Annotated in this window: 51 protein-coding genes (1 of these 51 running past the window's edge); 30 read left to right on the plus strand and 21 right to left on the minus strand. The window is 74.3% G+C overall.

The annotated features are described in order from the left end of the window. Positions 1-549 precede the first annotated feature (549 nt). From AB0H53_RS24485 to AB0H53_RS24500, 4 genes are all read left to right on the plus strand, one after another. The gene (locus AB0H53_RS24485; RefSeq protein ID WP_362117176.1) at positions 550-1,782 is read left to right on the plus strand and encodes a transglycosylase family protein; all 1,233 of its coding nucleotides are present in this window, start codon (positions 550-552) and stop codon (positions 1,780-1,782) included. A gap of 340 nt (positions 1,783-2,122) precedes the next feature. Next, positions 2,123-2,836: a (2Fe-2S)-binding protein gene (locus AB0H53_RS24490; RefSeq protein WP_362117179.1), complete on the plus strand. Its 714-nt coding sequence runs from the start codon at positions 2,123-2,125 to the stop codon at positions 2,834-2,836. Between the two features lie 89 nt (positions 2,837-2,925). After that, positions 2,926-4,392 (plus strand): SDR family NAD(P)-dependent oxidoreductase, encoded by a 1,467-nt coding sequence (locus AB0H53_RS24495; RefSeq protein WP_362117182.1) that lies wholly within the window; start codon positions 2,926-2,928, stop codon positions 4,390-4,392. Positions 4,393-4,634: 242 nt separating this feature from the next. Beyond that, entirely contained in the window at positions 4,635-4,805 is a 171-nt protein-coding gene (locus AB0H53_RS24500; RefSeq protein WP_362117185.1) for a hypothetical protein, read from the plus strand. Between the two features lie 212 nt (positions 4,806-5,017). Here the strand turns inward: AB0H53_RS24500 and AB0H53_RS24505 are convergent, their stop codons facing one another. The 3 genes from AB0H53_RS24505 to AB0H53_RS24515 are packed head-to-tail and all read right to left on the minus strand — an operon-like array spanning position 5,018 to position 7,840. Then, positions 5,018-6,439 carry a lipase maturation factor family protein gene (locus AB0H53_RS24505; RefSeq protein ID WP_362117188.1) on the minus strand — a complete coding sequence of 474 codons (1,422 nt, stop codon included), beginning with the start codon at positions 6,437-6,439 and terminating at the stop codon, positions 5,018-5,020. 40 nt (positions 6,440-6,479) lie between these two features. After that, positions 6,480-7,025 carry a DUF1990 domain-containing protein gene (locus AB0H53_RS24510; RefSeq protein ID WP_362117191.1) on the minus strand — a complete coding sequence of 182 codons (546 nt, stop codon included), beginning with the start codon at positions 7,023-7,025 and terminating at the stop codon, positions 6,480-6,482. Then, positions 7,022-7,840: a YndJ family protein gene (locus tag AB0H53_RS24515; protein WP_362117194.1), complete on the minus strand. Its 819-nt coding sequence runs from the start codon at positions 7,838-7,840 to the stop codon at positions 7,022-7,024. Before AB0H53_RS24515 ends, AB0H53_RS24510 begins: the two co-directional genes overlap by 4 nt. Positions 7,841-8,032: 192 nt before the next feature. On the opposite strand from AB0H53_RS24515, the gene AB0H53_RS24520 reads away from it, so the two are divergent. The 4 genes from AB0H53_RS24520 (at position 8,033) to AB0H53_RS24535 (ending at position 13,802) form a co-directional block, all read left to right on the plus strand. Further along, complete coding sequence (locus tag AB0H53_RS24520; RefSeq protein WP_362117196.1) at positions 8,033-9,184, plus strand: DUF6777 domain-containing protein; 1,152 nt, start codon at positions 8,033-8,035, stop codon at positions 9,182-9,184. A 91-nt stretch (positions 9,185-9,275) separates the two neighbouring features. Next, complete coding sequence (locus tag AB0H53_RS24525) at positions 9,276-11,348, plus strand: SpoIIE family protein phosphatase (RefSeq protein ID WP_362117199.1); 2,073 nt, start codon at positions 9,276-9,278, stop codon at positions 11,346-11,348. 166 nt (positions 11,349-11,514) lie between these two features. Continuing rightward, positions 11,515-12,873 carry a wax ester/triacylglycerol synthase family O-acyltransferase gene (locus AB0H53_RS24530; RefSeq protein WP_362117202.1) on the plus strand — a complete coding sequence of 453 codons (1,359 nt, stop codon included), beginning with the start codon at positions 11,515-11,517 and terminating at the stop codon, positions 12,871-12,873. A 68-nt stretch (positions 12,874-12,941) separates the two neighbouring features. Beyond that, positions 12,942-13,802: a DNA-formamidopyrimidine glycosylase family protein gene (locus AB0H53_RS24535; protein WP_362117205.1), complete on the plus strand. Its 861-nt coding sequence runs from the start codon at positions 12,942-12,944 to the stop codon at positions 13,800-13,802. 96 nt (positions 13,803-13,898) lie between these two features. On the opposite strand, the gene AB0H53_RS24540 is transcribed toward AB0H53_RS24535, so the two are convergent. After that, a complete protein-coding gene (locus AB0H53_RS24540) occupies positions 13,899-14,603 on the minus strand; it encodes a zf-HC2 domain-containing protein (protein ID WP_362117208.1) in 705 nt (234 codons plus the stop codon). Positions 14,604-14,629: 26 nt separating this feature from the next. On the opposite strand from AB0H53_RS24540, the gene AB0H53_RS24545 reads away from it, so the two are divergent. The 4 genes from AB0H53_RS24545 to AB0H53_RS24560 all read left to right on the plus strand — a co-directional run bounded on the left by AB0H53_RS24545 (position 14,630) and on the right by AB0H53_RS24560 (position 18,836). Next, entirely contained in the window at positions 14,630-15,379 is a 750-nt protein-coding gene (locus AB0H53_RS24545; protein WP_362117211.1) for a LytTR family DNA-binding domain-containing protein, read from the plus strand. Positions 15,380-15,500: 121 nt separating this feature from the next. After that, positions 15,501-15,902, plus strand: a complete 402-nt coding sequence (locus AB0H53_RS24550; RefSeq protein ID WP_362117214.1) for a hypothetical protein — start codon at positions 15,501-15,503, stop codon at positions 15,900-15,902. Between the two features lie 7 nt (positions 15,903-15,909). Then, the gene (locus AB0H53_RS24555; RefSeq protein WP_362117217.1) at positions 15,910-17,643 is read left to right on the plus strand and encodes a cation acetate symporter; all 1,734 of its coding nucleotides are present in this window, start codon (positions 15,910-15,912) and stop codon (positions 17,641-17,643) included. After that, the gene (locus AB0H53_RS24560; protein WP_362117220.1) at positions 17,640-18,836 is read left to right on the plus strand and encodes a histidine kinase; all 1,197 of its coding nucleotides are present in this window, start codon (positions 17,640-17,642) and stop codon (positions 18,834-18,836) included. The genes AB0H53_RS24555 and AB0H53_RS24560 overlap by 4 nt, the downstream gene beginning before the upstream one ends. A 9-nt stretch (positions 18,837-18,845) precedes the next feature. Here the strand turns inward: AB0H53_RS24560 and AB0H53_RS24565 are convergent, their stop codons facing one another. Next, positions 18,846-19,388: a hypothetical protein gene (locus tag AB0H53_RS24565; protein WP_362117223.1), complete on the minus strand. Its 543-nt coding sequence runs from the start codon at positions 19,386-19,388 to the stop codon at positions 18,846-18,848. Between the two features lie 177 nt (positions 19,389-19,565). Beyond that, entirely contained in the window at positions 19,566-20,111 is a 546-nt protein-coding gene (locus tag AB0H53_RS24570; protein ID WP_362117225.1) for a sigma-70 family RNA polymerase sigma factor, read from the minus strand. Positions 20,112-20,364: 253 nt separating this feature from the next. Between AB0H53_RS24570 and AB0H53_RS24575 the strand changes: the two genes are divergently transcribed. After that, positions 20,365-21,660 (plus strand): CapA family protein, encoded by a 1,296-nt coding sequence (locus tag AB0H53_RS24575; protein WP_362117228.1) that lies wholly within the window; start codon positions 20,365-20,367, stop codon positions 21,658-21,660. Here AB0H53_RS24575 and AB0H53_RS24580 read toward each other — a convergent pair. Continuing rightward, entirely contained in the window at positions 21,594-23,030 is a 1,437-nt protein-coding gene (locus AB0H53_RS24580) for an amino acid permease (RefSeq protein ID WP_362117231.1), read from the minus strand. The two genes, AB0H53_RS24575 and AB0H53_RS24580, sit on opposite strands and share 67 nt — an antisense overlap. A gap of 223 nt (positions 23,031-23,253) precedes the next feature. Here AB0H53_RS24580 and AB0H53_RS24585 point away from each other — a divergent pair, with 223 nt between their 5' ends. Then, positions 23,254-24,105, plus strand: a complete 852-nt coding sequence (locus AB0H53_RS24585; protein WP_362117234.1) for a polysaccharide deacetylase family protein — start codon at positions 23,254-23,256, stop codon at positions 24,103-24,105. A 19-nt stretch (positions 24,106-24,124) separates the two neighbouring features. Here AB0H53_RS24585 and AB0H53_RS24590 read toward each other — a convergent pair whose 3' ends face one another. Continuing rightward, on the minus strand, positions 24,125-24,784 hold the full coding sequence (locus tag AB0H53_RS24590) for a class F sortase (protein ID WP_362117237.1): 660 nt from the start codon (positions 24,782-24,784) through the stop codon (positions 24,125-24,127). 309 nt (positions 24,785-25,093) lie between these two features. Here AB0H53_RS24590 and AB0H53_RS24595 point away from each other — a divergent pair, with 309 nt between their 5' ends. Next, the gene (locus AB0H53_RS24595; protein ID WP_362117240.1) at positions 25,094-25,621 is read left to right on the plus strand and encodes a hypothetical protein; all 528 of its coding nucleotides are present in this window, start codon (positions 25,094-25,096) and stop codon (positions 25,619-25,621) included. Positions 25,622-25,757: 136 nt separating this feature from the next. Here AB0H53_RS24595 and AB0H53_RS24600 read toward each other — a convergent pair whose 3' ends face one another. The 3 genes from AB0H53_RS24600 to AB0H53_RS24610 all read right to left on the minus strand — a co-directional run bounded on the left by AB0H53_RS24600 (position 25,758) and on the right by AB0H53_RS24610 (position 27,505). Continuing rightward, positions 25,758-26,366: a hypothetical protein gene (locus tag AB0H53_RS24600; protein ID WP_362117243.1), complete on the minus strand. Its 609-nt coding sequence runs from the start codon at positions 26,364-26,366 to the stop codon at positions 25,758-25,760. A gap of 186 nt (positions 26,367-26,552) precedes the next feature. Then, positions 26,553-27,317: a hypothetical protein gene (locus tag AB0H53_RS24605; RefSeq protein ID WP_362117246.1), complete on the minus strand. Its 765-nt coding sequence runs from the start codon at positions 27,315-27,317 to the stop codon at positions 26,553-26,555. A 44-nt stretch (positions 27,318-27,361) separates the two neighbouring features. Next, positions 27,362-27,505, minus strand: coding sequence for a hypothetical protein (locus tag AB0H53_RS24610; RefSeq protein WP_362117249.1), 144 nt, complete (start codon positions 27,503-27,505; stop codon positions 27,362-27,364). A 684-nt stretch (positions 27,506-28,189) separates the two neighbouring features. Here AB0H53_RS24610 and AB0H53_RS24615 point away from each other — a divergent pair. The 3 genes from AB0H53_RS24615 to AB0H53_RS24625 all read left to right on the plus strand — a co-directional run bounded on the left by AB0H53_RS24615 (position 28,190) and on the right by AB0H53_RS24625 (position 32,443). Further along, entirely contained in the window at positions 28,190-29,224 is a 1,035-nt protein-coding gene (locus tag AB0H53_RS24615; RefSeq protein WP_362117252.1) for an SCO0930 family lipoprotein, read from the plus strand. A 247-nt stretch (positions 29,225-29,471) separates the two neighbouring features. After that, positions 29,472-30,284: an SAM-dependent methyltransferase gene (locus AB0H53_RS24620; RefSeq protein WP_362117255.1), complete on the plus strand. Its 813-nt coding sequence runs from the start codon at positions 29,472-29,474 to the stop codon at positions 30,282-30,284. After that, complete coding sequence (locus tag AB0H53_RS24625; protein WP_362117258.1) at positions 30,281-32,443, plus strand: EAL domain-containing protein; 2,163 nt, start codon at positions 30,281-30,283, stop codon at positions 32,441-32,443. The genes AB0H53_RS24620 and AB0H53_RS24625 overlap by 4 nt, the downstream gene beginning before the upstream one ends. On the opposite strand, the gene AB0H53_RS24630 is transcribed toward AB0H53_RS24625, so the two are convergent. Then, positions 32,413-33,315 carry a LysR family transcriptional regulator gene (locus AB0H53_RS24630; RefSeq protein WP_362117351.1) on the minus strand — a complete coding sequence of 301 codons (903 nt, stop codon included), beginning with the start codon at positions 33,313-33,315 and terminating at the stop codon, positions 32,413-32,415. The two genes, AB0H53_RS24625 and AB0H53_RS24630, sit on opposite strands and share 31 nt — an antisense overlap. An 82-nt stretch (positions 33,316-33,397) precedes the next feature. Here AB0H53_RS24630 and AB0H53_RS24635 point away from each other — a divergent pair, with 82 nt between their 5' ends. Genes AB0H53_RS24635 through AB0H53_RS24645 form a run of 3 tightly spaced genes read left to right on the plus strand, consistent with a single transcriptional unit; the run spans position 33,398 to position 36,794 of the window. Then, the gene (locus AB0H53_RS24635) at positions 33,398-34,102 is read left to right on the plus strand and encodes a succinate dehydrogenase (RefSeq protein WP_362117261.1); all 705 of its coding nucleotides are present in this window, start codon (positions 33,398-33,400) and stop codon (positions 34,100-34,102) included. Between the two features lie 2 nt (positions 34,103-34,104). Continuing rightward, positions 34,105-36,051 carry a fumarate reductase/succinate dehydrogenase flavoprotein subunit gene (locus AB0H53_RS24640; protein WP_362117264.1) on the plus strand — a complete coding sequence of 649 codons (1,947 nt, stop codon included), beginning with the start codon at positions 34,105-34,107 and terminating at the stop codon, positions 36,049-36,051. Further along, positions 36,048-36,794, plus strand: coding sequence for a succinate dehydrogenase/fumarate reductase iron-sulfur subunit (locus AB0H53_RS24645; protein ID WP_362117267.1), 747 nt, complete (start codon positions 36,048-36,050; stop codon positions 36,792-36,794). Before AB0H53_RS24640 ends, AB0H53_RS24645 begins: the two co-directional genes overlap by 4 nt. A gap of 35 nt (positions 36,795-36,829) precedes the next feature. On the opposite strand, the gene AB0H53_RS24650 is transcribed toward AB0H53_RS24645, so the two are convergent. Both AB0H53_RS24650 and AB0H53_RS24655 read right to left on the minus strand, forming a co-directional pair. Beyond that, positions 36,830-39,184, minus strand: coding sequence for an excinuclease ABC subunit UvrA (locus tag AB0H53_RS24650; RefSeq protein ID WP_362117270.1), 2,355 nt, complete (start codon positions 39,182-39,184; stop codon positions 36,830-36,832). Positions 39,185-39,205: 21 nt separating this feature from the next. Beyond that, a complete protein-coding gene (locus AB0H53_RS24655) occupies positions 39,206-40,240 on the minus strand; it encodes an MsnO8 family LLM class oxidoreductase (protein WP_362117273.1) in 1,035 nt (344 codons plus the stop codon). 49 nt (positions 40,241-40,289) lie between these two features. Between AB0H53_RS24655 and AB0H53_RS24660 the strand changes: the two genes are divergently transcribed. Then, complete coding sequence (locus AB0H53_RS24660; protein ID WP_362117276.1) at positions 40,290-40,778, plus strand: hypothetical protein; 489 nt, start codon at positions 40,290-40,292, stop codon at positions 40,776-40,778. Here the strand turns inward: AB0H53_RS24660 and AB0H53_RS24665 are convergent, their stop codons facing one another. Beyond that, positions 40,779-41,006 carry a dodecin gene (locus AB0H53_RS24665; RefSeq protein WP_362117278.1) on the minus strand — a complete coding sequence of 76 codons (228 nt, stop codon included), beginning with the start codon at positions 41,004-41,006 and terminating at the stop codon, positions 40,779-40,781. Between the two features lie 225 nt (positions 41,007-41,231). On the opposite strand from AB0H53_RS24665, the gene AB0H53_RS24670 reads away from it, so the two are divergent. From AB0H53_RS24670 to AB0H53_RS24680, 3 genes are all read left to right on the plus strand, one after another. Continuing rightward, positions 41,232-42,476 (plus strand): extracellular solute-binding protein, encoded by a 1,245-nt coding sequence (locus AB0H53_RS24670; RefSeq protein ID WP_362117280.1) that lies wholly within the window; start codon positions 41,232-41,234, stop codon positions 42,474-42,476. A gap of 149 nt (positions 42,477-42,625) precedes the next feature. Further along, a complete protein-coding gene (locus AB0H53_RS24675; RefSeq protein WP_362117282.1) occupies positions 42,626-43,531 on the plus strand; it encodes a GNAT family N-acyltransferase in 906 nt (301 codons plus the stop codon). Continuing rightward, the gene (locus tag AB0H53_RS24680) at positions 43,531-44,385 is read left to right on the plus strand and encodes a lysophospholipid acyltransferase family protein (RefSeq protein ID WP_362117284.1); all 855 of its coding nucleotides are present in this window, start codon (positions 43,531-43,533) and stop codon (positions 44,383-44,385) included. Before AB0H53_RS24675 ends, AB0H53_RS24680 begins: the two co-directional genes overlap by 1 nt. Here AB0H53_RS24680 and egtD read toward each other — a convergent pair. Genes egtD through egtA form a run of 4 tightly spaced genes read right to left on the minus strand, consistent with a single transcriptional unit; the run spans position 44,280 to position 48,575 of the window. Continuing rightward, positions 44,280-45,245, minus strand: coding sequence for an L-histidine N(alpha)-methyltransferase (egtD, locus tag AB0H53_RS24685; protein WP_362117287.1), 966 nt, complete (start codon positions 45,243-45,245; stop codon positions 44,280-44,282). The genes AB0H53_RS24680 and egtD overlap by 106 nt on opposite strands. Continuing rightward, positions 45,242-45,997, minus strand: coding sequence for an ergothioneine biosynthesis protein EgtC (gene egtC, locus AB0H53_RS24690; RefSeq protein WP_362117290.1), 756 nt, complete (start codon positions 45,995-45,997; stop codon positions 45,242-45,244). Before egtC ends, egtD begins: the two co-directional genes overlap by 4 nt. Continuing rightward, positions 45,997-47,307, minus strand: coding sequence for an ergothioneine biosynthesis protein EgtB (gene egtB, locus AB0H53_RS24695; RefSeq protein WP_362117293.1), 1,311 nt, complete (start codon positions 47,305-47,307; stop codon positions 45,997-45,999). Before egtB ends, egtC begins: the two co-directional genes overlap by 1 nt. After that, positions 47,304-48,575 carry an ergothioneine biosynthesis glutamate--cysteine ligase EgtA gene (egtA, locus tag AB0H53_RS24700; RefSeq protein ID WP_362117296.1) on the minus strand — a complete coding sequence of 424 codons (1,272 nt, stop codon included), beginning with the start codon at positions 48,573-48,575 and terminating at the stop codon, positions 47,304-47,306. The genes egtB and egtA overlap by 4 nt, the downstream gene beginning before the upstream one ends. 650 nt (positions 48,576-49,225) lie before the next feature. Here egtA and AB0H53_RS24705 point away from each other — a divergent pair. From AB0H53_RS24705 to AB0H53_RS24720, 4 genes are all read left to right on the plus strand, one after another. Next, the gene (locus tag AB0H53_RS24705; protein WP_362117299.1) at positions 49,226-50,026 is read left to right on the plus strand and encodes a VOC family protein; all 801 of its coding nucleotides are present in this window, start codon (positions 49,226-49,228) and stop codon (positions 50,024-50,026) included. Positions 50,027-50,138: 112 nt separating this feature from the next. Beyond that, complete coding sequence (locus AB0H53_RS24710; protein WP_362117302.1) at positions 50,139-51,170, plus strand: LacI family DNA-binding transcriptional regulator; 1,032 nt, start codon at positions 50,139-50,141, stop codon at positions 51,168-51,170. Between the two features lie 106 nt (positions 51,171-51,276). Further along, on the plus strand, positions 51,277-51,585 hold the full coding sequence (locus AB0H53_RS24715) for a hypothetical protein (RefSeq protein ID WP_362117305.1): 309 nt from the start codon (positions 51,277-51,279) through the stop codon (positions 51,583-51,585). Between the two features lie 89 nt (positions 51,586-51,674). Then, positions 51,675-52,865 carry a thiolase family protein gene (locus AB0H53_RS24720; protein WP_362117308.1) on the plus strand — a complete coding sequence of 397 codons (1,191 nt, stop codon included), beginning with the start codon at positions 51,675-51,677 and terminating at the stop codon, positions 52,863-52,865. Between the two features lie 90 nt (positions 52,866-52,955). On the opposite strand, the gene AB0H53_RS24725 is transcribed toward AB0H53_RS24720, so the two are convergent. After that, positions 52,956-53,324: a thioredoxin family protein gene (locus AB0H53_RS24725; protein WP_362117311.1), complete on the minus strand. Its 369-nt coding sequence runs from the start codon at positions 53,322-53,324 to the stop codon at positions 52,956-52,958. 115 nt (positions 53,325-53,439) lie between these two features. Here AB0H53_RS24725 and AB0H53_RS24730 point away from each other — a divergent pair, with 115 nt between their 5' ends. Beyond that, a complete protein-coding gene (locus tag AB0H53_RS24730) occupies positions 53,440-54,888 on the plus strand; it encodes an NAD(P)/FAD-dependent oxidoreductase (RefSeq protein ID WP_362117314.1) in 1,449 nt (482 codons plus the stop codon). 29 nt (positions 54,889-54,917) lie between these two features. Here the strand turns inward: AB0H53_RS24730 and AB0H53_RS24735 are convergent, their stop codons facing one another. Beyond that, positions 54,918-55,844, minus strand: partial view of an alkaline phosphatase D family protein gene (locus tag AB0H53_RS24735; protein ID WP_362117317.1) — the 3' portion only. Its footprint extends 699 nt past the window's final position; 927 of the gene's 1,626 nt are visible here — the last part of the coding sequence; its start codon lies off the right edge, out of view; the stop codon is at positions 54,918-54,920.

Genomic DNA, 55,844 nt, shown 5'->3' on the forward strand with positions numbered 1-55,844 from the left:
GCCGCCGCCCCACCCCGGGCCGCCGCCGCCCGGGCCCTCGCCGGACCCGGTGCCCAAGCCGCCCGGGCCCGACCCGGTCCCGGGCCCCGAACCCGAACCCGGCCCGGCCGGCTGACCTCGCTCACGCCGCCCTGTCCGGGCGCCCGGGTTCGAACGCGCGCCCGAGCCCCGGACGCCGGGGCGCCGGCCCGGTAGCCCCGCCCGGCGCCCCGGGAACCCGCCGAGACGCCTGCGCCCCGGTGGCCCCGGTCTCCGGGGCAGCGATCCAGGAGGCCCCGCCGGACATCGGCCCCGGCCCGGTCGATCCACGCCGGTGCCGAGCGGTCACCGCCCCACCGGCTCGTGCAGCCCGGTACCACGACCTGTGGGCATACGCGCTGTACGCATCCGCACGGCGGGCGCACGGCGTCCACCGGTCCGCTCACACACCATCACATACCGGTCGCACCACGCGGGTTGATGCGCACGCGCGCCCCCGCACGCCCCTTGTCACGGGCAGTTGCCAGCCCCTAGCTTTGGCGGCTGTTGACGTGAGCGAGGGGGGATCCCATGGCCGTACGCGGCAGACACCGCCGGTATCAGCCCAGCCGTATCAACCGGGCATCGCTCACCGTCACGGCGAGCGGCGCCGGAATGGCCCTGCCGCTGATCGGCGCGGGCACGGCTCACGCGGCGTCGGACGACGTCTGGGAGAAGGTCGCCGCCTGCGAGTCCACCAACGACTGGCGGGTCAACACCGGCAACGGATACTACGGCGGGCTCCAGTTCAGCCAGTCCACCTGGGAGGCGTACGGCGGTACGCGCTACGCGCCGCGCGCCGACCTCGCCACCAAGGACCAGCAGATCGCCGTCGCCGAGAAGGTGCTCAAGGGCCAGGGCCCGCGCGCCTGGCCCACCTGCTCCGGCGAGGCCGGCCTCGTCCGTGGCGGCGACGCACCCGGCAGCACGCCCGAGCACCGGACCCAGTTCCGCTCCGTGGCCACCCAGCGCGCCGAGACCGCGAAGCCCACCGATGTGCCCACCCGGCGAGAGAGCTACACGGTCGCACGCGGCGACTCGCTCTCCGGCATCGCCGACGAGCAGCGGGTCCGGGGCGGCTGGCGGAGCCTGTACACCCAGAACCGCTCGGTCATCGGGGACGACCCCGACCTCATCATCCCGGGCCAGCGACTGAGCCTGCGCGGCCCGGCGGCCAAGCCCGCGCCGGCCGCCGAGCCCGCCCCCAGGCGGACCGCACCGGCCGTCAAGCCCGAACCCAGGCCCGCCACGGCGAAGCCGCAGCCCAGGCCCGCCACCGCGAAGCCGCAGCCCAGGCCCAAGCCCAAGCCGGAGAGCAGGCCCGCGTCCCGGTCCGAGTCCCGGCCGCAGTCCCCTGCCCGCGCCTTCAGCGCGCCCGTCGACGCCGGTCCCAGCACCGCTTACCGCACATCGGGCTCCTCCTGGTCGAGCGGGTACCACACGGGCGTCGACTTCGCGGTCCCCACCGGCACCGCCGTGCGGGCCGTCGCGTCCGGCCGGGTGGTCTCCGCCGGGTGGGGCGGCGCCTACGGGTACCAGGTCGTCATCCGGCACCACGACGGCCGGTACAGCCAGTACGCGCACCTGTCCGCGCTCGCCGTGCGCGAGGGCCAGAGCGTCAACAGCGGCCAGCGCATCGCCCGTTCCGGCTCGACCGGCAACAGCACCGGACCGCACCTGCACTTCGAGGTGCGTACGGGCCCGGGGTACGGCTCCGACATCGACCCGCTGGCCTATCTCCGGGCACGAGGCGTACGGCTCTGACGGCACCGGGCCGAGCGGCACCGGGCCGAGCGCTACCCGATTGAGCGCGCCGTGCTCAGCGGCCCCGTGCAGTGGTCCGGCGCCGCGAGGGCCGGCCGGCGCCCCGCCGGCCACGCGCCCCCCATGCCGCCGGACCGCCCCGGCGCGGGAGGGGCGGCCGGAGCGGGCGGCGGCGGCACGGACAGCGCCACCGGGTCCAATCCGCCACGACGGCCCATGAGATCGTTTCCGTCGTCGTCCCCGAGCACCCGATCCCGAGCACCCGATCGGTCGCCCCTCCACAGCGGGGAGGGGCGGTGATCCGCCGGGGGAGCGCCGGAGGGACCGGAGGAGCAGCGGCATGGATCTCGACGCGACCGCGTCGGTGGGGGGCTTCTTCGCCCTCCGGACGGAACCTCCCGAGCAGGGCGCACACCTCCCGCTCGCCCGGGTGTACGCCGGTGAGCACACGCCCCTGACCGCCCGGGTCGGCGCGGTCGCCGCCCGGCTGCGCACCGGCGAGCACCGGGTGGCAGCCTCCGTGGCGCACCTGGGCCTGGCCGCCCGGCTGTGGTCGGTGGCGTTGGGCTCCGCCGCGCTGCACGGCGCGTTCCCCGAGGTGACCCCCGGCTCGCTGCACTGGGACGGGGCGCGGAGCTCGCCGGACGACCTGTGGTGGGCGGGCTCCGGTACCCGGCCCGGCACCGCGGCGGAATTGCGGGAGGTCGTCCAGTACGGACACCTCGTGCCGCTCGGCGAGGCGCTGCGGCAGGGCGGACCGGTCTCCGCCGGGCTGCTGTGGGGCAACGCCGGCTCCGCGCTGGCCGGCGCCGTCCGCGAGCTCACGCGCTGGGCGCGCCGCCACGACCGCCCGGAGGTGGCGGAGCGCGCCACCACCCTCGCCGGCCGGCTCCTGGACCACCCGGACCTGGCGGGCACCGTCCACGGACCGGACCTGCGCCGCCGTACCTGCTGCCTGTACTACCGGTGCTCCGGCGGTGGCCTGTGCGGCGACTGCGTCTTCGACCACCCGCCGCGCAGGCCGCCGGGCCGCCCGGCGCCGGGCGCCCGCTGACGGTTTGGCGGCGGGCCCCCGAACTGTCGTAAAGTTCGGCTTTTGAAAAGTAAACGTGGCAGACGAGTGATCGAGGAACGGCAACGGCCATGACGGTGACAGAAGAGAACCAGGCGTACGGGCCGGGCATCGACCCCGAGCGCCTGGCCGTCTGCCTGAGCGTCCTGGAGGAGCTCGACCGGCTGGACGTCGACCACCCGGACGCGATCACCGTCCGCCGGGCGACGGCCGGGCTCTACCGCACGGTCAAGCAGCGCCGCCGCCAGGAGCGCCGGGCCGCCAAGACCGCGCACGACAAGGCCGTCACCGAGGCCACCGCGACCGGTTCCGCCGAGCGGATCGATGACGAGACCCAGGGGCTGCTGCCCTCGTCCTCGGTGGCCGGCGAGATCGCGGGCATACTCCAGCGGCCCCGCTCCTGCTACATCTGCAAGACCCGGTACGTCGAGGTCGACGCCTTCTACCACCAGCTGTGCCAGAAGTGCGCCGCCGAGAACCGGGCCAGGCGCGACGCCCGCACCGACCTCACCGGCAGGCGCGCGCTGCTCACCGGCGGGCGCGCCAAGATCGGCATGTACATCGCGCTGCGGCTGCTGCGCGACGGCGCGCACACCACCATCACCACCCGCTTCCCCAACGACGCGATCCGCCGCTTCAAGGCGATGCCGGACAGCGACGAGTGGATCCACCGCCTGAAGGTCGTCGGCATCGACCTGCGCGACCCGGCCCAGGTGGTCGCCCTCGCCGACTCGGTGGCCGCTGAGGGCCCGCTGGACATCCTGATCAACAACGCCGCGCAGACCGTGCGCCGCTCCCCGGGCGCCTACCGCGAGCTGGTCGCGGCCGAGTCCGCCCCGCTGCCCGCGGGCGAGCTGCCGTCCGCCCAGGTGATCGGCACCTTCAACAGCGGCGCCGTGGAGACGATGGCCGCGCTGCCGTCGGCCCGCCGGGGTGACGGCCTGACCGCCCAGGAGGTCACCGGCCTGGCCCTGGTCAGCGGCTCGGCGACGCTGGAGCGCATCGCCGCGGGCACCGCGATCGACGCCGGCGGCCTGGTGCCCGACCTGCACGACACCAACAGCTGGATCCAGACGGTCTCCGAGGTGGACCCGGTCGAGCTGCTCGAAGTCCAGCTGTGCAACTCCACCGCGCCGTTCATCCTGATCAGCCGGCTGCGCCCGGCGATGGCGGCGTCGCCGGCGAAGCGGACCTACGTGGTGAACGTCTCCGCCATGGAGGGCGTCTTCAGCCGGGGGTACAAGGGCGCGGGGCACCCGCACACCAACATGGCCAAGGCGGCGCTGAACATGCTCACCCGCACCAGCGCCCAGGAGATGTTCGAGGCCGACCGCATCCTGATGACGGCGGTCGACACCGGCTGGATCACCGACGAGCGCCCGCACCCCGACAAGGTCCGGCTGGCCGAGGCGGGCTTCCACGCCCCGCTGGACCTGATCGACGGCGCGGCCCGGGTCTACGACCCGATCGTGCGCGGTGAGATGGGTGAGGATCTGTACGGCTGCTTCCTCAAGGATTACGCGCCTGCCAACTGGTGACACTTGGGTGACCGTTAGTGCGCGAAGTGTCCAGAAATCGACTTTGTGACGCGTTCCATCGAGCGCGAACGTGCTCATTTGGTTACTCTGAAGCGAACGGTCGGCCGACAGGGATCCACGAAACCCCTGGGGCCGGCCACGGGACAGGCCTGCCACCAAGGCTGCGGTCCCGCCCGAGTACCGGCGCCACCGCGACCGAACGGCACATGTCCTCATAGGTTCGCGACACTAAGGAGTGCGCGGTGACACCCGAACTGACGAAGCAGGAACAGCGTCCGGCGGAGCACGGCGAACGTTCCGCCCGACCCGACACCCTGGGCAGCCTCGAAGTGTGGGCCCGCTCGGCCCCCATCCGGCTGGCCGGTTACGAGGACGACCTCGCCGAGCCGCACATCCTGCCCGGCATCGACTGATCCCCTGACCCGTCGGGCCACGGGTCCGCCGACCCGCTGATCCGTACGCTTCGCCCATGTGCCCCCCGCCCCGCCGGCGGGGGGCACATGGGCGTCCGTACGGGTGACGGGCGGGAGGGCGGGCCGGACGTCATCGGCATCCGTTCGGCCCGCCGTACCGCCGCCGCAAGGTAACCGGGTCCGGGCACCGGTGACGACCTCTGCCCAAGGGTTCACTCGCGGGTGAGCCGGGTGGGCGGCAGGAATTCCCGTACCCGGCTCCGGTGCCACCAGGCGCCGGTGTCCCGCAGCTCGCGCCAGGTCGTGAACCGGTATTGGTAGAGCCGGGCCCGGATCCGTACCGGCGGCGCGTCGGGGAACGGGTTGTGGCGCAGCAGCCGCAGGGTGTCCCGGTCGCCTTCGAGCAGGCGCTCGACGAACGGCCCGAACCAGGGGTGGGCGTAGGCGGGCGAGAGCGCGGCGAACCACAGCATCCAGTCCAGGCGCAGGTGGTACGGGGCGAACTGGCGCGGCAGCCGGCGCACGTCGTCCGGTTTGCCCTTGAACCCGTACTCCCGCCACACGGTGCCGGGGTGGACGGTCGGCTCGTCCGTGCCCTCGATCACGATCTCGTACCGGACCCGGCCGACCGTGCCGAACGCCCCGTAGGTGTTGACCAGGTGCAGCGGGTCGAAGGACCGGTTCATCGCCTGGTGACGGGAGAGCAGGTTGCGCGCCGGGCGCACGCTCAGGACCAGCACCAGGACGGTGACGGCGATCACCAGGACGCCGTACCAGAGCGGGGCACCGGGCCGCGCCGGCGGCTCAGCGACCAGCGAGCCGTCCACGGCCGACAGGGCCAGGACGATGGTGATCCAGTTGAGCCAGGCGAAGTTCCCGGAGAGCACCAGCCACAGCTGGGTCACCACGACGAGGCCCGCGGCCGCGCTCGCCACCGGCTGCGGAGCGAACAGCAGGACCGGCACGACCAACTGCGTGACGTGGTTGGCCGCGGCCTCCACCCGGTGCAGCGGCCTGGGCAGCCGGTGGAAGAACCAGCTCAGCGGGCCCGGCATGGGCTGGGTCTCGTGGTGGTAGTACAGGCAGGTCAGGTTCCGCCAGCAGGCGTCCCCGCGCAGTTTGATCAGCCCGGCGCCGAACTCCACCCGGAACAGCAGCCAGCGCAGCAGGAACAGCACGAGCACCGGGGGAGCGGTGTCGTCGTTGCCCAGGAAGACGGCCAGGAAGCCGGTTTCCAGGAGGAGTGATTCCCAGCCGAAGCCGTACCAGGTCTGCCCGACGTTGACGATCGACAGGTACAGGCCCCACAGCACCGCCCACATCAGCATGGCGACCGCCAGGGGCACCGCGTCGCCGGCCCCCGCGATCAGGGCAGCCGACAGCGCCGCCCCGCCCCAGGCACAGAGGGAGAAGAACCGGTCCGAGTAGTGCAGCCGGAAGAGGCTGGGCGCCCGGCGGGCAGGGACCCGCCGCAGATGGTCGGGGACCGGCGTCATACCGCGCTCGCCGATCAGCGGGCGGAACTGCAGTGCCGCGCAGAGGAAGGCCACCAGGTACACCCCGGCCAGGGCCCGCTGGAACACCAGCCGGCTCAGCCAGTAGTCCTCGTCCCCGAACCAGGTGAACCACTCCATCGAGTCCAGTATCGGGCAGGCGGCACCGCCCCGCGCCGGGTCAGCCCGCGGCGAGGCCGCTCAGTTCGCGGCCCAGGCGGCGCGCGTACCACCGCTGGAGCACCGGGACCAGGGGCCCGGCCACCCGTGTGTACCAGCGGGCCGGCCGGCTGAACGCCGTCACCGTGAACCACACCGAACCGTCCTCGCGCAGATCGACCACGAAGGACTCCTCCCCGCTCTCCGGGTGTCCGGTGAGAGTGCCGTACGCGAAACCGGTGCGCTCCGGCTCGTACACCGTCCACACCACCCGGCAGGGCGCGCCGATGACGCGCAGCGGTCCGACACCGAGCACCACCTCGACGCCTGTGCCCGGTTCGGCGCGCACCGACGTGGCCTGGATCCGGACACCCGAGGCGCGGTGCGTCCGCCAGGTGGTGACGGCCGCGCCGGCGGCCCGGAAGACGTCGCCGCCCGCACCGATCCGGACCTCGTGGCGCAGGTGGTGGTAACCGGCGGGCAGCGGGCCGGTCCGGGTGGCGCCGACGTCCGGATAGCTGAACGCCGGTGCGCCGGTGCCGCTCGGGCCGCGGACGGGACGGGTCATGCGGGCGTCTCCCTCAGTCGTCGCCAGGCCAGCACCGAGCACAGCGCGAAGCCCAGGGCGTTGCCCAGGCCGTGGGTGGCGGCCATCCAGGTCAGGTTCGGGTGGGGCAGGCCGGTCGCCTCGCCCAGGGCCCAGCTCAGCGCGAGCAGCATGGTCGCCACCAGGACGGCGGCCGAGACGGCGAGCAGCCCGCGGGTGAGCCGGTCACGGCCGCCGGCCCTGACGTCCCGCCAGGTCAACAGCGCGACCGCCCACATCCCGGCGGTGAGGACGAGTGCCCCGGCCAGTTCGGCCCAGTCGTCGAGGAAGTAGCCGAGCAGGACCAGCAGGGTGCCCAGCGGCACGCTGTACGCCGCGAAGCGCCCGGCGGGGCGGTCGGTCGCGCGGCACACCAGCCCGGCCACCAGGGCGGCGGCGAAGCCGGCGAAGTGGAAGTGGGGCACGGTCAGCGCCAGGATCCCCAGGTCGAAACCGAGGAGCGGATGCCCCCACCGCTCGGCGACCAGGGCCGACGCGGCGACCGAGGGGCTCACCAGGGCGGTGGTGACGGCGACCTCGGCGGCCGCCCCCGGGTAGCGGCGGGCCGGCCGGCGCGCCGCGTGCAGGGCGAGGAGGGCGGCCCCGAGCGCGTACCAGCCGGCCAGGGCGGTGGCGACGGCGCCGCGCGGGAGCCACAGGGACATCGCGCCGGGCACCGCGAACAGTGGCCACAGTCGCGCCGTGCGGACCAGCTCGGCCGTGTCCATCAGGCGCAGCCCCGCCGGAACGATCACCAGCATGCCGAGCATCACGACCAGGCCGACCAGTACGGACATCGCGCGCCCCCCTGTTGAACACGTTCAATTCACTTTCCGGGGGTGAGCCTAGGGCCTTGTCTGAACGTGTTCAAGTGCGCGGGGTGGTGGGCCTGCCTCCGGTTGCGGTCCGGAGTCCGATCCGGCAGAGATTGCAGGGATGGCGCGGACCAACGGACGCCAGGACGGACCGGGTCGAGGAGTGGAGGTCGCGTGCGTTCCACCACACGGCATCGTCGGCGTACCGCCCCCGCCGCACTGGCCGCTGGGCTGCTGCTCGCGGGCTGCGGCGGCGACGGCGGGCAGCAGCCGGTCGCGGGCACGGCCGTCGAGCGGGCGGGGAGCGCCCGGGAGGTGCGCCTCCAGCCGCTCGCCGCCCGGGGCCCCGATCCGTTCACCGCGTCGACGGCCAGGCCGTCGCCCCCCGGGGCCGGGGCGCCCGGACCGGCCGGCCCCCCGCCGCCCGGTGGCGGACGGACGCCGCGCGCGGTCCCGGGCGACACCCCGGGGCTGTACGGCGGCACGCGCTCCCGTGCCGGCTGCGACGTGGAGAAACAGGTGCGCCTCCTCTCGCGCGACCGGGCCAGGGCGGGTGCCTTCGCGCAGGCCGCCGGGATCAGGCAGGCGGACATCGCCTCCTGGCTGCGCGGTCTCACCCCGGTCACCCTGCGGGCCGACACGCGGGTCACCAACCACGGCTACCGCGACGGCGCGGCCACCGCGTACCAGGCCGTCCTCCAGGCCGGCACCGCCGTACTGGTCGACCAGTACGGCGCTCCCCGGATCCGCTGCGCCTGCGGCAACCCGCTGCGCTCACCGGCCGCCGACCGGGGCGAGGCCGTCCACAAGGGCAGCCCCTGGCCCGGTTACCACCCCGGCCGGGTCGTGGTCGTCGACGCCACCCAGCAGGTCGTCCCCAGCCTGATCATCGTGGACGACGCCGACAACACCTGGATCGAGCGGAAGGCCGGCACCGACGGGGAGCGGGACAAGCACCCGGACGTGCCGCCGCCGTACGCCCCCACCCGTCCCGGCGAACCGAACGGTCCGGCCAGCCCCGGGGAGGGGTCCGCCGACCCGGGCGAGACCGGGGCCGAGCCCCCCGGTGCCTCCGAGCCCGGTGCCGTGTCCCCGGAGGACTGCCCGACCGAGCTGCCGGGCCCGCACGTGCCCGGCGAGGCGCCGTCCCGGTCCCCGGTGGTCCCGCCCGGCTGTCCCACGCCGCCACCGCCGCCTTCGCCGCCCCTCCTGCCGGACGGTCCGGAGGACCCGGGCCCGGACGCCCAGGACCCGGGGGCCGGCGACCCCGGCGGCCCGCTGGTCGCACCGGACGCGCCGGCGGTACCGGAGACGTACGAGGGGTGACGGGTCCGCTCCCGCGGCGGACCCGCCCCCGCGTCACCGCTCGTTCCGGCAACCGGTCGAAAAACCCAACAAATGATGGCAGAGTGGCTCCATGGTTGATCCGGCGGCGGACGCCCTGTCGCTCCCCGAGGACTGGCCCGCCCACCCGGATCTGAGTCTGGCCCTCAACCGCATGGGCAGCTTCGACTGGGACCTCGACACCGGGCTGATGCACTTGGACCCGGCCGCCCTCGACGTGTTCCAGGTGGACGCCACCGAATACGACGGACGGCCGGAGAGCCTCGCCCCCCGGGTACCTCCCAGCGAGGCCGTCCGGCTCGACGGGATGGTCACCCAGGCCCTCAAGCGCGGCAGCACCCACTACGGCGCGTACTTCCGCATCCGCGACCGGCGGGGAGCGCTGCGCTGGACGCATACCCAGGGATGCATCAGGCGGGACGAGACCGGGCGCCCGCGCCGCATCATCGGCATCGTCCGCGACGCCACCCAGGAACTGGCCGAATCCACCGCCCGGCGGGAGGTCGACACCGAACGGCGCCGCCAGACCAGCGTGGTGGAGTCGACCACCGCGGCCCTCGCCCACGCCAGGACCGTGCAGGACGTCATCGACGTCCTGAAGGACTCGCACGGCCTGGAGCACCTCGGCGCCACCAGCCTGGTGATGGGACTGCTGGAGGCCGGCCGCATCCACCTGGTCGCCGACGGACCGGTGGACTCCTTCGTCCCCGGCACCCGTTACACCCGGGTGGACGAGCAGTACCCGATGAGCGAGGTGGTGCGCACCCTCGCGCCCCGGTTCATCGAGTCCCCCGACGACTTCGCCACCTCGTACCCGATCCTCTGGCCGCACATCAGCGGACTCGGCATCACATCCGCCGCCTACCTGCCGCTGATCGCCCAGGCCCGGCCCATCGGGGCGCTCGGGCTGCTCTACAGCGACAAGGACGGCTTCTCCGCCGAGGACCGCAACGTGCTCGTCGCGCTCGGCAGCAGCATCGCGCAGAGCCTCCAGCGCGCCATGCTCTTCGAGCAGGAACACGACCTGGCCGAGGGGTTCCAGCAGGCGATGCTGCCCCGCCGCATCCCGCATGTGCCGGGCGCGCAGATCGCCGTCCGCTACCGATCGGCCCGGCTGGGCCGCGACATCGGCGGTGACTGGTACGACATCATCCCGCTGCCCGGCGGGCGGGTCGGCATGGTGATCGGGGACGTGCAGGGGCACGACACGCACGCCGCGGCCGTGATGGGGCAGCTGCGCATCGTGCTGCGGGCCTACGCCGCCGAGGGGCACACACCGGCCACGGTCATGGCGAGGGCCTCGGTCTTCCTGCACGAACTGGACACCGACCGCTTCGCCACCTGCACCTACATGGAGGCCGACCTGGCGACCGGGGTGATCCAGGTGGTGCGGGCCGGCCACGTCGACCCGCTGCTGCGCGACACGGACGGTCGGTGCCGCCGGGTGCCGGTCGCCGGCGGACTGCCGCTGGGCCTGTCGGCGGAGTTCGGGCAGCTCGACTACCCGGTCGGCACCCTGGAGCTGGACCCGGGCCAGACCTTGCTCCTCTACACCGACGGCCTCGTCGAACAGCCGGGGTCCGACCTGGACGAGGGCATGCGGTGGCTCACCGGCCTCGTGTGCGACGGGCCGCGGGACCTCCGGCTGCTCGCCGACCGGCTGTGTGACGTGGTGGACGAACGCGGCGGGGACGACGACGTGGCCATCCTGCTGCTGCGCCGCCAGGGGGGGTACACCCCGCAGGCCGGCGGCCGGTTCCAGCAGCATGCCGCCCCGAGCGACCCCGAGGCGTTGCGCTCGGCCCGGCACATGATCCGGGCGGCGGTGCGGGCGTGGGGCGCGGGGGAGCGGGCCGACGAGATCGAACTCGTCGCCGACGAGCTGATCACCAACGCGCTGCTGCACACCGACGGCGGGGCCATCGTCACCCTACGGGTGCTGACCGGCCCGCAGCGGCGCCTCAGGGTCGAGGTGGAGGACCGCTCCAGCGCGCTGCCGCGCCGCCGGGAGGCGGGCGGGGCCGGGGTCTCCGGCCGCGGACTGCTGCTGGTGGACCGGCTGGCCGATGTGTGGGGAGTGGAGTCGCGCGGCGGCGGCAAGTGCGTCTGGTGCGAGTTCGCCGTGCCGGACAGCCGCCCGGCGTAGTCCGTTCGGCCGGCGCGCTCCCGGGTCCGGGGGCGGCCGGGAAACCGGCGCTGCCGGCACCGGCCAACATGTGCAGGTAACTGAACGTGATTGGTACGTGCTTGACCGTAACCGACCGAAAGAGATTGACTGTGCTTCCGTAGCCCCTCCAGGACACGAGGATCCCTTGAGCGTTGAGCTGCTGGCACCTCTCGATCTGGCCTTCTGGCACCTCGAGTCGGCCGACCACCCCATGCACCTGGGCGCGCTGGCCCGTTTCGACCCGGGGCCGGCCGACCCCGACGGCGTACGGGAACTGCTGGAGCGGCGCGCCGCCGCGATCCCGCGCCTGCGGACACGCGTACGGGACGTCCTGCTGCCGGTCGGCGGCGCCGCCTGGAGCGTGGCCGAGGACTTCGACGTGCGCCGCCATGTGCACCACGTCCGGCTCGGCGGCGGCGACTTCACCACGCGCGCCGCCCAGCTCGCCGGGGTGCTGATGGAACGACCACTGGAGCGGGGCCTGCCGCCCTGGGAGATGTACCTGCTGAGCGGCGGCGAGCCGGGCGGGCCCTTCGCGGTCCTGGTCAAACTGCACCACGCGCTCGCCGACGGCATGCGCGCGGTGGCCATCGGCGCCGGGATCTTCGACGAGATCGCGGGCGGCGGGGCGGCGGCCCGGGGCGGCCCCGCCTCCGGGCCGCCCCGCTCCCGGCCGTCCGGAGGCGGGCCCGCTGCGGGCACCGCGCGCGGCCGGATCGAGGAGCTCGGCCGCGCCCTGGGGGTCGGCGCCTCCGTCGTACGGGCCAGCCGCCTGGACCCGCGGGGCACACCCGCGCTCACCGCCTCCTCCAGCGGTACCCGCCGCCTGGCCACCGCCGAACTGGACCTGGAGGAGGTGCGCCGGGTGCGCCGGGAACGGGGCGGTACCGCCAACGACGTACTCCTGGCCGTCGTCGCCGGAGCCCTGCGCCACTGGATGGTCGAGCGCGGCGACCCGCTGCCCGCCGCCGACCCGCGCGCCCTGGTGCCCGTCTCGCGGCGCCGCCCCGGCGCCCCGCCCCGGTCCGGCAACACCTTCTCGGCCTACCTCCTGGACCTGCCCGTGGGCGACCCCGACCCGCTGCGCAGACTCGGCGCGGTACGCCGGGGCATGGACCGTAACAAGGCGGCGGGACCCGGCCGCGGGGCGGGCGCGCTGGCCGTGCTGGCCGACCAGTTGCCGCCGCTGGCCCACCGGTTCGGCGCGCCGCTGGCGGGCAGCGCCGCACGGCTGCTCTTCGACGTACTGGTGACCAATGTGCCGCTGCCGCGCTCGGCCCTCTCACTCGGCGGCTGCCCGCTGCGCGCCCTGTACCCCATGGCGCCGCTGGCCCGCGGCCAGGCCCTGGCCGTCGCGATGACCCCGTACGGATGCCGGGTCCACTTCGGCCTGGTCGCCGACGGCAGGGCCGTACCCGACCTGGACCGGCTCGCCGACGCCCTGCACGCCGAACTCGCCGAGCTGGTCAAACGCACCGAAGCGCGGGCCGCCGGCACCGGTTGACGGCGGGCGGGCCCGCCGGAACCGGCTGACGACGCGCGGGCCGCCCGGTGGTACGGCAGGCTGGACCCATGCCCGAACTGCCCGAGGTCGAAGCACTGCGCGCGTTCCTCCAGGACCACCTGGTGGGCAAGGAGATCGCCCGCGCCCTGCCCGTCGCGATCAGCGTCCTGAAGACCTACCGGCCGCCGCTGACCGCGCTGGAGGGTGCCACCGTCACCGCCGTCGACCGGCACGGCAAGTTCCTCGACCTCACCGCCGGCGACCTGCACCTGCTGGTCCACCTCGCCCGCGCGGGCTGGCTCCAGTGGCGCGACGTCCTGCCCTCCGGGCCGCCGCGCCCCGGGAAGGGACCGCTCGCCCTGCGAGTGGCGCTCACCGGCGGCGACGGCTTCGACCTCACCGAGGCGGGCACGACCAAGCGCCTCGCCGTCCACCTCGTCACCGACCCGGCGGAGGTGCCCGGCGTCGCCCGCCTGGGCCCGGACCCGCTCGCCGACGACTTCGACCGGGACGCCTTCGCCGCCCTGCTCGCCGGGGAGAACCGCCAGGTCAAGGGTGCCCTGCGGGACCAGAGCCTGATCGCGGGCATCGGCAACGCCTACAGCGACGAGATCCTGCACGCCGCCCGGATGTCCCCGTTCAAGCCCGTCCGGAACCTCGGCGAGGACGAGATCACGGCACTGTACGAGGCCGTGCGCGGCACCCTGGCCCACGCCGTCGAACGCTCGCACGGCCTGGCCGCCGGACGCCTGAAGGCCGAGAAGAAGAGCGGCCTGCGCGTCCACGGCCGCACCGGTGAGCCCTGTCCGGTCTGCGGCGACACCATCCGGGAGGTGTCGTACAGCGACTCCTCGCTCCAGTACTGCCCCACCTGCCAGACCGGCGGCCGGCCGCTCGCCGACCGCCGGCTCTCCCGCCTGCTCAAGTAGGCCGGCGCGCAGGCGGCCGATCGGCCACCCGGCCGGCGCGCCACACGCTCCGGCGACCGGGCCCCGGCCCGGCTGCCGGGCCCGGCGCCGCCGACGTCACGGGCGCAGCGCCACCAGCCGCTCGCCATCCGTGCCCCACACCTCCAGCCGGTCGATGTCCCCGCCGCGCAGCGCGGTGACGCCCTCGACCACCGGCTCGTCGGTGCCGGTCACCGTCCACGTCAGCACCGGCAGCGCCCGTCCGTCCGTCCCGACCGCGACCAGCCGGCACACGCGCGGTCCGCGCACGCCCGCCACCCGCAGCGCCACCTCCGTACCCCACTCGCGGTCCCGCAGCGCCACCGCGAGCGCCGCACCCGTGACCGCGTCCGTGGCCGAGAACCGCCGCGGCCCCGGGTCGCCGTCCGGCACCAGCAGTGCGGCGCCCGGTACCGTGACGGCCACCGCCGCGGCCACCGCGGCCAGGCCCGACCGCCACCGGAGCCGGTGCGCCCGCCGGGTCCGGTGCGCCGGGACCGGCGGCACCGAACCCGGCACCAGCGGCGCCCGGCCCGCCAACTGGGCCAGCGCCGACGCGGCCCCGGCGAGGTCCGTCAGCCGCACCGCGCACGGCAGGCACCGCGCCAGGTGCTCCTCGCACCGCAGCGCGTCGGCCGGTTCGAGCACGCCCAGCGCGTAGGCGGCGACATCGTGATGCCGCTCCCGCAGACCCATGGGTGTGCCTCTCTCCGCGTACTCGTCGGTGCCGTCACCGCCGCCGATGCCGCAGACCAGTACGCAAGCCGGGCGCTTCGCGCTCAATCCCCCCTCGCCCTACACTCCGCAGCATGCTGCGCGTACTGGCCGTCGACGACGAGGCGCCCGCCCTGGAGGAACTGCTCTACCTGCTGCGCCGCGACCCCCGGGTGCGCAGTGCCCGGGGCGCCACGGACGCGACCGAGGCCCTGCGCCGCATCGGCCGCGCGCTCGACGCCGACCAGGGCGGACCGGACGCGGTCGACGTGGTGTTCCTCGACATCCACATGGCCGGGCTCACCGGCCTGGACATCGCCCGGCTGCTCGCCGGGTTCGCCAAGCCGCCGCTGATCGTCTTCGTCACTGCCCACGAGGGGTTCGCCGTCCAGGCGTTCGACCTCAAGGCGGTCGACTACGTCCTCAAACCCGTCCGCGCCGAGCGCCTGGCCGAGGCGGTGCGCCGGGTCAGCGAGCTGTCCGCCCCCGTGCCCGCCGCCGGCGGCGCGGCCGCGGAACAGATCCCGGTCGAACTGGGCGGCGTCACCCGCTTCGTACCGGTCGACCGCATCACCTATGTGGAGGCGCAGGGCGACTACGCGCGCCTGCACACCGACGGCGGCAGCCACCTGGTGCGCATCCCGCTGTCCGCCCTGGAGGAGCGGTGGGCGGCACGGGGTTTCGTACGGATACACCGCAGCCACCTCGTCGCCCTGGGCCGCATCGAGGAACTGCGGCTGGACGGCGGCGCGACCACGGTCCGGGTGGGCGGCGCCCAACTCCCCGTCAGCCGCCGCCACGCCCGCCACCTGCGCGACCTGCTGACCCGGCACGCCCGCGGCTGACCCTCCGGCCCCGGGCGCCGGACACCGCCTCCCGCCGGCCCGGGAGGGCTCCACGGGACTACCTTCGGCCAGGGCTTCTGCGTAGACTCCGAGGCCCGATCCGGCCGACCCACGGACCCCGATGCACGCAGAGCCGCCGCCCCCGCACCGCCCCCGCCGCCAGACCGTGACCGGTGTGCCCCGCCCCGTCCGCAGGCCGCCCGGTCACGCTCCCGCCCGGTCGGAGATCAGCGAGCAGACCACGCTCGGCCACACCTACGTACGGTCCCTGATGCGCAGTCAGCTGCGGGCGGCACTGCGCACGCTGGGCGCCCTGGCCCTGCTCGTCGGCTCCCTGCCGCCGCTGTTCGCGCTGCCCCGGGCGCTGGAGGGCACCGCACGCTCGTCGGAGCCCTTCGTGTGGGCGGCCCTCGGGGTGGGCGTCCACCCCGTCATATGGCTGCTCGCCCGCTGGTACGTACGGCGCGCCGAGCGCAACGAACGCGACTTCACCGGCCTGGTGGAAGGCCGCTCGACGGCGTGACCCGGACGTGAACCAGACCTACGCGGTGGCCGCCGTCACCGCCGTCGTCGCCGCCACCGTCCTCATCGGCGCGCTGGGCCTGCGCATCTCGCGCACCACCTCCGACTTCTACGTCGCCTCCCGCACCGTGGGGCCCGGCCTCAACGCCGCCGCCATCAGCGGCGAGTACCTCTCCGCCGCCTCCTTCCTGGGCGTCGCGGGACTGGTCCTCCTGCAGGGGCCCGACATGCTCTGGTACCCGGTCGGTTACACCGCCGGATACCTCGTACTGCTCGTCCTGGTCGCCGCCCCGCTGCGCCGCTCCGGCGCCTACACCCTCTCCGACTTCGCCGAGGCCCGTCTCCAGTCGCCCCGGGCGCGGCGGCTGGCCAGCCTGTTCGTCGTCGGCATCGGCTGGCTCTACCTGCTGCCCCAGCTCCAGGGCGCCGGCCTCACCCTGGAGATCCTCACCGGCGCGCCCGAGTGGGTGGGCGGGCTGGTCGTCGCCGTCGTCGTCACCGGGGCGGTCGCGGCCGGCGGCATGCGCAGCATCACCTTCGTCCAGGCCTTCCAGTACTGGCTCAAGCTGACCGCCCTGCTGGTGCCCGCGCTGTTCCTGCTCACCGCCTGGGCCCGGGACGACGCGCCACGCGCCCGGTTCGACGCCCCGGCCGTCTTCCGCGAGCACACGGTGGTGCGCGTCGACGACACCGTGCGCGTCGACGTCGGCGCCCCGCTGACCCTGACCGTCTCCGGGCGGGTGGACTCCACCGAGTACCGGGGGACCGTCGTCACCCTCACCCGGGGCAGCCACCGCGTCCAAGCGGGCACCACCCTCGCCTTCCCCGCCGGCGCCCGCGTCCCCGAGCGGGCCGCCACCGGAGGTGATCCGCTCGGCTGGTCCCAGCCGCTGGCCGGCGGCCACGACGGTGCGCAGCTCTACGCCACCTACGGGCTGATCCTCGCCACCTTCCTCGGCACCATGGGCCTGCCGCACGTGGCCGTCCGCTTCTACACCAGCCCGGACGGCCGGGCCGCGCGCCGTACCACCCTCGTGGTGCTCGCCCTGGTCGGCGCGTTCTACCTGCTGCCGCCGCTCTACGGGGCGCTCGGCCGGATCTACGCGCCCGAGCTGGCCCTCACCGGCGCGGCCGACGCCGCCGTGCTGGTGCTGCCCGACCGGCTCGTCGGCGGGCTCGCCGGGGACCTGCTGGGCGCGCTGCTGGCGGGCGGGGCGTTCGCCGCGTTCCTGTCGACGGCCTCCGGGCTGACCATGTCGGTGGCCGGGGTCCTCACCCAGGACGTCCTGCCCTCGCGCGGGGTACGGCACTTCCGGCTCGCGACCCCTGTCGCCATGGCCGTGCCGCTGGGCGCCAGCCTGGTGGCCACCGAGGTGCCGGTGGCCGACGCCGTGGGCCTGGCCTTCGCGGTGTCCGCGTCCTCGTTCTGCCCGCTGCTGGTGCTGGGCATCTGGTGGCGGCGGCTGACCCCGCCCGGCGCCATGGCCGGTCTCCTCACCGGCGGCGGGGCCGCGCTCACCGCCGTGATGGCCACCCGTGCCGGGCTCGCCCCCGGGGGCTGGCCGCACACCCTGATGGCCTGGCCGGCCGTCTGGTCCGTACCGCTCGGCTTCCTCACCATGGTGGCGGTGTCCCTGGCCACCCCGGGGCGCGTACCGCCCGGTACGCCCGCCATCCTGGCCCGGCTCCACCTGCCCGAGGGCCTGCTGGACCGCCCCCGTGCCGAGCGGGCGCGGCGGTGAGCGCCACCCTGGCCGCCCTGGCCGGAGTGCTGCTGGTGGCCGGGGGTTTCGCCCTCGGCAGGCTGACCGCCCGGCGCGGCGGCCGGGACGTCCACGACCTGGGCACCCCCGTCGAACGGGCCACCTTCCGCACGCTGCACACCGCCTCGCTGGCCGCGCCCCCGCTGCGCGCCGGCCTCACCGAGGACACGGCCCGCAGGGCGGCCCGCCGGCTGCGCTCGCTGCTGGGCACGGAGGCGCTGTGCCTCACCGACCGCACCGCCGTCCTCGCCTGGGACGGACCGGGCGCCGCCCACCACCGCGACCGGGTCATGGAGCGGGTCGCCGGACCGCTCGCCTCCGGCCGGGGCCAGAGCGTGCGCGTCGACTGCGCGGATCCGGACTGTCCGCTGCGCTGGGCCGTGATCGCCCCGCTCACCGGCGAGGACGGCGTACTGGGCACGCTGGTGGCGTACGGCTCACGGGAGTCGGCGGTGCTGGCGCGGGCGGCCACCGAGGTGGCCCGCTGGGTCTCCGTACAACTGGAACTGGCCGAGCTGGACCGCTCCCGCACCCGGCTGATGGAGGCCGAGCTGCGCGCCCTGCGCGCCCAGATCTCCCCGCACTTCATCTTCAACTCACTGGCCGCCATCGCCTCGTTCGTGCGCACCGACCCGGAGCGGGCGCGCGAACTGCTCCTGGAGTTCGCGGACTTCACCCGCTACTCGTTCCGGCGGCACGGCGATTTCACCCAGCTCGCCGACGAACTGCGCTCCATCGAGCAGTACCTGGCGCTGGCCGGGGCACGGTTCGGCGACCGCCTCCGAGTCACCCTCCAGGTCGCCCCGGAGGTGCTGCCGGTGACCCTGCCGTTCCTCTGCCTCCAGCCCCTGGTCGAGAACGCGGTGAAGCACGGCCTGGAGGACTCCCGCACCACCTGCCGGGTCACCATCGCCGCCCGGGACGCGGGCGCCGAGGCGGTGGTCACCGTGGAGGACGACGGCGTCGGCATGGACCCCGACGTCCTGCGCGCCGTGCTGTCCGGCGAGCGGCCCGGGACCTCCGGGATCGGCCTGTCCAACGTCGACGAACGGCTCCGCCAGGTGTACGGGGACGCCTACGGCCTGGTGGCCGAGACGGCCGTGGGCGCGGGCATGAAGGTCACGGTCCGCATCCCCAAGTACCGGCCGGGTGTCCACCGGGGCACGCCCTGACCCGCGGCCTCAGCACAGCCGCAGGGCCAGGTGCCCCAGCGGCAGGCCCAGCCGCCAGGAAGGCAGCCAGACCCGGTCGGACTCGTCCACCGCGATCCCGGCCACCGGGGCGGGCGGCCGGGCGCCCAGGTCGGCGGCGAGCAGTTCGGTGCCCTCCAGCAGCCGCCAGGTCTCCTCGGCGAGCGCCAGGTCGGGCGCGGTGCCCTCCGGACCCGCGCCGTGCGCCGTGCCCCCGGCACCGCCACCCGTCGCGCTCCCGCGCCGGGCAGCCAGGCGCTCACGCACCCAGTCGTGCCAGTCCCGGTCGTGCGCGGTGCGCGTCAGGCATTCCTCCAGCCGGGCCCGCGCGCCGCCGGCGGAGTCGCGTTCGGTGCCGTCGCAGAGGTACAGGGTGAGCGCGAGCGTCCGGCGGCCCGCCCGGTACTCCAGCGAGCCCGGTTCGACCAGGTCCCCCGACCGCAGCAGTTCATCGGCCACGTACTCGGCACACAGCCAGGCCATCGGGACGGCCAGACCGCCCCCGCCGGTGCCGTTGGTGCTTTCGGGCCGCAACGTTCCCACCTTCTCCCGGACGTTCCTGTGCGTGCGCGGCGCGCCGCGCGTGTCTAGACGACGAGCCTCCACCGCGGGCCGCGGTGGCGGGCCGCGATTCCCCCAACTGGAGGCGGTGGTTTCCCCGGTGTTCCCATGCGGTCGGGACCGGAGCGTGACCCACGGTTCGAGTGGGTTTCAGGGGGACGGTGAGCCCGACAGCGTACGGCTGTACCCCGGCAGGCACCGCCCCAGCGCGCGCAGCGCGTAGTACGAGCGCGACTTGACCGTCCCGGCCGGTATACCGAGCTCCGCCGCCGCCTCGTTCACCGTCAGGCCGTGGAAGTAGAGCCGTACCAGCACCGCGCGGTGCTCCGGGCTCAGCCCCCGCACCGCGGCCCGGACATCCAGCGCGGCGACCGCCGACTCGGTCACGTCGGCCGGGTCCGCGGTGGTGGCCAGCGCTCCCTCCCCGACCTCGGCGGGACGGGCCAGCCGGGACCGGCGGGCGTCGATCGCCAGCCGCCGGCCGACCGTGAAGAGCCACGGGCGCATCGACTCGTACGGGGCCTCGAACGCCTCGGGGTGCTGCCAGGCCCGCACCAGGGTCTCCTGCACCAGGTCCTCGGCGCGCTGCTGGTCCCCGTAGGTCAGACCGAGCAGGAAGCTCAGCAGCGCCGCTCCGTGTTCCCGCTGGAGCTCCGCCAGGGTCCGCTCGTCGGTGGTCGCCGTCGCCGTCGTCATCTCGCTCCTTCCCGCGGTGTCGACCCCTGGGGCGTATCCGAGCGCATCCGGCGCCGAAGGGACAGGCGGCGCACCGCGATGTGCGGCGAGCGGTCGCACGGAGCGGCGAGTGGTGCGGCGAACGGTCGGCCGGCCCATTCCGTATGGTTCGAGCGGTTTGTGTGATTTTTCAGCTTTGAGGATTGGCTGATTCCCGGACTCCGTATGGATGCCAGGGAGCCCGCTGCCCCCGAAGCCCTACGGAGCCCGGCCGATGACCACCCCACGCACCCGACGGAAGACGGTGGCCGCGACCGCCGTACTGCTCCTGGCCACGGCAGGCTGCGCGGGCGCGCAGCCGCCCACCGCCCCCGCTCCCGCGCCCCGGACGTCCGCGGCCGCCGACCCGGCCGCCCTGGCACACACCGCCCCCTCGTCGGCCGGCGGCCCCACCGCCGCCACCGCCGGGCGAGGCTTCACCCTCGTCGCCACCGGCGACGTCCTCCCGCACGCCTCGATCATCCGCCAGGCCCAGGCGGACGCGGGTGGCGGCGGCTACGACTTCCGCCCCATGCTCTCCGGCGTCAAACCGGTCATCTCCCAGGCCGACCTGGCGATCTGCCACATGGAGACGGTCTACGGCCCCGACGGCGGCCCCTACACCGGCTACCCGAAGTTCGTCTCGCCGCCCCACATCGCGGCCGCCCTGCGCGACACCGGCTACGACTCCTGCTCCACCGCCTCCAACCACACCCTGGACGACGGGACCGCCGGGCTCCGACGCACCCTGGACGCCCTGGACAAGGTGGGCGTCAAGCACGCCGGGTCGGCCCGCAGCGCCGACGAGGCCGCCCGGCCCACGCTGCTGAGGGCGGGCGGAGCCACCGTCGCCCACCTCGCCTACACCTACGGGCTCAACGTCTCCCCGCCGCCCGACGACCAGTCCTGGGCGGTCAACCTCATCGAGGAGGAGCGGATCGTCACCGACGCCCGGGCGGCCCGCGCGGCCGGCGCCGACGTCGTGGTGGTCAGCGTGCACTGGGGCACCGAGTGGCAGACCGCGCCCGACGAGCAGCAGCTGACCCTCGGGCGCGCGCTGACCGCGTCCACCACCGAGGGCCGCCCCGACGTCGACCTCGTCCTGGGCACCCACGCCCATGTTCCCCAGGCGTACGAGAAGGTCAACGGCACCTGGGTCGTCTACGGGATGGGCGACCAGATCGCCGGGGACATGATCAACAATGACGGGGTCCGCGACCCGCGCGGCAACGAGGGCACCATCGGCCGCTTCACCTTCGCCCCGCCCGCCGCGCCGGGTGAGCGCTGGCGGGTCACCAGGGCCGAGTTCCTGCCGCAGTGGTTCGACACCGCGCCGGGCAGGGTCGTGGACCTGAACGCCGCCATCGGGCGCGGCCGGGACCTCACCCGGGTGCGCGACCGCATCCGCCAGGTCGTCCTCAGCCGCGGGGCGGCCGAGGACGGCCTGGTGATGGGTAGCCCGGGTCAGGGCGCGGGCGGCCCGGCCGCCGGGGTCCGTTCCCCGGCCAGCTCCGACCGGCGGTACGAGTAGCCGAAGTAGACCACCAGGCCCAGCAGGAACCACACCCCGAACCGCGCCCAGGTCTGCCACTGCAGGAACGTGATCAGCCAGATCGAGAAGACCACGCCCAGCGCCGGCACCACCGGCATCCCCGGGGTGCGGAACGTGCGCGGCAGGTCCGGCCGCTTGTAGCGCAGCACGATCACCGCCACGCACACCACGACGAAGGCCAGCAGGATGCCGATGTTGGTCAGTTCGGCCGCCTCGCCGATGGGCAGGAACCCGGCGATGGCCGCCGACGCCAGACCGACGATCCAGGTCACCCGGGTCGGCACGTGCCGGGTCGGGTGGGTCTTGGCGAACCAGCGCGGCAGCAGGCCGTCCCGGCTCATCGAGAACCAGACCCGGGTGACACCGAGCATGAAGGTGAACATGACGGTGAGGATGCCGATGATGGCTCCCAGCGCGATCACATTGGCGAGCCCGCCCAACCCCACCGACTTGAACGCGGTGGAGAAGCCGCTCTCCTTGTCGACCTCCGTGTAGTTCTGCATGCCGGTCAGCACCAGGCAGGCCAGTACGTACAGCACCATCGAGACGGCCAGCGAGTAAAGGATCGCCTTGGGCATGTGCCGCTGGGCGTCCTTGGACTCCTCCGCCGCCGTCGACATGGCGTCGTAGCCGAACACCGCGAAGAATACCGTCGCCGCGCCGGTGAAGGCGCCGCCCAATCCGTAGGGGAAGAACGGGTTGTAGTTCGCGGTGTCGACGTGGAAGAAGCCGACCACGATCACCAGCAGGACGACCAGCACCTTCAGCACCACGACGACCGTCTCGAAGCGCGCCGCGTTCTTGATGCCCAGCGTGAGCAGGTAGGCGATCAGCAGACACAGCAGCGCGGCGAACAGGTCCACCCGGTGGCCCTCGCCGGTGCCCGGCGCGCCCAGCATCCAGGCGGGCAGTTCGGTGCCCATCTCGCCCAGCAGGAAGTTGAAGTAGCCGGAGATCCCGATCGCGACGACGGCCACGATCGCGGTGTACTCCAGCAGCAGGTCCCAGCCGATGAACCAGCCGGCCAGCTCGCCGAGGACGGCGTACCCGTAGGTGTACGCGGAGCCCGCCTTGGGGATCAGCCCGGCGAACTCGGCGTAGCTGAACGCGGCGGCGGCACTGGCCACTCCGGCGATCAGGAACGAGACCAGCACCGCCGGGCCCGCGGTGCCGTTCGCGACGGTACCGGCGAGGGTGAAGATCCCCGCGCCGATGATGCCGCCGACACCGATGGCGGTGAGCTGCCACAGCCCGAGCGTGCGGGTGAGCCGTTCCTCGGCGCCGCCCTCCTCGATCTGTTCGATGGGTTTGCGGCGCAGGATTCCCTGCCCCGCACGGATTGGGGCCATGGGGCGTCACCTCTCAGCGGACGGCATCGGCTGACGGCGGATCATGATGGCCCACGCCGGGCCCCGGGGGAAGACGACACACGACCGTCCGGGGGGACCAACCCGGTCCGCAGGGCCGGCGGCCCCCGGCGGCGTGGCGGCGCGCTGGTCCCATCGGGTGCAATCGGGAGCGGGGCCGGTGTGGGTGAGGGGCCCGCGGCATCCGCCATGCGAGCTATTAGTCATGAAAAAGGACCAGATGCTCACGGGGCGGCGCATGCTGCTGCGCATCGCCACCGCACTCGGGGCCACCACCACCGTCGGACTGTTCGCCTCGGACCGGCTGTCCGGCCCGCGCCCAGCCCCGCCCGGGCCGCCCCGCCCCGCCCCGCGCGGGGCCGCCGGACCCCAGGCGAGCAGCCGCCTGGCGGCCTCCGCCCACCGGCTCCAGCCCATGACCTCGTACACACCGCCGCGCCTGCGCCGGGCCGCGCCGCCCGTGCGCCGCCGGCCCTTCCTGCGCATGTCCGGCGCCGGACGCACGATGGTGCTCAGCTTCGACGACGGACCCGACCCCCGCTACACCCCCGAGATCCTGCGCACCCTGCGCCGGCACGACGCGCGCGCCATGTTCTTCGTCTGCGGCGAGATGGCCGCGGCCCACCCCGACCTGGTGCGCGAGATGGCCGACGACGGACACGTGGTGGGCAACCACTCCTGGTCGCACCCCCTCATCCCCACCCTGCGCCCCTCGCGCATCCGCGACGAGCTCGGCCGCACCAGTGAGGTGATCGAGCGGACCGCCGGCGCCCCGCCCCTGTGGTACCGCGCCCCCTACGGCGCCTGGAACCGGCACTCCTTCGAGATCGGCGCCGAACTGGGCATGGAACCGCTGGCCTGGACACTGGACACGCTCGACTGGCAGGAGCCCGGCAGCGCGGTGATCGCGCGCCGGGTGCTGGACGGGGCGGCGCCCGGCGTGGTGGTGCTCTCCCACGACGCGGGCGGTGACCGCTCGCAGAGCGTGGCCGCGCTGGGGACCTACCTGCCCAAGTTGCTGGACGCCGGCTACCACCTCACCGTGCCCCGCCGGTGAGGTGGCGCGGGGCGGCTGCTCAGCGGGTGTCCACCATCCGGGCGAAGACCACCACATTGCCGTCGTAGCCGGTGGCCTTCGAGTAGCCGCCGCCGCACGTGATCACCCGGAGCTCGGCGTGCCCGGTGGCGCCGTAGACCCGTACCCCGGGGAAGTCGTGCTTCGAGAACACCTCGACGCCGTACACCTCGAAGACGGCCACCCGGCCGTCGTAGCGCGTCACCTCGACGTGCCGGCCCGGTGTGAGGGAGCCGAGCCCGTAGAAGACGGCCGGGCCCGCCTCGTTGTCCACATGGCCGACGATGACCGCGGTGCCGAGCTGACCGGGCGCGACACCGTTCTGGTACCAGCCCGCCAGATTCGGGTCCTGCGCCGGTGGCGCGTCGATCCAGCCCTCCGGGTCCAGGCCCACGTCCATCACCGGGGCGTCGACATTGATGGCCTCGATCCGCACCCGGGACGCCGGCGCGTACGCCAGCGGCTCCAGCGAGGCCGGCGGAATGGGTGCCGCGACGGCCGACCGGCTCTTGGGGGAGGCCGCGGCGGACGCCGGCTGCGGCGGACCGAGGTGGGCGTCGACGCCGTTCCGCATCATCGCGAGACCAGTGAGCATGACGAGAGCGAGCGCGCCCCACGGCTGGCGCCTCCTCCACGCGAAGCCACCGCGGTCCAGGCCCATGCTTCTCCCTTCGTGGCGTCTGTACGCACGCTAAGGGCGCCGCGCCGGGCGGGCGATCAGTGCGGGGCGAACGGGTGGCGGCCCCCGAGGCGATGACCCATCCGAGTATTTCGTCCGACAATTGTTCTGACGGTCCGTGACCTGCGGCTCCGTCAGGTCCTGCGGCGCCGCACCGGCGTGTCGGCTCACCGGGGTGGAGGAGCCCGAAATGCGGTACACGTACGCACTTGTGATGGTTCGTCGTGGAAGGCGTACTCGTCGAATTTCCCGGAGCGCCGCTTTGGGGCGTCTTCCACTGGAGGTTCAACCATGCGTGCTTCACGCGTTCTCGCGGTGGCCGCCACCGCCTGCGCGGCCGTCGGGGTCTGGGCCCCGCAGGCCGCCGCCACCACCGGTCCGACCAGCGTCGCGGCCTCCCCGGCCCGGGGCGGGGGCCCGACCAACGTCACGGTCTCCCCGACCCAGGTCCACCAGGGCGGCACCCTGACGGTCACCGTCACGGGGTGCCGGCAGGGCGGGACGGTGACGTCCAACGCCTTCCCGAGCACGCCCCTCGTCACGCAGCACGGCTCGGGAATCGCGACCGCCACACCCCGCGTCTACGACCACGCCACCCCCGGCCAGTACAACCTCGCCGTCCGCTGCGGTGACCACTCCATGGTGGTCACGCGCACTTTCACGGTGATCCGGGGCCGGGGCTCGGAGGGCGGCATCGGCGGCTCGATGGCCCCCACCTCCACCGAGATGGCCATCGGGGCGGCCCTGGTCGGCACGGCGGCCATCGGCGGCGGGCTGTTCATCAGCCGGCGCCGTCGCCTGAGCGGCGGAAAGGCCTGACCGGCCGAACCTCCCGGTCGGCCGAGTACGCCCGTCGCCCCGGGTCCTGGACCAGGACCCGGGGCGACGGGCTGCACGGCGCAGGGCGGCGGTGCGCCGCCCGCTCCGTGGCGCCGGCCCGGGCCGACGGGCCGACTCAGTGGCGCCGGGCCTCGGCCCGGCGGCGGGCCACGTGGATCACACCGGTGGCGGCGGCGACGAACAGCGCCGTCCCGGCGACGAGCTGGCCGGCGTTCCACTGGTCGCGGCTGCCGCCGAGGCCGCCGCGCACGCCCTGGCTGGGTGAGACGACCACCCCGGCCGTCCGGGTCGCCGTGGCCGTGGTGGTCGCCGTGGCGGTGGCCGTGGTGGTGGCCGTCACGGTCGGGACGGCGGTCGAGCTGGTCGTCGGGGCCCGGGTGGCCCCGGCGATGGTGAGGTCCACGGTGCCGGGCGACCCGCCCGCGCAGGTGAAGGACACGGTGTAGACCGCGCCCCGCTTGGCGTCCCAGTCGACGATGGCCGTCGCCGCGCCGCGCGCCGGGATGGTGACCGTGTCGAAGACGCCCGACGAGGCCATCGCGGTGCCCCGGCAGCCCGGGGCGGTCAGTACGACCCGGCCGCCCGGCGCCACCGTGGTGGGGCTGATGGCGAAGTCACCGGGGGCCGATGTGACGGACGACGGCACCGCGGCGGCGGCGGGCGCGGTGAGGGCGAGAGCGGCCGCTCCGAGCAGAGCGGCGGAGACGGCACGTATCGCACGCATGGTCGATCCTCCGGTCCCGAGGGGCAGCTGCGGAACGGATTTCCACAAGGGCCTGGTATGCACCTCGATGTCCGAAACGCTAGGAGCGCCCTACCACAACCGCGATCGCTGGCGGTCGAATGGGGCACCCCGGTCACTCGAACGGCGCCCCCCACGGGGTCACCCGTCCGCCGCGCGGTCCGCCCCTCAGCTCCCCAGGTGCGGGAAGAGGGCGAGGAACGGGTCGGCGTTCGCCGCGATCCCGTGGCCGAACGGGGCGTCCAGCGACCAGATCAGGAAGAGCAGGAAGGCGATCAGCGAACTGAACAGGCCGGCCAGCAGCAGCTCGCGGAAGGTGCGCCGGATCTGGAGGGTGAAGATCAGTCCCACCGTGATCAGCGCCCCGGTGACCAGCCCGAACCAGACGACGCCCGGCATGGTGGCACCCGCGTTCTGGCCCCGCGCGTTGCGGGCGTCGTCGGCGGCGGCCACCTGGTCCACCAGCGGCTGGTACGCCTCGGCCTCGTGGTCGTCGGCCGGCCGGTAGTCGCTCACGCCGCGGCGCACCCGCTCCAGCAGTTCGGCCCCCTCCGGCGACAGCTCGCCGCGGTCGGCCATCACCCGCCACTCGGTGCCCACGACATGGGACACATAGGCGTCCACGTCGTCACGTACCCGGTCGCGCACGGCGACCGGCCAGACCGCGACGCGGGTCCTCACCTCGTGCAGTGCCTGTGCCTCGTGGCGGACGGACTCCTGCGCCGAGCCGCGGGCCTCCCACACCCCGGCGATCGCCAGGCCCAGGACGATCGCGTACACCACACCGATCATCATCGTCATGTACTCCATGACGTCCGGGGTCTGGGTCGGGTCGTCGTCGTCCCGGAGGCGGCGGTTGTTGATGACCACGATGGTCAGGACGACGGCGCAGGCCGAGGCCATCGCGATGGACAGGACGAGCCATTCCGACAAGGGAACCTCCGTCGGCGTACCCGGGCGTGGCCGGGGGCCGTGGGTCAGCGGGAGCGGGGGCGCAGCACCGCCGCGGCGAGCACCGCGGGGGCCGTGAGCAGGAGCATCAGGGAGACCAGGGACGGGCCGCCGCCCGGCTCCGGGCGCGCGGCGCGCCGGTAGGTGGGCAGCCGGACCGGGGACGGCACCGGGGGTCCGGGACGGGCCGACGGGCTGGGCCCGGGCTCGGAGGCCGGCTCGGGCTCGGGAGCCGGCCGTGGGCCCGGCGCGGGCGGCGGTGCCGGTGGCGCCGGCGGTACGGCGTGCGCGGGGGAGGGTGCCGGCGGAGGCGGTTCCGGGGCCACCGGTACGGGCGGCGGGACCGGCGCGGGGGGTGGTGGTTCCGGGGAGGGCCGAGGCGGCGCCGGAGGCGGCGGAGGCGGCGAGGGCGGCGGCGTCGGCGAAGGGGGTGGAGGCGGCGCGGGGGACGTCGGGGGCGGCGGCTCCGGCGCGGGCGAGGGGACGACCGGGCAGTCGTCACCGCCCGCCACCGCGACCGCGGAGTCCTGGCCGCCCGGGCCGGTGTGGGCGTAGGCACAGCTGTCGGCCGTCGCCGGCAGCGGCACCGCCAGCAGCCAGACCAGGGCGGCGGCCATGGGCAGCCGAACGAGGAGCGTTCCGTACACGCTGACGAGCATGGGTGGCACAGGGGCGCCAAGTGGCCGGTGAGCGCGGTGATTCCCCTGATGGAGTGGTTCTTCGGCACCGGGCGTTTGCCCCGGGGGAATTTTTCCGGCGCCCGCGTTGAACACGCGGCCCCTCCACGGCCGTACCTAGGGCCATGAACGGCGCACCTGGACGCCGCGAAGGAAATCCATGCAACGGGAGTCGATATGAACACCTGGCGGAACGCCTCGCTCGCGGTGACCGCGGCGGCCATGCTGGCGCTGACGACGGCGTGCGGTCAGGACAAGGGCGACCAGAGCCCCGCCGGGTCGGTGGGCGCCGCCGCTCCGGCCGGAGCGCCCGCCGAGAACGGCTATGGATCCGGCAGTGGTTACGGCTCCGGCGCCGGCGCGGCGGGCGGCGCGGCGACCGCCGCCAAACCCGCCGGCCAGCTCGCCGTGTGGGACAGCAAGCAGTTCGGCCAGGTGGTCACCGACAGTGAGGGCTTCACCCTCTACCGCTTCGACAAGGACACCGCCAACCCTCCCAAGTCCGCCTGCGAGGGGGAGTGTGCCACGGCCTGGCCCGTGGTGAGCGCCGACGGGGCCAAGCCCCCGGCCGGCGTCGACGCCTCCCTGATCGGCGAGTTGACCCGCGACGACGGCACCAAGCAGCTCACCATCGACGGCTGGCCGATGTACCGGTACGCCAAGGACACCAAGACCGGCGACGTCAAGGGCCAGGGCGTGGGCGGTACCTGGTACGCGGCGGCCCCCGACGGCAAGAAGGCGGCACCGGGCGGCGCGGCCGGTCAGGAGGCCGGCGCCGGTGAGGAGGCCGGCTCCGCCGGGGAAGCGGGTGACACCGGGGAGGGCGCCGACGGCGGCTCCTCCGTCGACCTGGCCGGGCTGTCCGTGCGTGACGACCCCAAGCTGGGCGAGGTCGTGGTCGACCGGAACGGAATGACGGTCTACCGGTTCGAGAAGGACTCGGCCTGGCCGATGAAGACCGCCTGCACCGGGGACTGCCTCAAGAAGTGGCCGGTCGTCGAGCCGGTCGACAAGAACGACACCGAGGGGATCAAGAAGAAGGGCTTTGTGACGTTCAACCGGCCCGACGGCATCAAGCAGCAGACCATCGACTGCTGGCCCCTCTACACCTTCGCCGGTGACAAGAAGCCCGGCGACACCAACGGGCAGGGCGTGGGCGGCACGTGGTACGCCGTCTCGCCCGAGGGGAAGATGGTCGGAGCGCCCAAGTAGGGTCCCCCGCGCGCGTCTTCGGCCTCGTGGGTGCCCTCCCACCCGCCCGCCGGGGCACCCACCGGACCGCCGCCTCACGCCCCCTGCGTGAAGCGGCGGTTCCGCTTGCACGTGCCACTGGTGTGTGACCAAGAACGGATCGATAATTTCCGTTTCCTCTCGCTCTCCCGGCGGGCGATCAGTAGCCTCGGCTCGAACACCGGCCATGAACACGGCCGTCCCCCGTGGCGAGTTGTTGGAGACATCGATGGAGCGTCCCGCCTGGGCCCCGCCGGGTATCGATATTTCGGTGCCGAGCGTGTCCCGCATTTACGACTACTACCTGGGCGGCTCGCACAATTTCGAGGTGGACCGGGAAGCCGCCCGCCGGGCCATGGAGTTCATGCCGGGGCTTCCCAAGATCATGCAGGCCAACCGGGCGTTCATGCGCCGCGCGGTGCGCCACGCGGTGAGTGAGGGCGTCACCCAGTTCCTCGACATAGGTTCCGGCATCCCGACCTTCGGCAACGCCCACGAGATCGCCCGGCAGGCCAGCCCCGAGGCCCGCGTCGTGTACGTGGACCACGACCCGGTCGCCGTCGCCCACAGCAAGGCCGTACTGGAGGGCGACGAGCGCACCGCGGTCCTCGCGGCCGACCTGCGCAAGCCCAAGGACATCCTCACCGCCCCCGAGGTGGTCCAACTCCTGGACCTGGAGCGGCCGGTGGCGCTGATGCTCGTCGCCGTACTGCACTTCCTGGAGGACGCGGACGACCCGCGGCGGGCCGTCGCCGAGCTGCGCGACGCGCTCGCGCCCGGGAGCCTGCTGATCCTCACCCACGCCTCGTACGAGCGCGTCCCGGTGCCCCAGGAGCGGGCGGGCGCCGCCGTCGATGTCTACCGGGACATCCGCAACCCGCTGGTGATGCGCTCCCGCGAGGAGGTGGCGCGCTTCTTCGACGGGTACGAACTGCTCGAACCGGGTCTGGTGGCCATGCCGGAGTGGCGGCCGGAGACACCCACCGAGCAGGAGGACCCCTACGCGTTCTCGGCTTACGCCGGGGTGGGGCGCAAGGCGTGAGCGTGCTCGCGCGGGGGGACGGTTCGGCGGAGCCGGACGGCCTGGAGGACAGACTCCGGCGGTTCGCGACGATCTGGAGCCGGGCGATCTTCCCGGTCACCGCCACGTCGCTGACCCGCCCCGAGTTCGAACAGCACCTGCTGCCGTGGGCCCGGGAGCTGAGTACCGCACTGCACGCGCGGCACTTCGACCCGGCGCCCGCGCACCGCGTCGGCGCCCACCTGGTGGCAGCGCACTGCACCGACCCGGACGCCCTGGGCCGCACCCTCGGTGTGGTCGACTCCTACCTGGTGCTGTACTGCGGCATCGGCAGGTCCGAGTCCGCCGAGGAGCTGCGCGCCCGCTGCGCCCGGTTGCAGCACGCGCTGGCCACCGGATTCGCCCAGGCGCTGCGCGAGCGCACCCTCGCCGAGCAGGAGGCCATCGCCCGCTCGGCGCTCGCCGCGCGCAGCGTCGCCGAACAGGCGCTGCACGCCACCGAGGCCCGCTTCCGGGCCGTCTTCGAAGGCGCGGCCATCGGCATCGGCATCGCCGATCTCGACGGCAACGTGCTGGAGGTCAACGAGACCCTCACCCGGATGTTCGGCGGCCTGGAGCACCATGTGCGCGGGCGCAGGACCACCGAGTGGGTGCACCCCGAGGACCAGCCGCACGTGTGGAAGCTCTACGACGAGCTGGTCCGCGGCGAGCGCGAGCACTTCCGCGTGGAGAAGCCCTTCTACCGGGGTGACGGCACGGTGCTGTGGACCAATCTGACGGTGTCCCTGCTGCGCGACGCCGACGGCGAGCCGCAGTACCAGCTCGCGCTGATGGAGGACACCACCGAACGCCGGCTGCTCAACCTGCGGCTGCGCTACGAGGCGACGCACGACGCGCTGACCGGGCTGCCCAACCGGACGCTCTTCTTCGAACGGCTGGACAAGGCCCTCTGCGCGTCCGACGGCTCCCGCTTCGGGCTCTGCTACCTCGACCTCGACGGTTTCAAGGCGATCAACGACAGCCTGGGGCACTCGGCCGGCGACCGGCTCCTGGTGGAGGTCGCCGACCGGCTGCAGAGCTGCGCCACACGGCCGGGGGAGATGGTGGCCCGGCTGGGCGGCGACGAGTTCGTGGCGCTCACCACCGGACCCGACACCGAGGAGGAGGTCACCGAGCTCGCCCACCGCATCCTCGCCGCGCTCGCCGTCCCCGTCCGGCTGGACGGCCGTGAGCTGACCGTGCGGGGCAGCATCGGCATCGTGGAGGGACCGGCCGGCGAACGCGGCTCGGCGGAGGTGCTGCGCAGCGCCGACATCACCATGTACCGGGCGAAGTCGGCCGGCGGCAACCGCTTCGAGCGGGCCGACCCGGAGGCCGACGCGCGGGCCATCACCCGGCACGGCCTGACCACCGCGCTGCCCACGGCGCTGGACCGCGGCGAGTTCTTCATCGAGTACCAGCCGCTGGTGCACCTCGGCGACGGCAGCGTGCACGGCGCCGAGGCGCTGGTGCGCTGGTGCCACCCCCAGCACGGGGTGCTGGGCCCGGACCGGTTCATCCCGCTCGCCGAGCACACCGGGCTGATCGTGCCGCTCGGCCGGTGGGTGCTCCAGGAGGCGGTGCGCCAGGCCAGGTACTGGAACCGGCGGCACTCCGACGGCGGGCCGCTGCGGATCAACGTCAACCTCTCGCCGACCCAGCTGCACCACCCCGGCCTGGTCAACGACATCGTGGACGTACTGGACCGGTCCGGTCTGGACCCCGGCGCGCTGTGCCTGGAGGTCACCGAGTCCGCGCTGATCGGCGCCGAGGAGGACCTGCTCAAGCCGCTGCGCCAGTTGGCCGAGATGGGCGTGGACATAGCGCTCGACGACTTCGGCACCGGCTACTCCAACCTGGCCAACCTGCGCAGGCTGCCGGTGAGCGTGCTGAAGCTGGACCGCTCGTTCACCCAGGGCATGCAGCGGCTGCCGGCCGACCCCGTCGACCTGAAGATCGTGGAGGGGATCGTCGCGCTGGCGCACAGCCTGGAGCTGGCGGTGACGGTGGAGGGCGTGGAGACCGGGGCGCAGGCGGAGCAGCTCCGGGAGCTGGGCTGCGACACGGCGCAGGGCTGGTACTACGCCCGGCCGGGGGCTCCCGACCGGATTCATTCCCTGGTGCTGGCCGACGCGGTCTGAGACCTCAGCAGCACCCTCATCAGCTCGCGGGCGGCCCGGGGCGGTGCCACATCGCTGCGGTGCGCCAGCCCGATGGTCCGGCGCAGGCCCGGGCGGGCCAGGGCGGTGACCCGCAGATCGCGGCCCGCCCTGCCCGCCACCATGCTCGGTACGACGGCGAGCCCCAGCCCCGCCCGGACGAACCCGAGGACGGCGTCCAGCTCGCCGCCCTCCACCGTGAACGACGGCTCGAACCCCTCCGCCCGGCACGCGGCGACCGTCAGCTCCCGCAGGTCGTAGCCGTGCCGGAACATCACCAGGGGCTGGTCGCGCAGGTCGGCGACGCGTACCGGCCGCGGCGGGGCCGGTGCCGCCGCGGACGAGACCACCACCAGGTCCTCGTGGAGCAGCTCGACGGTGGTGAGGGCGGGGGAGGGGGCGGGCAGCGGCAGCACGACCAGGGCGAGGTCGAGCGCGCCGCGCGCCAGCTCCCGCACCAGATCGTGCGAGCCGCTCTCCTCGATCAGGAGCTGGACGCCCGGATGCAGGTCGTGGAAGGTCCGCAGCACCTCGGGCAGCAGACCGGTGCACAGGCTGGGCGTGGCACCCAGTCGCACCCGGCCGCGCCGGAGCTGGGCCAGCTCCTGGACCTCGTACCGGGCGGTGTCGGCGTCCGCGAGGATGCGACGGGCCAGCGGCAGCAGCGTCTCGCCCGCGTCGGTGAGGGCGATATTGCCCCGGGCGCGGCTGAAGAGCTCGGCCCCCAGCTCCTTCTCCAGGGCCCGGATCTGCTGGGACAGCGAGGGCTGCGAGACATGGACGCGTTCGGCGGCCCGGGTGAAGTGCCGGGTCTCGGCGACCGCGACGAAATACTGGAGCTGCTGGAGCTGCATCCCTCCACAATAGGGCGTGCCTATGGACAGCAGCAGAACCATGTGTTGGACCTCTCCGCCAGCGGGCGCCTAACGTCGAGGCATGGCTCTGGCAACGCGGACGGACCGGAAACCGTCCCTCACCCGCACGCTCTGGGAATCCACCGTCGGCAAGAAGGCGGTCATGGCCGTCAGCGGCCTGATCATGCTCGGCTACCTGGTCGCCCATGTGATGGGCAACCTGAAGGTCTTCTTCGGGCCGGGCGAGTTCAACGCCTACGGCCGCTGGCTGCGCACCATGGGCGGCCCGGTCCTGCACGAGGAGTGGGCCCTGTGGCTCGTCCGCGTGGTCCTGCTGGCCGCCGTCGCGGCCCATGCCGTCTCCGCCTACCAGCTCAGCAGGCGTGACATCAAGGCCCGCCCCACCGCGTACGCCCACAAGCGCCGCCGGGCGAGCTACGCCACCCGCACCATGCGCTGGGGCGGCGTCATCGTGGGGCTGTTCATCGTCTGGCACATCCTCGACCTGACGACGCTGACCGTGAACCCGAACGCCCAGCACGGCCACCCGTACGAGAACGTCGTCGCGACCTTCTCCACCTGGTACGGCAACGTCGTCTACATCGTCGCCATGCTGGCCGTCGGGCTGCACGTCCGGCACGGCTTCTGGTCGGCGGCCCAGACCCTCGGCGTGGGCAACGCGAGGCGCGACCGCGCCCTGAAGGCCACCGCCAACGCCCTCGCGCTCGTGCTGACCGCGGGCTTCCTCTCCGTACCCGTCGCCGTCATGACTGGACTGGTGAACTGACCATGAGCAGTACCGCATACGAGACCGGCGCCCCGCTCGTCGACACCAAGGCGCCGGACGGACCCATCGCCGAGCGCTGGGACAAGCGCCGCTTCGAGGCCAGGCTGGTCAACCCCGCCAACCGCCGCAAGCACACCGTCATCGTCGTCGGCACCGGCCTGGCGGGCGGCTCCGCCGGCGCCACCCTCGCCGAACAGGGCTACCACGTCGTCCAGTTCTGCTACCAGGACTCGCCGCGCCGCGCCCACTCCATCGCCGCGCAGGGCGGCATCAACGCCGCCAAGAACTACCGCAACGACGGCGACTCGGTGCACCGCCTGTTCTACGACACCGTCAAGGGCGGCGACTTCCGGGCCCGGGAGTCCAACGTCCACCGGCTCGCCCAGATCTCCGTGGAGATCATCGACCAGTGCGTCGCCCAGGGCGTGCCCTTCGCCCGGGAGTACGGCGGCCTGCTCGACACCCGGTCCTTCGGCGGTGTCCAGGTCTCCCGCACCTTCTACGCCCGTGGCCAGACGGGCCAGCAACTGCTGCTCGGCGCCTACCAGGCGCTGTCGCGGCAGATCGCGGCGGGGAACGTCGAGATGCACCCGCGCACCGAGATGCTCGACCTGATCGTGATCGACGGACGGGCCCGTGGCATCGTCGCCCGCGACCTGGTCGGCGGAGAGATCACCACGCACTTCGCCGACGCGGTGGTCCTCGCGACCGGCGGCTACGGCAACGTCTTCTACCTGTCGACCAACGCCATGAACTCCAACGCGACCGCCGTCTGGCGGGCGCACCGGCGCGGCGCGTACTTCGCCAACCCCTGCTTCACCCAGATCCACCCCACCTGCATCCCGCGCACCGGCGACCACCAGTCCAAGCTGACGCTGATGAGCGAGTCCCTGCGCAACGACGGGCGCATCTGGGTGCCCGCGGCCAAGGGCGACACCCGCCAGCCCGGCGACATACCCGAGGACGAGCGCGACTACTACCTGGAGCGGATCTACCCCTCCTTCGGCAATCTGGTCCCGCGCGACATCGCCTCCCGCGCCGCCAAGAACGTCTGCGACGAGGGGCGCGGCGTCGGCCCCGGCGGCCAGGGCGTCTACCTCGACTTCGCCGACGCCATCGGCCGCATGGGCGGGGCCGGGGTCGAGGCGAAGTACGGCAACCTCTTCGAGATGTACGAGCGGATCACCGCGGAGAACCCCTACGAGGTGCCGATGCGGATCTACCCCGCCGTGCACTACACGATGGGCGGCCTGTGGGTCGACTACGACCTCCAGACCACCGTCCCCGGACTCTTCGCCATCGGCGAGGCCAACTTCTCCGACCACGGCGCCAACCGGCTCGGCGCCTCCGCGCTGATGCAGGGCCTGGCCGACGGCTACTTCGTGCTGCCGTCCACCATCAACGACTACCTCGCCCGCCTGCCGCGCCTGGAGCCGGTGACCCCCGGCCACCCGGTGGTCGCCGAGACGATCGCGGACACCGAGGACCGGCTGGCCCTGCTGCTGGCCGTGGACGGCGACCGCACTCCCGACTCCTTCCACCGCGAACTGGGCGAGCTGATGTGGGAGCTGTGCGGCATGGCCCGCACCGACCGGGGCCTACGCGAGGCGCTGGAGCGGATCCCCCGGATCCGCGAGGAGTTCTGGCGCCGGGTCAAGGTCCCCGGCACCGGCGAGGAGTTCAACCAGTCCCTGGAGAAGGCCAACCGCGTGGTGGACTACCTGGAGCTCGCCGAGCTGATGTGCCTCGACGCGCTGCACCGCACGGAGTCCTGCGGCGGCCACTTCCGCGAGGAGTCCCAGACCCCGGACGGCGAGGCGGCCCGCGACGACGAGGAGTTCTCCTACGTCGCCGCCTGGGAGTTCACCGCCGCCGGGCAGGCTCCCGTCCTCCACCGCGAAGACCTCGTCTTCGCGTACGTCCACCCCACCCAGCGGAGCTACGCATGAGGCTCACCCTGCGCGTCTGGCGCCAGAAGAACGCCGACGCCCCCGGCACCATGGCGGTCTACGAGGTCGACGGCATCTCCGCCGACATGTCCTTCCTGGAGATGCTCGACACCCTCAACGAGCAGCTCACCCTGAACGGCGAGGACCCGGTCGCCTTCGACCACGACTGCCGCGAGGGCATCTGCGGCGCGTGCAGCCTGGTCATCAACGGCGACGCCCACGGGCCGGAGCGCACCACCGCCTGCCAGCTGCACATGCGGTCCTTCCGGGACGGCGACACCATCGACGTCGAGCCGTGGCGGGCCGCCGCCTTCCCGGTCGTCAAGGACCTGGTGGTGGACCGATCGGCCTTCGACCGGATCGTCCAGGCCGGCGGGTACATCAGCGCCCCCACCGGCTCGGCGCCCGAGGCGCACGCCACACCGGTGCCCAAGGCCGACGCCGACTCCGCCTTCGAGCACGCCGAGTGCATCGGCTGCGGCGCCTGCGTGGCCGCCTGCCCCAACGGCTCGGCGATGCTGTTCACCTCGGCCAAGGTCAACCACCTCAACGTGTTGCCGCAAGGGGCGCCGGAGCGCGAGACCCGCGTGCTCGACATGGTGCGGGCCATGGACGACGAGGGCTTCGGCGGCTGCACCCTGGCCGGGGAGTGCGCCACCGTCTGCCCCAAGGGCATCCCCCTGCCGTCGATCGCGGCGATGAACAGGGAGTGGCTGCGCGCGACGCGCAAGGCCCGCCGCTGACACCCGCCCGGCCGGGCAGGCACCCACCGGGCGCGTCAGCCGCCGTGGCCGGCGAGGGACCTCGCCAGGTACGGCGCGGTGCGGCTGCCGGCCGCGGTCGCCACCTCGGCCGGCGGGCCGGCGGCCACGATCCGGCCGCCCGCGTCACCGCCGCCCGGTCCCAGGTCGATCACCCAGTCCGCGCCCGCCACCACGTCCATGTCGTGCTCGACGACCACGACCGAGTGCCCCGCGTCCACCATCCCGTGCAGTTGGCGCAACAGCACCTCCACGTCCGCCGGGTGCAGACCGGTCGTGGGCTCGTCCAGCACGTAGAGGGTGTGGCCCCGGCGCGGCCTCTGGAGCTCGGTGGCGAGCTTGATCCGCTGCGCCTCGCCACCGGACAGCTCCGTCGCCGGCTGCCCGAGCCGCAGGTACCCCAGCCCCACGTCCAGCAGGGCGCGCGGGCCGCGGACGGCGGCCAGGTCGTCGGCGAAGAATTCCGCCGCCGCCTCCACCGTCAGGTCCAGCACCTCCGCGATGGTGAGGCCCCGCAGCCGCACCTCCAGGGTCTCGGTGTTGTAGCGGGCCCCGGCACAGTCCGGGCACGGCGTGTAGGTGCTGGGAAGGAACAGCAGCTCCACCGGGACGAACCCCTCGCCCTGGCAGGTCTCGCAGCGCCCGCCGGCCACATTGAACGAGAAGCGCCCCGCCCGGTAGCCGCGCGCCCGGGCCTCCCCGGTGGCCGCGAACAGCTTGCGCACCACGTCGAACAGGCCGGTGTACGTCGCCAGGTTGGAGCGCGGGGTACGCCCGATCGGCCGCTGGTCGACCGTGACCACCCGGGCCACGTCCGGGAGGTCGCCGGACAGCCCGGCCACCAGCGTCGACTTGCCGGAGCCGGACACCCCGGTCACCGCGGTGAACACACCGAGCGGGAACCGGGCCTCCAGGCCGCGCAGGTTGTGCCGGGTCACCGGACCGGTCCTCAGCCACCCGGAGGGCTCCCGGACCGACCGCGCGGGCGGCGCGCCCCGGTCGAAGAGGAAACGCCGGGTGACCGACGCCTCGACCCGGCGCAGGTCCCGCGGCGGACCGCTGTACAGCACCCGGCCCCCGTGCTCACCCGCCGCCGGGCCGACATCGACCAGCCAGTCCGCGTGACGCACCACGTCCAGATGGTGCTCGACCACGAACACCGAGTTCCCGGCCGCCTTCAGCCGGTCCAGCACCCCCAGCAGCGCCTCGGTGTCGGCCGGGTGCAGTCCGGCGGACGGCTCGTCCAGCACGTACACGACCCCGAACAGGCCGGCGCGCAGCTGAGTGGCCAGCCGCAGCCGTTGCAGTTCGCCGCTGGAGAGGGTGGGGGTGGCCCGGTCCAGGCTGAGGTAGCCCAGGCCCAGCTCGGTGACGGTGGCGATGCGGGCCGTCAGGTCGGCGGTCAGGACCCGGGCGGCCTCGTCCCCCGCGCCGTACGGGAGGGCGTCCGCCAGCTCGGTCAGCGGCAGCGCGGCCAGCTCGGCGATGGTCCGGCCCGCGAAGGTGACCGCCAGCGCCTCGGGCCGCAGCCGGGCCCCGCCGCACACCGGACAGGGCCCGCTGGTGAGGAAGCGTTCCGCCTTGGCGCGCAGCGGCTGGCTCCTCGATTCGGCGAACGTGCGCAGCACATGGCGCCGCGCGCTCTGGTAGGTGCCCTGGTACGGGCGCTGGACACGTCCCGCCTCGCGCACCGGGTGGACCGTGACGACCGGCTGCTCGTCGGTGAACAGGATCCACTCCCGATCCGCACGGGGCAGCTCCCGCCACGGCCGGTCGATGTCGTACCCGAGGGCGTCCAGCACGTCCCGCAGGTTCTTGCCCTGCCAGGCGCCCGGCCACGAGGCGATCGCGCCCTCCCGGATGGACAGGCCCGGGTCGGGCACCAGCAGCTCCTCGCTGGTGCGGTGGACCCGGCCCAGGCCGTGGCACTCGGGGCAGGCCCCGGCCGCCGTGTTCGGCGAGAAGGCGTCCGAGTCGAGCCGCTCGGCGCCGGGCGGACGCCGGCCGGCCCGGGAGAACAGCATCCGCAGCGAGTTCGACAGCGTGGTGACGGTGCCCACCGATGAACGGGAGGTGGGCGCGGACCGGCGCTGCTCCAGCGAGACGGCGGGCGGCAGGCCGGTGATCCCGCCCACCTTGGGCGCGCCCACCTGGTGGATCAGCCGGCGGGCGTACGGCGCGACCGACTCGAAGTAGCGCCGCTGGGCCTCCGCGTAGATGGTGCCGAAGGCGAGCGAGGACTTGCCCGAGCCGGAGACCCCGGTGAAGACGGCGATCGCGTCACGCGGGACGTCCACGTCGACCCCGCGCAGGTTGTGCTCCCGGGCGCCGCGCACCCGGACGTACGGATCATGGTCATGAGGGCCTGGCATGGCCCCGAGTCTAGGTCGCGGCTAGGCCGCGCTCGCGAGGCCGCCGGTGCTGGTCAGCCCCGCCAGGCGGGCCAGGCGCCGGTAGGAGTCCAGCAGCGCCGCGCGGTCGTGGGTGCTGGTGGTGACCAGGATCTCGTCGGCGCCCGTCTCCCGCACCGCCGCCTCCAGGGCGTCCCGCACCTGCTCCTCGGTGCCGTGGATGTGGCCGCGCAGCCCCGATTCGTAGAACTCCCGCTGCCGCGCGGTCATCGTCGTCTCAGCGACGCGCCCGGGCGGGGCGAGCGGCGGGAAGACACCCCGCGTACGTGAGTACGCCAGCGCCCACGCCTCGGGGACCAGCAGCCGGGCCGCCTCCTCCTCGGTCCCGGCGACCGCCACCGTGCCCGCCACCACCACATACGGCTCCCGCGACCAGGCGGAGGGGCGGAAGGCGGAGCGGTAGCGCTCGATCGCGGCCACCACCTTCGGGCGTCCCTTCAGATCGCCGATCACCAGTGGCAGACCGGCCGCGGCGGCGATGTCCGGGCCCTCGCCCGTGGCCAGCACGTACGGCGGGACCCGCAGCCCCTCGGCCGGCCGGGCGTGCACTCCGGGGTGGGTGGTCTGGGCACCGGTGAACCACCCGAGCAGCTCCGCCAGCCGCGCGGCGAAGTCACCGGCGTCCTCCTTGTCGCGGCCCAGGGCCCGCCGTATCCCGTCGGTGAACCCCACCGAACGGCCCAGGCCCATGTCGACGCGGCCGGGGAAGAGGGACTCCAGCACCCCGAACTGCTCGGCGACCACCATCGGCTGGTGGTTGGGCAGCATCACCCCGCCGGTGCCGACCCGGATGGAGCTGGTCGCCCCGGCCACCGCGGCGGCCAGGACGACAGGGGCGGAACCCGCGACCCCCGGCACGCCGTGGTGCTCGGAGACCCAGAAGCGGTGGTACCCGAGCGCCTCGGCCTCCTGCGCCAGGCGCACGGTGTCCCGCAGGGCCGCACCCGCGCCCTGTCCCTCGCGGGTGCGGGAGCGGTCCAGTACGGAGAATCGGACGGAAGCGATCAATGAACTCACGTCCACGTACAACGCCTGGGCCGCGCCACGATTCCCTACCCTGGGGCGCGTGACCCGGAACAGCAGGCCACTGGCCGTCTTCGACCTGGACAACACGCTCTCGGACGCCCGGCACCGGCAGCGCTTCCTGGAGCGCCGGCCCCGCGACTGGGACGCCTTCTTCGCCGCCGCCCCGCAGGACCCGCCGCTCGCCCCGGGCGTCGCGCTCTGCCTGGAGGCGGCCGCCACCTGTGAGGTGGTCTACCTCACCGGCCGCCCCGAGCGGTGCCGCCGGGACACCCTGGAGTGGCTGGCCGCCCAGGGCCTGCCCGACGGCCGGGTCCACATGCGCCGCGACCAGGACCGCCGCCCGGCCCGGGTCACCAAGCTGGAGCTGCTGCGCCGGCTGGGCGACGGCCGCGATATCCGCATGCTGGTGGACGACGACGAGCTGGTGTGCGACGCGGCCGAACGGGCCGGTTTCCCCGTCGTACGGGCCCGCTGGGCGACCGGCTCCGAGGCGCTGCGGGAGGCACAGGAGAAGGAGGGCCGGACCTGATCAGACGCCGGTGTCCGCCGCGTTCTCCAGCCGGAACCCGACCTTCAGGCCGACCTGGTAGTGGGCGATGCGCCCGTTCTCGATGTGCCCCCTGACCTGCGTCACCTCGAACCAGTCGAGGTTGCGCAGGGTCTCCGACGCGCGCGCGATGCCGTTGCGCAGGGCATCGTCCACGCCGTCCGGCGAGGTGCCGACGATCTCGGTGACGCGGTAGGTGTGGTGCGACATGGAGGTCTCCTCATCCGCCCCGGTCCGGTGTCCCAGGTGATGCGTCCTTCCACCGTGCCCCACCGCGCCCGGCCGCGCGAGGCAGGGACAGCCGGGTGCCGCGGGTCTTGACCCCGCCTTTGGTCCATACCAAAATCCCAGCCACCACACCCGTGCGAACACGCTTCGCTCCCCCACGTCGGGTCCGCTCTGCCTGCCGGAACGCAAGAGGTGACCTACGTGAAGATGCGACTTCCAGCCACGGTGTGCGCGCTCCTGTCCGCCGCCGCGCTCACCGGCTGCGGCCTGCTGCCCGGCGGGGAACCCGCACCGCGCACGGTGACCGTGTGGCTGATGAAGGGCAGCGTGTCCGACGACTTCCTGCGGCGGTTCACCAGCGCCTACGAGAAGGAACACCCCTCCGTCCGGCTGGAGGTCACCTTCCAGGAGTGGACCGGCATCGGGAAGAAGGTCACCGCCGCCCTCGCCTCCGAGGACGCCCCGGACGTCATCGAGGTCGGCAACACCCAGGTCGCCCAGTACGCCGCGACCGGCCTGCTCTACGACCTGACGCTCGAATCGGTCCGCGACCTCGGCCACCAGGACTGGCTGCCCGGCCTCAAGGAACCCGGCAGCGTCAACGGCGCCCAGTACGGCATCCCCTGGTACGCCGCCAACCGCGTCGTCATCTACCACAAGGACCTCTTCCGCCGGGCCGGCGTCGACAGCCCGCCCCGCACCCGGGACCAGTGGCTGGAGGACACCGAGCGGCTCAACCGCGGCGGCACCAAGGGCATCCACCTGGCCGGCCAGGACTGGTACACCCTCGCGGGCTTCATCTGGGACGAGGGCGGCGAACTGGCCGTCGAGAAGGCCGGCGAGTGGACCGGCACGCTGGACAGCCCGGCCGCGCTGCGCGGCATGGACTTCTACCGGCGGCTCCAGGAGCTCGGCTCCGGCCCCCGGGACGCCGACGAGGAGAACCCGCCCCAGGCCGAGGTCTTCGCCCGGGGGGACGTCGCCCAGATCATCGCCCCGCCGAGCGTGGCCACCGCCGTCCAGGAGCGCAACCCGGCGCTCCGGGGCAAGCTGGGCTTCTTCCCCATCCCCGGCAAGGACGCCGGTGAGCCGTGCCCGGTGCTCACCGGGGGATCCGACCTGATCGTCCCGGAGAACGCCCGGGAGAGGGACGCCGCCATCGACGTGGTCGCCGCTCTGGCGGGCGACACCTGGCAGAAGGACCTGGCCCGCACGATGAGTTACGTACCCAACAAGACCTCCCTCGCGCCCGTGGTCGCCGGCCAGGAGGCCACCGCCGCCATGGCCCGGGGCGCCGCGCGGGGCCGGGCCACCCCCAACTCGCCCCAGTGGGCCGCCGTCGAGGCGGACAACCCCATCAAGCCGTACATGACGGCCGTCCTCACGGGCAAGGACCCGGCGCCGGCCGCCAGAGCCGCCTCGGCGAGGATCACCAAGGCGCTGGCCGGCTGAACCGGCGGCTCCCCCGCCCCGGTACCCGGGCATTCAGCCGCCGCACATCCGCGCTCCGCCGGGCGGTCACGTCGAATCCAGCCGGTCACGGAAGAAGTAAGGGGCCGGGCACCGCGCCCGGCCCCGTGCGCCCGGCCGAGGAGACCGCCATGCCCGCATCGCCCGCCGACCCCGCCCCCGCCCAGCGCCCGGCCCCGGCGCCGGTCCTGGTCCCGTCCCTCGTACCCGGGCCGGGGCCCGCCGCCGCCGCGGGCCGCGCCGCCGGCCGGCCGGCGCTCGGGGGTGCCCCGGCCGCCCCGGTGACGGCCACGCCCGACGGCGTGGCCCCGGCCCGCTACACCGTGTCCCTGGCGCACGACCAGGACGGCGTACGGGCCGCCCAGCGGCTGCGCCACCAGGTCTTCGCCGGTGAGCTGGGCGCCCGCCTCGACGGGCCCGAACCCGGCCTGGACAGCGACGCGTTCGACGCCTACTGCGACCACCTGCTGGTACGCGAGACGGCGACCGGCGACGTCGTCGGCACGTACCGGCTACTGCCCCCGGACCGGGCCCGGATCGCCGGACGGCTCTACGCGGAGGGGGAGTTCGACCTCACCCGGCTGGCCCCGATCCGCGACGACCTGGTCGAGGTCGGCCGCTCCTGCGTCCACCCCGCCCACCGCAACGGCGCCGTCATCTCGCTCATCTGGGCCGGCATCGCCCGCTACCTGGCCCGCACCGGCCACACCTGGCTGGCCGGCTGCTGCTCCGTCCCGCTCAGCGACGGCGGCGCCCTCGCCGCCGCCACCTGGGACGCGGTCAAGGAGCGGCACCTGGCCCCGGAGGAGCACTGGGTGACCCCCCACCGGCTCTGGTCCGCCGACGGGGTGGCCAGGCCCACCGGGCGCAGCGAGCTCCCGCCGCTGCTGCGCGGCTACCTGCGGCTCGGCGCGTGGGTCTGCGGGGCACCCGCCCACGACGCCGACTTCGGGGTCGCCGATCTGTACGTCCTGCTGTCGCTGCGCCGCACCGACCCCCGCTACCTGCGGCACTTCCTCTCCCTCGCACCGGTGTGATGTCCGCCTGGCTGCCCCGCGCGCCCTGCGTCCCCCGCCACTGCGCCGCCCGGCCCGGGCCGGCCGCCGGGCGCGCCCGTACCCTCGCCCGGCTGCTGGCCGGAACCCTGGCCGTGCTCGCCGGGGTGCTGCTCGTGCCGCTCACCGTGCCGCTGGGCCCGGCGGCACGGCACGCGCTCACCCGGCTGTGGTGCCGCACGGTGATCAGGGCCTTCGGCGTCCGGATCCGGGTGGTCGGGACACCCGCGCCCGGCCCGCGCCTCGTCGTCGCCAACCACATCTCCTGGCTGGACGTCCCGCTCGTCGCGGCCGTCCTGCCCGGCCGCATGCTCGCCAAGAGCGAGGTGCGGCACTGGCCGGTGCTCGGTCCGCTCGCCGCCCGGGGCGGGACCCTGTTCGTCGAACGGGACCGGCTGCGCGCCCTGCCCGGCACGGTGCGGGAACTCGCGGCCGCCCTCCGGTCCGGCTCCCGGGTGATCGTCTTCCCGGAGGGTTCCACCTGGTGCGGCCGGGCGCAGGGCCGGTTCCGCCCGGCCGTCTTCCAGGCCGCTCTGGACGCGGGCGCCGAGGTCCAGCCCGTACGCCTCGTCTACCGACCCACGGGCCCGGCCGCGTTCGTCGGCGACGACCCGCTCACCGCCTCGCTGTGGCGGGTCGCCGCGGCCGGCCGGCTCACCGCGGAGATCCGGATCCTGCCCCCGGTCGCCGCGGCCGCCCGCACCGACCGCCGCTCACTGGCCGCTGCGGCTCAGCGAGCCGTCGCCAGCGACAGCGCGTACCTCCCCTCCTCGTCGGTCCACCACCGCGTCAGCTCCAGGCCCGCCGCCGCGAGCTCCCCGCGCACCGTGGCCTGACGGAACTTCGCCGACACCTCCGTACGCAGTTCCTCACCGGCCGCGAACGGCACCACCAGGTCCAGCTCGGGGATCTTCACGGTCAGGGCCTGGCGCGCCCGCAGCCGCATCTCGATCCACTCCCGCTCCGGGTCCCACACCGCCACATGGTCGAAGTCGGCCGGATCGACGTCCGCGCCGAGCTCACGGGCGAGCACGGCCAGGACGTTCTTGTTGAACTCCGCCGTCACCCCCGCCTCGTCGTCGTACGCCGCGACCAGTGTCCGCTCGTCCTTCACCAGGTCCGTGCCCAGCAGGAGCCCGTCGCCGGGCGCCAGCAGGGAGCGCACCGAACGCAGGAACACCGCCCGCTCGGCGGGCAGCAGGTTGCCGATGGTGCCGCCGAGGAAGGCCACCAGCCGGGGCCCCGGGGTACCGGGCAGGGCCAGGCCCCGGGTGAAGTCGGCGACCAGCGCGTGCACCCGCAACCCCGGCAGATCGGCGGTGAGCGCTTCGGCGGCCCCGGTCAGCGCGCTCTCGCTGACGTCGACCGGCACATAGCTGTCCAGCCCGGGCAGCATCGCGTCGATCAGGTGCCTGGTCTTCTCCGAGGAGCCGGAGCCGAGCTCCACCAGGGTGCGCGCGCCGGCGGCGGCGGCGATCTCCGGCGCCCGGGCGAGCAGGATCTCCCGCTCGGCCCGGGTCGGGTAGTACTCGGGCAGCCGGGTGATCTCCTCGAACAGTTCGCTGCCCCGGGCGTCGTAGAACCACTTGGGCGGCAGCTCCTTGCGCGTACGGGTCAGCCCGCTGAGCACGTCGGCGCGCAGGTCGGCTCCGACGGCGTCCTCGGGCAGGGTGCGGGTGATCAGAAAGGGGCTCACGGAGCAGGCTCCTCGAGGGGGGACAGCGAGACATCGGCGGGGGTGGCGGTCAGTACGGTCCGGTCGGGGACCTCGCGCCACCGGGGGTCGTCGTCGTACGGCTCCGACGCCACGACCGTGCGGCGGCCGGGCCCCGCCAGGTACCAGAGGGTGTCGCCCCAGGTGGTCGCGGTGATGGTGGCGCCGTCGGTGAGCAGCAGGTTCAGCCGGGATCCGGGCGCGGCGGCGGCGACGCCGGCCACCGTGCCGGCCAGCGCCCGGTCCGGTCCGTCACCGGCGCGCAGCCGGCGCAGCACCAGCGCCCACACCAGCGCCGAGTCGTTGCGGGCCTCCAGCGCCAGCAGCTCGGCGGCCGGGAGCCGGGCGGCGAGCGGCCCGAGCGACTCCGGCCAGCCGCCGACCGCGCCGTTGTGGCTGAACAGCCAGGGCCCGTCGGCGAACGGCGCCGTGGCCGCCTCGGCGTCGGCGCCCGCCAGCGTGGCGTCCCGGACGGCGGCCAGCATCGCCCCGGTGCGCACCACCCGGGCCAGGTCGGCGAACGACCGGTCGGCCCAGATCGGGCCCGCCCGCCGGTAGCGGGCGGGCACCGGATCGCCGGGGGCGTACCAGCCCACCCCGAAGCCGTCCGCGTTGACGGTGCCGTACCGCTGGTGGCGCGGCTGCCAGGACTGCCGGTACAGCCCGTGCTCCGGTGCCACCAGCACCTCGCCCAGCGCCGTGGCCGGGCCCAGGAACGCGACGTGCCGGCACATCAGCCGGCCTCCGCGTCACGCGCCGTACGGAACCCGGAGAAGATCTGGCGCCGGACCGGCAGGTCCCAGTTGCGGAAGGTGCCCCGGCACGCCACCGCGTCCACGGCGAACGAACCGCCCCGTAGCACCTTGTGGGCCGGTCCGAAGAAGACCTCCGAGTACTCCCGGTACGGGAAGGCGGCGAAGCCGGGGTAGGGCAGGAAGTCGCTGGACGTCCACTCCCACACGTCCCCGATCAGCTGCCGCACCCCCAGCGGCGACCGCCCGGCCGGGTAGCTGCCCGCCGGGGCGGGCCGCAGATGCCGCTGCCCGAGGTTGGCGTGGTGGGGCGCCGGATCGGCGTCGCCCCACGGGTAGCGCAGCGAGCGGCCCGACGCCGGGTCGTGGCGGGCGGCCTTCTCCCACTCGGCCTCGGTCGGCAGCCGGCGCCCCGCCCAGCGGGCGTAGGCGTCCGCCTCGTACCAGCTGACGTGCAGCACCGGCTCGTCGGCCGGCACCGGCTCGACCACGCCGAAGCGCCGCCGCGTCCACTGCCCGCCCTGCCGCCGCCAGAACAGTGGCGCGCCGATGCCGTGCGCGCGCACCTGCGCCCACCCGGCCGGTGCCCACCAGCGGGGCTCGCGGTAGCCGCCGTCGGCGATGAACCGCTGATACGCGCCGTTGGTGACGGGAACGGTGTCGATGAGGAACGCCGGTACGAAACGCTGGTGCGCGGGCCGTTCGTTGTCCAGCGCCCAGGGCTCGGTCGAGGTGCCCATGGTGAACGGGCCGCCGGGGACCAGCACCTCGGCCGGCAGCCCGGCCGGGTCGTCGCCCGCGGGCGGCTCCGGAGCCGTCAGCGCGGCGGGGCCCCGGCGCAACTGGTGGGTGATCAGCATGGTCTCGTCGTGCTGCTGCTCGTGCTGGGCGACCATGCCGAAGGCGAACGCGGCGTCGAGCAGCGGGCGGCCCTCCAGCGGGGCGCGGTCCAGGACGTCCAGGGCCCGGCCGCGCACCTCGTGCGCGTACGCCCGCGCCTCGGCGGGCGCCAGCAGGGGCAGCGCGGGGCGGGCGGCCCTGGGGTGCTCGAAGGCGTCGTACAGCGAGTCGATCTCCGGCCGCAGCGCCCGCCGCCCGCCGACGGCGCGCAGCAGCCACTGCTCCTCCTGGTTGGAGACATGGGCCAGATCCCACACCAGGGGCGACATCAACGGCGAGTGCTGTGCGGTCAGCTCACGGTCGTCGACACAACCGGTGAGCAGGTCGGTGCGCGCCCGGGCGGTGGTCAGCGCGTCGAGCGCGCGCCGCCGAAGCGTGTCGGGGTCACTCATGTACGGATGTCCTTCCCGGTCATGGCGGCGGGCCGGTCGTCGGCGGGGGACCGGCCGGGCACCACGTGGCGTTCGCCGAAGGCGGCGACCGCGTCCCGCACGGCGGTGGGTGCCCCGGTGCGGGACAGGGCCGCCAGGGCGAGCGCGAAACAGGCGACGGCGGCGGAGTGCAGCGCGGGGGCGGACAGCCCGTCCCGGGCGGCGCTCAGCCAGAGGGGGCTTCGCGGTGGCGGCCCGGGACCGTCCGCGAGGGGCGCAACGACCCGGTGCACCGCCTCGGCGGCCTCCGGGTCGTCGAACAGCGCCGCCGTGACGGCGAGCGGTACCAGCCAGCCGTCGTCGCCGGACTGGGCGTCGATCATGCGCAGTTCGAGATGGCCGCGCGGCCGTACCGGCGGGAAGAGCGTGCTGACGTGGTAGTCGAGGTCGGCACGGGTGGCGGGCCTCGGCCCGCCGCCGCGCAGCCAGTCGCGGAAGGTCAGGTCCTCGGGTGCCGTCCAGGGCCCGGCCTCGGCCCGGACGCACATCACCGGCGCGTCCAGGACGTACCCGGCCCAGGCCGTACGCGGTTGGCGGCGTGCGGGGGGCGCGAGCCCCCGTACCGGGTCGAGAACCGCCCACATCGCCTGCCGGGCGGACCGCCAGCCGGCCCACGGCCCCCGCCGGCACGGCGAGTTGGCGAAGGCGGCGACCAGGACCGGCCCCAGCAGGTGCGCCAGCCGCCAGCGCCGCTCGTAGCCCTGCGGGCCGGGCTCCTCGTACCCGGCGTCCAGGCACACCTGGACGGAGGCCGAGTCGCACATCATGGCCCGCCCGGCCGGGCCGGAGCGGTCGAGGTGGGCCTCCATGGCGTCGTAGCGCGGTTCGCGCAGCAGCCGCTCGCGGGGCGCGTGCCAGGGGTCGAGGCCGAATCCGGCGAGGGAGAGACCGTGGGCGGCCAGTGCGCCGCGCACGGCCGCGAGATCGGCCTGGACGGTGCTCACGCACTCGGTCAGTGACGCGGCGGGCGGCGAGCTGAGCTCCAGCTGTCCGCCGGGTTCGAAGGTGAGCGCCGACCGCAGGGGCAGGGACCGCAGTCCGTCGAAGGCGGTACGCAGCCGGTCGGGCGGGACGGGGAGGTGCGGGAGGTGGGAGGCGTGGACGAACCATTCGAGTTCGACTCCGACGGTGCCGGGAGGGCCCGTCTTGAAACAGATGCAGCGCAGCAGGTCCTCGGCCTCGTCCTCGGCGAGCGGGGTGCCGCTGTCTGGCAGGTCGCGCAGGGGCATGGTCGGTTCCTCCGGTAGAAGGTGACCGTTCCACCTAAGCCAGCGCCGTCCGCGAGCACAAGAGCGCCCGCGTGGTGGGAAACCCCGTGTCGGCACGCCGGTGGATCAGTGACAGCCCCGGGTACGGGCGCCCGGACGCACCGGACCTTCCCCGCCACCGCACCGGCGAACTCCGGCCGGGGACGGCGCGATCCGTGCCGGGAGCACGCCGGAGCGGCGGCCCGCGGCCCGGTCCGGCGGCGCGTCCCGGACACCTCCGCTCCGGCGGGGCAGCCCCCGCGGGTCCGCACGGGGGACCGGCGGCGCTCACCCCGATGGCGCACCGGCGCGGGAGGAAGCACTCCGCCGGCCTTCCGCGCCCCGCACCACGCTGATGCGCGCCTGGGGTGCCACGAGCGCACCGGATGAGCGCGGCGGGGGGGCCGGGGACCGCACCGGACGGGCTCTCCGGTCTCACCCGCCCCGGCGCCGGGCGATCGCCGGCCACGAGCCGGACACCGTCTCCCGCGGCTGGGCACCGCGGGGCGACTGTCGGCGCCCGGCGCCATGCTGGAAACAGCGCGGAACCCGGTACGCGGGGCCGGGGACGGCACGACCGGCCCATCCCGCACGACCGGCCCATCCGGCCCATCCGGCACAACGGAGGAAGCATGCTGACGACCGACGGCGTTCCCGGCACCCCGATCTGGCTCGACCTGGGAGCCCCCGACACCGCTGCGGCCGCCGCCTTCTACCGGGCGGTGTTCGGCTGGACCTTCCGCTCCGCCGGGCCGGAAGCCGGCGGCTACGGCTTCTTCCAGCACGACGGCAGGACCGTGGGCGCCCTGGGGCCGCTCACCGAACGGGGCGCGGGCTCCGCCTGGACGACCTACTTCACGACCACCGACGCGGACGCCGCCGCACAGGCGGTGCGGCAGGCGGGGGGCACCGTCCGGGTGCCGCCGGCGGACGTCTTCACCGCTGGGCGGATGGCCGCCTTCACCGACCCGACCGGCGCCGGGTTCGCCGTGTGGCAGCCCGGCGACATCAAGGGCCTGGAGGCGGTGATGGAACCTGACACGCTCTGCTGGACGGAGCTGTACACCACGGACGCGGCGGCGGCCAAGGCCTTCTACCGGGCGGTGTTCTCCTGGGACTACGAGGACATGGAGATGGGCGGTGACCTGGTCTACAGCGTCGTCTCCGCACCGGGCGGCGGCAGGGGCGGCGACAGCGGACAGGGCGGCATCATGCAACTGCCGCGGGAGAACCTGGCCGCCGGGTCGACGTCGGAGTGGCATCCGTACTTCGGTGTGACCGACTGCGACGCGACATTCGCCAGGGCCACCGGGAACGGCGCCACCGCCCTGATTCCCCCGACGGACGCGCCGGGCGTCGGCCGGCTCGCCATGCTCCAGGACCCGGCCGGCGCCCCGTTCGCCCTGATCAAGGGCGACCCGGCCACGACCTGAGACGGACCCGACCGACCGGCCCCGCCGCACCGAGGGCGCCGGCCGGACAGCGCCCGCTTCCGGCCAGAGGCCGCACCCGCGCGGCGCCCGGCCTGGAAGAATTCCGCGAGCGATGAGCCAGACATCCGGAGAGCCCTCCCCGCACCCGGTCCCGCCGGTGCCGACCAGCGCCGATGTCGCGCGGCTGGCCGGTGTCTCCCGGGCCACCGTCTCCTACGTGCTCAACGACACCCCGGCGGTACGCATCAGCGAGCCGACCCGCCGACGGGTGCGCCGGGCGGCCCAGGAGCTCGGCTACGTGCCGCACGCCGCGGCGCGCAGCCTGCGGGCCGGCCGCACCCGGATCGTGCTGCTGCCCGGCGCCCACGTCCCCCTGGGGCCCGTTCTCGGCCGTTTCCTCGGAGAGCTCCAGTGGGCCCTGCGCGACCTGGGATACACGGTCCTGCAGTACGCCTCCATGGGGCTGGAGGGCGACGAGGCGGCCCGCGCGTGGGCCGAGCTGCGGCCCGTCGCGGTCGTCACGCCCGGCCGGCCGGCTCTCACCCCGGCCGGTGTGCGGCTCCTCAAGCGCTCGGGGGCCCGGGCGGTGATCACGCTCGGCCCCCGGCCCGTCGCGGGCGCCCACACCATGGCCGTGGACCAGCGGCGGGTGGGCGGCTGCGCCGTCACCCACCTGCTGGAGCGCGGGTACCGGCGCATCGGGGTGGTGGTGCCCGAGGAGCCCGGTCCGGAGCTGCTCTCCGGCCCCCGGCTCGACGGCGCCCGCGCCGCGGCGGCGGGCACCGACGTCCTGGTGGAGGAGGTCCGGCTGGCGTACACGGAGCAGTCCGCCGACGCGCTCGCCGCCCGCTGGCCCGCCCTGGCCCTGGACGCCGTCCACGCCTACGACGACGAGTACGCGATGCTCCTGATGCGGGCCCTGGAGGACGCCGGCATCGCCGTCCCCCGCGACACCGCGGTCATCGGCACCGGCGACCTGTTGCTCGGCCGGCTGCTGCGGCCCCGGCTGAGCACCGTCCGGATGGACCTGGAGACCGGCCGGCAGGTGGCGGACCTGGTCGACCGCGCGGTCCGCGACCCGGACGGCATCCCGCGGTGGCACGAGTTGTTGACGGCCCGCGCGATCCGGCGCGGGTCCACCTGAGGGGCGCGCCAGGGGACGAGCCGGCTCGTCCGGGGTGCGTGTCCCCGCGCCGGGCGCACGCCCAGCCGGGGTGCGCGCCCGGAGGAAGGTCTCTAGCGTCGCCTTCATGAGCACAGATCCGCAGCGCTTCGAGATCCTGGTGGTGCCCGAGCACGTGGAGGGCCACGACTCCGCGCACCTCGCGGACAGCGCCATCCGCTCCGGCGTGGTCGAGGCCACCGGCGAGAGGGGCGCCTCCGGCTACCCCCGGTACGTGGGCCAGGGCATGGAGGCCGACATCGACCCGGAGACCCGTACCGTCGAAGCCCTGCTGGTGGACGGCGCGGAGCTGGACTACGGCCTGTCGGCGCGGATCGCCGACCGCGCGCCCGACGACCGCGCGCGGGGCGGCGGTACGCCCGACGGCCGCCGTTGACACCGGGCGCCCCAGGAACGGAAACTCGGCCCGAGCCGGGTGGACAACAGTTCACCGGGCGAACAGCCGAGGCAGGTGGGAGAACCCCGATGAGCAGCCGCGACGTCTTCATCGTCGACGCCGTCCGCACCCCGATCGGCAAGTTCGGCGGCGCCCTGTCCTCGGTGCGCCCGGACGACCTCGCCGCGCACGTCGTCAGGGCCCTCGTCGACCGCACCCCCGCCCTGGACCCCGCCCGGATCGACGACGTCTACTTCGGCGACGCCAACGGCGCCGGTGAGGACAACCGCGATGTCGCCCGCATGGCCGTCCTGCTGGCGGGCCTGCCCGTGACCGTGCCCGGCGTCACCGTCAACCGCCTGTGCGGATCCGGCCTCGAAGCGGTCATCCAGGCCGCCCGGGCCGTCGCGCTCGGTGACGCCTCCGTCGTCCTTGCGGGCGGCGTCGAGTCGATGTCCCGCGCGCCCTGGGTGCTGCAGAAACCAGAACGCGCCTTTCCCGCCGCGCACCAGCAGCTCCACTCGACCACCCTCGGCTGGCGCATGACCAATCCGCGGATGCCCGCGGAGTGGACGGTGCCGCTGGGCGAGGGCGCCGAGCTGATCGCGGACAAGCACGCCATCACCCGCGAGCAGCAGGACGCGTTCGCCCTGAGCAGCCATCAGAAGGCCGCGGCCGCCTGGGCCGCCGGACTCCACGACGGAGAGGTCGTCCCGTACCCCGGCGCCGACCTCTCCCGCGACGAGTGCGTCCGCGACAACACCTCCATGGCGGCCCTCGCCCGGCTGAAGCCGTCCTTCCGCACCGACGGCACGGGAACGGTCACCGCCGGCAACGCCTCACCCCTCAACGACGGCGCCGCGGCGCTGCTCCTGGTGGACGAGGACGGCCTGCGCGCCTGCGGGCGGGAGCCCCTCGCCCGGATCCGCGCCTCGGCCGTCACCGGCATCGAGCCGCAGCTCTTCGGCCTCGGCCCGGTGGAGGCGGTCCAGCGGGCTCTCGCCAAGGCGGGCCGCGGCTTCGCCGACCTGACCACGTTCGAGCTGAACGAGGCGTTCGCCGCCCAGTCCCTGGGCTGCCTCGCGGAATGGCCGGAACTGGACCCCGCGGTGGTCAATCCCCGTGGCGGGGCCATCGCCATCGGCCACCCGCTGGGTGCGTCGGGCGCCCGCCTGGCCGGTGCCGTCGCCCACCAGCTCGCCGCCGCGGGCTCGGGCACCGGGCTCGCTGCCCTGTGCATCGGCGTGGGCCAAGGGCTCGCGCTCGTCCTGGAACGCTGACCGGACGTCCGCCCGGCCGGGGCGCGGCCGGCCCCGGCCGCTCCCCACGGGGCCGCCGCGCCGACCCCGCCCGGTGGTGCCGCGCGGTGCTCAGCCCTTGGACTGGGCTTCCTCGATCGACTTGCGGACCTCGTCCATGTCCAGCTTGCGGGCCTGCTCGATCAGGTCCTCCAGAGCCGGTGCGGGCAGCGCGCCGGGCTGGGAGTACACCGCGACGTTCTCCCGCACGATCATCAGCGTCGGCACCGACTGGATGCCGAAGGCCGCCGCCAGCTCCTCCTCCTCGTCCGTCTGGACCTTGGCGAAGACCAGGTCGGGGTGGTGCTCGGACGCCTTCGCGTACGTGGGGGCGAACTGCCGGCACGGCCCGCACCAGGAAGCCCAGAAGTTGATCAGGAGGAACGGGTTGTCATTGACGACCTGATCGAAGTTCTCCTTGGTGAGCTCTACGGTGCTCATACTGTCTCCCTCTTCCCGGTGTCCGTCGGCGTGGTGCCGGCACAACGGTGCCCGGCCTCGTCGTATTCCGGGTTCCCCTGTGGCCACGGCCCATACGCGCCATCACACTGACCCCATGACACGAGCGAGCGAAGCGCGGGAGTCGGGCGAGTACGACGTGGTGGTCCTGGGGGCGGGCCCGGTGGGGGAGAACGTGGCGGACCGGGCCGCGGCGGCCGGCCTCGGCGTCGCGGTGGTCGAGAGCGAACTGGTCGGCGGCGAGTGCTCCTACTGGGCGTGCATGCCCAGCAAGGCGCTGCTGCGCCCGGCGATCGCCCGCGCCGACGCCCGCAAGGTGCCCGGCCTGCGCCAGGCCGTGGGCGGCCCGCTGGACGCCGAGGCCGTGCTCGCCCATCGCGACGACTACGCCGCCCACTGGAAGGACGACGGGCAGGTCGCCTGGCTCGACTCGATCGGCGCCCGTCTGCACCGCGGCCACGGCCGGCTGGACGGCGCCCGGCGGGTGACCGTCACCGCCCCCGGTGGCGAGCGGTACACCCTGACCGCGCGGCACGCGGTCGCCGTGTGCACCGGCAGCCGCGCCGTACTGCCCGGCCTGCCGGGCCTGGCCGGCGCCCGCCCCTGGACCAGCCGGGAGGCGACCAGCGCCCAGCGGGTGCCGGACCGGCTGGCCGTGGTCGGCGGGGGAGTGGTCGCCGCCGAGATGGCCACCGCCTGGCAGGCACTCGGCTCCCGTGTCACCGTGCTGGTACGCGGCGGAGGCCTGCTGCCGCGCATGGAACCGTTCGTCGGCGAGCACGTCGCCGACGCCCTCACCGAGGCCGGCGCCGTCATCTGTACCCATGTCTCGGTCACCGCCGTCGAGCGCGCCGCCGGCACCGGGCCGGTCACCCTCACCCTCGACGACGGCTCCCGCGCCGAGGCCGACGAGGTGCTCTTCGCCACCGGCCGGGCCCCGCGCACCGGCGACCTGGGCCTGGAGACGGTGGGTCTGGACCCGGGCTCCTGGCTGTCGGTGGACGACACCTGCCGGGTCACCGGCACCGATTGGCTGTACGCGGTCGGCGACGTCAACCACCGGGCCCTCCTGACCCACCAGGGCAAGTACCAGGCCCGGGTCGCCGGGGCCGCCATCGCGGCCCGCGCCGGGGGCAGGACCGCCCTGGACACCGCTCCCTGGGGGGAGCACGCCGCGACCGCCGACCACGCGGCCGTGCCCCAGGTCGTCTTCACCGACCCGGAGGCCGCCTCGGTGGGACTCACCCTCGCCGAGGCGGAGGCCACCGGGCGACGGGTGCGGGCGGTCGACCACGACCTGGCGGCGGTGGCGGGGTCCGGCCTGTACGCGGAGGGCTACCGCGGCCGGGCGCGCATGGTGGTCGACCTCGACCGGGAGATCCTCCTGGGCGTCACCCTGGTGGGGCCGGCCGTCGGTGAACTGCTGCACTCGGCGACGGTGGCGGTGGCGGGCGAGGTCCCGATCGGCCGGCTGTGGCACGCCGTACCCGCCTATCCGACCATCAGCGAGGTGTGGCTGCGGCTGCTGGAGACGTACCGGGGCTGACCGGGGCGCGCCCCGGCCGCGCCGCTGCCTCACGCGCTTCTCGGCGTCAGGCCGGGGCTGCCCGCCTCGGTCACGAACGAGGCGGCCGTACTGAGGGTCCCGCCCGGTGCGGTGACGACCGAGACCGTCTTGAAGTCGATGTCCGCCTGGGTGCTGGAGAGGCTGATGACGCTGTATCCGCGCAGCCCGTTGTAGAACCGCATGTGCGGGTTGGCCTGCATCATGAGGTCCCAGTTGCTGGGCTTGGCGACGCCGTCCCGGCCGCTGGTGACGGAGGTCGTGGCGATCTCGGTGCCCACGGTGCGCGAGGCGGGGTCGTCGAAGTCGGCCTTCAGGTCGAAGGCGTACCCGACGTGGGCGTCACCGGAGAGGACCATCAGGTTGTCCACGCCGGCCGCCGCCGCCCCGTCGAGGATCCGCTCGCGGGAGGCGGAGTAGCCGTCCCAGGCGTCCATCGAGACCTTGTGGTCGGCGGTGGCCGCGTTGCGGCGCTGGGCGAAGACGACCTGCTGGGGGACGACGTTCCACACCGCGTCCGAGGCCCGCCAGCCGTCGATCAGCCAGCGCTCCTGGGCGTCGCCCGTCATCGTGCGCGCGGGGTCGGCGGACTCCGGGCCGGGGGTCTGCCAGCCGTCGCCGTAGGCCTGGTCGGACCGGTACTGGCGGGTGTCCAGGATGTCGAACTGCGCGACCGAGCCGAACGTCAGCCGCCGGTACAGCTGCATGTCCGCCCCCTGCGGCTGCTGCGGCACGCGCAGCGGCTGGTTCTCCCAGTACGCCCGGTAGGCGGCGGCCCGGCGCAGCAGGAACTCCTCGGGCGGCACGGTGTTCTCCGGGATCGCCCCCGCGTAGTTGTTCTCCGTCTCGTGGTCGTCCCAGGTCACCACGAAGGGGTGCGCGGCGTGCGCGGCCCTCAGGTCGGGGTCCGTCTTGTACAGGGCGTAGCGCAGCCGGTA

It is taken from the genome of Streptomyces sp. NPDC050856 (assembly GCF_040653855.1).
Lineage (GTDB): Bacteria > Actinomycetota > Actinomycetes > Streptomycetales > Streptomycetaceae > Streptomyces.

What these genes read in the sequence shown, in the direction of transcription:
- AB0H53_RS24650 (WP_362117270.1), bottom strand. Translation starts at nt 39,184, where the DNA reads ATGCCAGGCCCTCATGACCATGATCCGTACGTCCGGGTGCGCGGCGCC.
- AB0H53_RS24715 (WP_362117305.1), top strand. Translation starts at nt 51,277, where the DNA reads ATGAGCACAGATCCGCAGCGCTTCGAGATCCTGGTGGTGCCCGAGCAC.
- AB0H53_RS24630 (WP_362117351.1), bottom strand. Translation starts at nt 33,315, where the DNA reads ATGCAGCTCCAGCAGCTCCAGTATTTCGTCGCGGTCGCCGAGACCCGG.
- AB0H53_RS24725 (WP_362117311.1), bottom strand. Translation starts at nt 53,324, where the DNA reads ATGAGCACCGTAGAGCTCACCAAGGAGAACTTCGATCAGGTCGTCAAT.
- egtC (WP_362117290.1), bottom strand. Translation starts at nt 45,997, where the DNA reads ATGTGCCGGCACGTCGCGTTCCTGGGCCCGGCCACGGCGCTGGGCGAG.
- AB0H53_RS24510 (WP_362117191.1), bottom strand. Translation starts at nt 7,025, where the DNA reads ATGACCCGTCCCGTCCGCGGCCCGAGCGGCACCGGCGCACCGGCGTTC.
- AB0H53_RS24545 (WP_362117211.1), top strand. Translation starts at nt 14,630, where the DNA reads ATGCTGCGCGTACTGGCCGTCGACGACGAGGCGCCCGCCCTGGAGGAA.
- AB0H53_RS24515 (WP_362117194.1), bottom strand. Translation starts at nt 7,840, where the DNA reads ATGTCCGTACTGGTCGGCCTGGTCGTGATGCTCGGCATGCTGGTGATC.
- AB0H53_RS24525 (WP_362117199.1), top strand. Translation starts at nt 9,276, where the DNA reads ATGGTTGATCCGGCGGCGGACGCCCTGTCGCTCCCCGAGGACTGGCCC.
- AB0H53_RS24730 (WP_362117314.1), top strand. Translation starts at nt 53,440, where the DNA reads ATGACACGAGCGAGCGAAGCGCGGGAGTCGGGCGAGTACGACGTGGTG.
- AB0H53_RS24595 (WP_362117240.1), top strand. Translation starts at nt 25,094, where the DNA reads ATGCGTGCTTCACGCGTTCTCGCGGTGGCCGCCACCGCCTGCGCGGCC.
- AB0H53_RS24720 (WP_362117308.1), top strand. Translation starts at nt 51,675, where the DNA reads ATGAGCAGCCGCGACGTCTTCATCGTCGACGCCGTCCGCACCCCGATC.
- AB0H53_RS24575 (WP_362117228.1), top strand. Translation starts at nt 20,365, where the DNA reads ATGACCACCCCACGCACCCGACGGAAGACGGTGGCCGCGACCGCCGTA.
- AB0H53_RS24550 (WP_362117214.1), top strand. Translation starts at nt 15,501, where the DNA reads ATGCACGCAGAGCCGCCGCCCCCGCACCGCCCCCGCCGCCAGACCGTG.
- AB0H53_RS24600 (WP_362117243.1), bottom strand. Translation starts at nt 26,366, where the DNA reads ATGCGTGCGATACGTGCCGTCTCCGCCGCTCTGCTCGGAGCGGCCGCT.
- egtB (WP_362117293.1), bottom strand. Translation starts at nt 47,307, where the DNA reads ATGAGTGACCCCGACACGCTTCGGCGGCGCGCGCTCGACGCGCTGACC.
- AB0H53_RS24635 (WP_362117261.1), top strand. Translation starts at nt 33,398, where the DNA reads ATGGCTCTGGCAACGCGGACGGACCGGAAACCGTCCCTCACCCGCACG.
- AB0H53_RS24490 (WP_362117179.1), top strand. Translation starts at nt 2,123, where the DNA reads ATGGATCTCGACGCGACCGCGTCGGTGGGGGGCTTCTTCGCCCTCCGG.
- AB0H53_RS24710 (WP_362117302.1), top strand. Translation starts at nt 50,139, where the DNA reads ATGAGCCAGACATCCGGAGAGCCCTCCCCGCACCCGGTCCCGCCGGTG.
- AB0H53_RS24485 (WP_362117176.1), top strand. Translation starts at nt 550, where the DNA reads ATGGCCGTACGCGGCAGACACCGCCGGTATCAGCCCAGCCGTATCAAC.
- AB0H53_RS24675 (WP_362117282.1), top strand. Translation starts at nt 42,626, where the DNA reads ATGCCCGCATCGCCCGCCGACCCCGCCCCCGCCCAGCGCCCGGCCCCG.
- AB0H53_RS24580 (WP_362117231.1), bottom strand. Translation starts at nt 23,030, where the DNA reads ATGGCCCCAATCCGTGCGGGGCAGGGAATCCTGCGCCGCAAACCCATC.
- AB0H53_RS24620 (WP_362117255.1), top strand. Translation starts at nt 29,472, where the DNA reads ATGGAGCGTCCCGCCTGGGCCCCGCCGGGTATCGATATTTCGGTGCCG.
- AB0H53_RS24645 (WP_362117267.1), top strand. Translation starts at nt 36,048, where the DNA reads ATGAGGCTCACCCTGCGCGTCTGGCGCCAGAAGAACGCCGACGCCCCC.
- AB0H53_RS24495 (WP_362117182.1), top strand. Translation starts at nt 2,926, where the DNA reads ATGACGGTGACAGAAGAGAACCAGGCGTACGGGCCGGGCATCGACCCC.
- egtA (WP_362117296.1), bottom strand. Translation starts at nt 48,575, where the DNA reads ATGCCCCTGCGCGACCTGCCAGACAGCGGCACCCCGCTCGCCGAGGAC.
- AB0H53_RS24705 (WP_362117299.1), top strand. Translation starts at nt 49,226, where the DNA reads ATGCTGACGACCGACGGCGTTCCCGGCACCCCGATCTGGCTCGACCTG.
- AB0H53_RS24570 (WP_362117225.1), bottom strand. Translation starts at nt 20,111, where the DNA reads ATGACGACGGCGACGGCGACCACCGACGAGCGGACCCTGGCGGAGCTC.
- AB0H53_RS24585 (WP_362117234.1), top strand. Translation starts at nt 23,254, where the DNA reads ATGAAAAAGGACCAGATGCTCACGGGGCGGCGCATGCTGCTGCGCATC.
- AB0H53_RS24505 (WP_362117188.1), bottom strand. Translation starts at nt 6,439, where the DNA reads ATGGAGTGGTTCACCTGGTTCGGGGACGAGGACTACTGGCTGAGCCGG.
- AB0H53_RS24670 (WP_362117280.1), top strand. Translation starts at nt 41,232, where the DNA reads ATGCGACTTCCAGCCACGGTGTGCGCGCTCCTGTCCGCCGCCGCGCTC.
- AB0H53_RS24680 (WP_362117284.1), top strand. Translation starts at nt 43,531, where the DNA reads ATGTCCGCCTGGCTGCCCCGCGCGCCCTGCGTCCCCCGCCACTGCGCC.
- AB0H53_RS24665 (WP_362117278.1), bottom strand. Translation starts at nt 41,006, where the DNA reads ATGTCGCACCACACCTACCGCGTCACCGAGATCGTCGGCACCTCGCCG.
- AB0H53_RS24535 (WP_362117205.1), top strand. Translation starts at nt 12,942, where the DNA reads ATGCCCGAACTGCCCGAGGTCGAAGCACTGCGCGCGTTCCTCCAGGAC.
- AB0H53_RS24640 (WP_362117264.1), top strand. Translation starts at nt 34,105, where the DNA reads ATGAGCAGTACCGCATACGAGACCGGCGCCCCGCTCGTCGACACCAAG.
- AB0H53_RS24590 (WP_362117237.1), bottom strand. Translation starts at nt 24,784, where the DNA reads ATGGGCCTGGACCGCGGTGGCTTCGCGTGGAGGAGGCGCCAGCCGTGG.
- AB0H53_RS24615 (WP_362117252.1), top strand. Translation starts at nt 28,190, where the DNA reads ATGAACACCTGGCGGAACGCCTCGCTCGCGGTGACCGCGGCGGCCATG.